Source organism: Paraburkholderia sediminicola (genome assembly GCF_046027825.1).
In the GTDB taxonomy this organism is placed as follows: domain Bacteria; phylum Pseudomonadota; class Gammaproteobacteria; order Burkholderiales; family Burkholderiaceae; genus Paraburkholderia; species Paraburkholderia sediminicola_D.
Genome location: NZ_JAQQDU010000007.1, coordinates 57,672 through 115,342, shown reverse-complemented (window position 1 = coordinate 115,342; position 57,671 = coordinate 57,672). Strand labels below are relative to the sequence as shown.

General features: G+C 61.9%; 47 protein-coding genes. 15 read left to right on the top strand and 32 right to left on the bottom strand.

Annotated features, from left to right (window positions below; all coding sequences use genetic code 11):
• Positions 1–595 precede the first annotated feature (595 nt).
• Positions 596–1,291 carry an SOS response-associated peptidase gene (locus tag PQQ96_RS05860; protein WP_408289931.1) on the bottom strand — a complete coding sequence of 232 codons (696 nt, stop codon included), beginning with the start codon at positions 1,289–1,291 and terminating at the stop codon, positions 596–598.
• A 189-nt stretch (positions 1,292–1,480) separates the two neighbouring features.
• A complete protein-coding gene (locus PQQ96_RS05855) occupies positions 1,481–2,134 on the bottom strand; it encodes a protein-L-isoaspartate(D-aspartate) O-methyltransferase (protein WP_408289929.1) in 654 nt (217 codons plus the stop codon).
• A gap of 36 nt (positions 2,135–2,170) precedes the next feature.
• Here PQQ96_RS05855 and PQQ96_RS05850 point away from each other — a divergent pair, with 36 nt between their 5' ends.
• From PQQ96_RS05850 to PQQ96_RS05840, 3 genes are all read left to right on the top strand, one after another.
• Entirely contained in the window at positions 2,171–2,545 is a 375-nt protein-coding gene (locus tag PQQ96_RS05850; RefSeq protein ID WP_408289927.1) for a DUF2784 domain-containing protein, read from the top strand.
• A 179-nt stretch (positions 2,546–2,724) separates the two neighbouring features.
• Entirely contained in the window at positions 2,725–4,776 is a 2,052-nt protein-coding gene (fusA, locus tag PQQ96_RS05845; protein ID WP_408289926.1) for an elongation factor G, read from the top strand.
• Positions 4,777–4,845: 69 nt separating this feature from the next.
• Entirely contained in the window at positions 4,846–5,694 is an 849-nt protein-coding gene (locus PQQ96_RS05840) for an urea carboxylase-associated family protein (protein WP_408289924.1), read from the top strand.
• Positions 5,695–5,754: 60 nt separating this feature from the next.
• On the opposite strand, the gene PQQ96_RS05835 is transcribed toward PQQ96_RS05840, so the two are convergent.
• Together PQQ96_RS05835 and PQQ96_RS05830 are read right to left on the bottom strand one after the other, a co-directional pair.
• Positions 5,755–6,531: a maleate cis-trans isomerase family protein gene (locus tag PQQ96_RS05835; RefSeq protein WP_408289922.1), complete on the bottom strand. Its 777-nt coding sequence runs from the start codon at positions 6,529–6,531 to the stop codon at positions 5,755–5,757.
• Entirely contained in the window at positions 6,528–7,772 is a 1,245-nt protein-coding gene (locus tag PQQ96_RS05830) for a D-amino acid dehydrogenase (RefSeq protein ID WP_408289920.1), read from the bottom strand. Before PQQ96_RS05830 ends, PQQ96_RS05835 begins: the two co-directional genes overlap by 4 nt.
• Before the next feature lie 326 nt (positions 7,773–8,098).
• Between PQQ96_RS05830 and PQQ96_RS05825 the strand changes: the two genes are divergently transcribed.
• From PQQ96_RS05825 to PQQ96_RS05810, 4 genes are read left to right on the top strand one after another with little or no spacing between them, the layout of a single operon-like run.
• Entirely contained in the window at positions 8,099–9,292 is a 1,194-nt protein-coding gene (locus PQQ96_RS05825) for a branched-chain amino acid ABC transporter substrate-binding protein (RefSeq protein WP_408289918.1), read from the top strand.
• Between the two features lie 25 nt (positions 9,293–9,317).
• Positions 9,318–10,217, top strand: coding sequence for a branched-chain amino acid ABC transporter permease (locus PQQ96_RS05820; protein WP_408289916.1), 900 nt, complete (start codon positions 9,318–9,320; stop codon positions 10,215–10,217).
• A 4-nt stretch (positions 10,218–10,221) separates the two neighbouring features.
• The gene (locus PQQ96_RS05815) at positions 10,222–12,030 is read left to right on the top strand and encodes a branched-chain amino acid ABC transporter ATP-binding protein/permease (RefSeq protein ID WP_408289914.1); all 1,809 of its coding nucleotides are present in this window, start codon (positions 10,222–10,224) and stop codon (positions 12,028–12,030) included.
• Positions 12,018–12,749 (top strand): ABC transporter ATP-binding protein, encoded by a 732-nt coding sequence (locus PQQ96_RS05810; RefSeq protein ID WP_408289912.1) that lies wholly within the window; start codon positions 12,018–12,020, stop codon positions 12,747–12,749. Before PQQ96_RS05815 ends, PQQ96_RS05810 begins: the two co-directional genes overlap by 13 nt.
• 79 nt (positions 12,750–12,828) lie before the next feature.
• Here the strand turns inward: PQQ96_RS05810 and PQQ96_RS05805 are convergent, their stop codons facing one another.
• The 3 genes from PQQ96_RS05805 to betC all read right to left on the bottom strand — a co-directional run bounded on the left by PQQ96_RS05805 (position 12,829) and on the right by betC (position 16,853).
• Positions 12,829–13,977, bottom strand: a complete 1,149-nt coding sequence (locus tag PQQ96_RS05805; protein ID WP_408289910.1) for a porin — start codon at positions 13,975–13,977, stop codon at positions 12,829–12,831.
• Positions 13,978–14,302: 325 nt separating this feature from the next.
• On the bottom strand, positions 14,303–15,256 hold the full coding sequence (locus PQQ96_RS05800) for a choline ABC transporter substrate-binding protein (protein ID WP_408289908.1): 954 nt from the start codon (positions 15,254–15,256) through the stop codon (positions 14,303–14,305).
• Between the two features lie 40 nt (positions 15,257–15,296).
• The gene (betC, locus tag PQQ96_RS05795; protein ID WP_408289906.1) at positions 15,297–16,853 is read right to left on the bottom strand and encodes a choline-sulfatase; all 1,557 of its coding nucleotides are present in this window, start codon (positions 16,851–16,853) and stop codon (positions 15,297–15,299) included.
• A gap of 151 nt (positions 16,854–17,004) precedes the next feature.
• Between betC and PQQ96_RS05790 the strand changes: the two genes are divergently transcribed.
• Complete coding sequence (locus PQQ96_RS05790; protein WP_408289904.1) at positions 17,005–17,919, top strand: choline sulfate utilization transcriptional regulator; 915 nt, start codon at positions 17,005–17,007, stop codon at positions 17,917–17,919.
• 525 nt (positions 17,920–18,444) lie between these two features.
• Entirely contained in the window at positions 18,445–19,320 is an 876-nt protein-coding gene (gene purU / locus PQQ96_RS05785) for a formyltetrahydrofolate deformylase (RefSeq protein ID WP_408289902.1), read from the top strand.
• Between the two features lie 81 nt (positions 19,321–19,401).
• Here the strand turns inward: purU and PQQ96_RS05780 are convergent, their stop codons facing one another.
• The 10 genes from PQQ96_RS05780 to PQQ96_RS05735 all read right to left on the bottom strand — a co-directional run bounded on the left by PQQ96_RS05780 (position 19,402) and on the right by PQQ96_RS05735 (position 31,951).
• Entirely contained in the window at positions 19,402–20,259 is an 858-nt protein-coding gene (locus tag PQQ96_RS05780) for a glycine betaine ABC transporter substrate-binding protein (protein WP_408289900.1), read from the bottom strand.
• A gap of 133 nt (positions 20,260–20,392) precedes the next feature.
• Complete coding sequence (locus tag PQQ96_RS05775) at positions 20,393–21,667, bottom strand: FAD-binding oxidoreductase (protein ID WP_408289898.1); 1,275 nt, start codon at positions 21,665–21,667, stop codon at positions 20,393–20,395.
• Between the two features lie 33 nt (positions 21,668–21,700).
• Positions 21,701–23,011, bottom strand: a complete 1,311-nt coding sequence (locus PQQ96_RS05770; RefSeq protein ID WP_408289896.1) for an aromatic ring-hydroxylating oxygenase subunit alpha — start codon at positions 23,009–23,011, stop codon at positions 21,701–21,703.
• Between the two features lie 73 nt (positions 23,012–23,084).
• Positions 23,085–23,906: an adenine nucleotide alpha hydrolase family protein gene (locus PQQ96_RS05765; RefSeq protein WP_408289894.1), complete on the bottom strand. Its 822-nt coding sequence runs from the start codon at positions 23,904–23,906 to the stop codon at positions 23,085–23,087.
• A complete protein-coding gene (locus PQQ96_RS05760) occupies positions 23,903–25,081 on the bottom strand; it encodes an electron transfer flavoprotein subunit alpha/FixB family protein (protein WP_408289893.1) in 1,179 nt (392 codons plus the stop codon). The genes PQQ96_RS05765 and PQQ96_RS05760 overlap by 4 nt, the downstream gene beginning before the upstream one ends.
• A 4-nt stretch (positions 25,082–25,085) precedes the next feature.
• Positions 25,086–26,999 (bottom strand): (Fe-S)-binding protein, encoded by a 1,914-nt coding sequence (locus PQQ96_RS05755; protein WP_408289891.1) that lies wholly within the window; start codon positions 26,997–26,999, stop codon positions 25,086–25,088.
• A gap of 2 nt (positions 27,000–27,001) precedes the next feature.
• Positions 27,002–29,065, bottom strand: a complete 2,064-nt coding sequence (locus tag PQQ96_RS05750) for an oxidoreductase (protein ID WP_408289889.1) — start codon at positions 29,063–29,065, stop codon at positions 27,002–27,004.
• A gap of 40 nt (positions 29,066–29,105) precedes the next feature.
• Positions 29,106–29,642 carry a DUF5943 domain-containing protein gene (locus PQQ96_RS05745; protein WP_408289887.1) on the bottom strand — a complete coding sequence of 179 codons (537 nt, stop codon included), beginning with the start codon at positions 29,640–29,642 and terminating at the stop codon, positions 29,106–29,108.
• Between the two features lie 44 nt (positions 29,643–29,686).
• Positions 29,687–30,658: a dipeptidase gene (locus tag PQQ96_RS05740; protein WP_074287570.1), complete on the bottom strand. Its 972-nt coding sequence runs from the start codon at positions 30,656–30,658 to the stop codon at positions 29,687–29,689.
• 18 nt (positions 30,659–30,676) lie between these two features.
• Entirely contained in the window at positions 30,677–31,951 is a 1,275-nt protein-coding gene (locus tag PQQ96_RS05735; protein WP_408289885.1) for a serine hydroxymethyltransferase, read from the bottom strand.
• A gap of 419 nt (positions 31,952–32,370) precedes the next feature.
• Between PQQ96_RS05735 and PQQ96_RS05730 the strand changes: the two genes are divergently transcribed.
• Positions 32,371–33,366 carry a GlxA family transcriptional regulator gene (locus PQQ96_RS05730; RefSeq protein ID WP_408289883.1) on the top strand — a complete coding sequence of 332 codons (996 nt, stop codon included), beginning with the start codon at positions 32,371–32,373 and terminating at the stop codon, positions 33,364–33,366.
• A gap of 58 nt (positions 33,367–33,424) precedes the next feature.
• On the opposite strand, the gene PQQ96_RS05725 is transcribed toward PQQ96_RS05730, so the two are convergent.
• Together PQQ96_RS05725 and PQQ96_RS05720 are read right to left on the bottom strand one after the other, a co-directional pair.
• Complete coding sequence (locus PQQ96_RS05725) at positions 33,425–34,198, bottom strand: SDR family oxidoreductase (protein ID WP_408289881.1); 774 nt, start codon at positions 34,196–34,198, stop codon at positions 33,425–33,427.
• 97 nt (positions 34,199–34,295) lie between these two features.
• Positions 34,296–35,138, bottom strand: a complete 843-nt coding sequence (locus PQQ96_RS05720) for an EamA family transporter (RefSeq protein ID WP_408289879.1) — start codon at positions 35,136–35,138, stop codon at positions 34,296–34,298.
• A gap of 99 nt (positions 35,139–35,237) precedes the next feature.
• On the opposite strand from PQQ96_RS05720, the gene gcvA reads away from it, so the two are divergent.
• Entirely contained in the window at positions 35,238–36,149 is a 912-nt protein-coding gene (gene gcvA / locus PQQ96_RS05715; RefSeq protein WP_408289877.1) for a transcriptional regulator GcvA, read from the top strand.
• 228 nt (positions 36,150–36,377) lie between these two features.
• Here the strand turns inward: gcvA and fdhA are convergent, their stop codons facing one another.
• Positions 36,378–37,577: a formaldehyde dehydrogenase, glutathione-independent gene (fdhA, locus tag PQQ96_RS05710; RefSeq protein WP_408289876.1), complete on the bottom strand. Its 1,200-nt coding sequence runs from the start codon at positions 37,575–37,577 to the stop codon at positions 36,378–36,380.
• 250 nt (positions 37,578–37,827) lie between these two features.
• Here fdhA and betI point away from each other — a divergent pair, with 250 nt between their 5' ends.
• From betI to betA, 3 genes are read left to right on the top strand one after another with little or no spacing between them, the layout of a single operon-like run.
• Positions 37,828–38,415: a transcriptional regulator BetI gene (gene betI / locus PQQ96_RS05705; RefSeq protein WP_408289874.1), complete on the top strand. Its 588-nt coding sequence runs from the start codon at positions 37,828–37,830 to the stop codon at positions 38,413–38,415.
• 31 nt (positions 38,416–38,446) lie between these two features.
• A complete protein-coding gene (betB, locus tag PQQ96_RS05700; protein WP_408289872.1) occupies positions 38,447–39,916 on the top strand; it encodes a betaine-aldehyde dehydrogenase in 1,470 nt (489 codons plus the stop codon).
• A 12-nt stretch (positions 39,917–39,928) separates the two neighbouring features.
• A complete protein-coding gene (gene betA, locus PQQ96_RS05695; protein ID WP_408289870.1) occupies positions 39,929–41,614 on the top strand; it encodes a choline dehydrogenase in 1,686 nt (561 codons plus the stop codon).
• 212 nt (positions 41,615–41,826) lie between these two features.
• On the opposite strand, the gene PQQ96_RS05690 is transcribed toward betA, so the two are convergent.
• From PQQ96_RS05690 to PQQ96_RS05660, 7 genes are all read right to left on the bottom strand, one after another.
• Entirely contained in the window at positions 41,827–43,245 is a 1,419-nt protein-coding gene (locus PQQ96_RS05690; protein ID WP_408289868.1) for an MFS transporter, read from the bottom strand.
• Between the two features lie 257 nt (positions 43,246–43,502).
• The gene (locus PQQ96_RS05685; RefSeq protein ID WP_408289866.1) at positions 43,503–43,766 is read right to left on the bottom strand and encodes a hypothetical protein; all 264 of its coding nucleotides are present in this window, start codon (positions 43,764–43,766) and stop codon (positions 43,503–43,505) included.
• Positions 43,767–43,826: 60 nt separating this feature from the next.
• A complete protein-coding gene (locus PQQ96_RS05680) occupies positions 43,827–44,483 on the bottom strand; it encodes a sarcosine oxidase subunit gamma (RefSeq protein WP_408289864.1) in 657 nt (218 codons plus the stop codon).
• Entirely contained in the window at positions 44,473–47,475 is a 3,003-nt protein-coding gene (locus tag PQQ96_RS05675; protein ID WP_408289862.1) for a sarcosine oxidase subunit alpha family protein, read from the bottom strand. Before PQQ96_RS05675 ends, PQQ96_RS05680 begins: the two co-directional genes overlap by 11 nt.
• The gene (locus PQQ96_RS05670; RefSeq protein WP_408289860.1) at positions 47,472–47,798 is read right to left on the bottom strand and encodes a sarcosine oxidase subunit delta; all 327 of its coding nucleotides are present in this window, start codon (positions 47,796–47,798) and stop codon (positions 47,472–47,474) included. Before PQQ96_RS05670 ends, PQQ96_RS05675 begins: the two co-directional genes overlap by 4 nt.
• A gap of 25 nt (positions 47,799–47,823) precedes the next feature.
• Positions 47,824–49,068: a sarcosine oxidase subunit beta family protein gene (locus PQQ96_RS05665; protein ID WP_408289858.1), complete on the bottom strand. Its 1,245-nt coding sequence runs from the start codon at positions 49,066–49,068 to the stop codon at positions 47,824–47,826.
• Positions 49,069–49,119: 51 nt separating this feature from the next.
• A complete protein-coding gene (locus tag PQQ96_RS05660) occupies positions 49,120–50,514 on the bottom strand; it encodes an L-serine ammonia-lyase (protein ID WP_408289856.1) in 1,395 nt (464 codons plus the stop codon).
• Between the two features lie 331 nt (positions 50,515–50,845).
• Here PQQ96_RS05660 and PQQ96_RS05655 point away from each other — a divergent pair, with 331 nt between their 5' ends.
• Complete coding sequence (locus tag PQQ96_RS05655; protein ID WP_408289854.1) at positions 50,846–51,928, top strand: GlxA family transcriptional regulator; 1,083 nt, start codon at positions 50,846–50,848, stop codon at positions 51,926–51,928.
• 123 nt (positions 51,929–52,051) lie between these two features.
• Here the strand turns inward: PQQ96_RS05655 and PQQ96_RS05650 are convergent, their stop codons facing one another.
• The 5 genes from PQQ96_RS05650 to PQQ96_RS05630 form a co-directional block, all read right to left on the bottom strand.
• Entirely contained in the window at positions 52,052–52,987 is a 936-nt protein-coding gene (locus PQQ96_RS05650) for a choline ABC transporter substrate-binding protein (protein WP_408289852.1), read from the bottom strand.
• Positions 52,988–53,081: 94 nt separating this feature from the next.
• On the bottom strand, positions 53,082–54,080 hold the full coding sequence (locus PQQ96_RS05645; RefSeq protein WP_408289850.1) for a GlxA family transcriptional regulator: 999 nt from the start codon (positions 54,078–54,080) through the stop codon (positions 53,082–53,084).
• A 7-nt stretch (positions 54,081–54,087) separates the two neighbouring features.
• Entirely contained in the window at positions 54,088–55,008 is a 921-nt protein-coding gene (gene choW, locus PQQ96_RS05640; RefSeq protein ID WP_408289848.1) for a choline ABC transporter permease subunit, read from the bottom strand.
• Positions 55,001–56,179, bottom strand: coding sequence for a quaternary amine ABC transporter ATP-binding protein (locus tag PQQ96_RS05635; protein WP_408289846.1), 1,179 nt, complete (start codon positions 56,177–56,179; stop codon positions 55,001–55,003). The genes choW and PQQ96_RS05635 overlap by 8 nt, the downstream gene beginning before the upstream one ends.
• Before the next feature lie 337 nt (positions 56,180–56,516).
• Complete coding sequence (locus PQQ96_RS05630; protein ID WP_408289844.1) at positions 56,517–57,632, bottom strand: alginate lyase family protein; 1,116 nt, start codon at positions 57,630–57,632, stop codon at positions 56,517–56,519.
• Positions 57,633–57,671: the final 39 nt, after the last annotated feature.

Below are 57,671 nucleotides of genomic sequence, written 5' to 3'. Positions count from 1 at the left end.
ACCGTTCAAGCCGGCCCCACGCCGGTCTTTTTTCGCTCCGCGTTCACTCACGATCCCCATTTGACTGGTGGTCCGACGGGCTATCGGGCCTCTTACCCTGCGATTTCTTCGTTCGACGTAGCGCCTCTCCAATCTGACCGGCTGTGTCTCGGATAGACGAGCGCATGTACCAGGGCCACCACGCCAGGTGATAGAACCACACGAACGCTGAGCGATACCCCCGGAGCCACTCCTGACGAATACCTGTTGACGGAAAGCTCTCAAAGGGGCGGTGTCCGAGCGTCATCACGCCGATTGTCATCCAGGCAACAGCAACCACGAAAGTGGGAAGGGACAGCAAGCAGGCAGCAAAGAACAACGCAACCGGCAAGCAGAGAATAAGTGGCGAGCGAGTTTTCATATCGTTTTCGCGCCAGCATAATCATTTCGATTTTTCAGCTTACAGCATTTCGCGGAATGCAACCGACCAGGTTTTCTGTCATTTTTGCCCGGTAGCAGTATTCGTGATCGGTCAGATCTTTCGTGCTCTGACAATCTGGCACAAGAGTAATTTAAGTTTTTGCCAGCTTAACTTTAGCCGCTGCCCGCCAGCCGCCTAAGATGCATCCCCTTGCATCGGCTCGACGAGATCCGGCCCATCAGGCCCGGACCGGTTGACCTTGCGGGGCACGGCAAACCAGGCGAACGCCTCGGGCGTCTCGGCAGCGGTTCGCGCGAGGAAAACAGCACGCTCAGCAGATGTAGCCGAGTCCAGATACTCCCAAGCAACGTCCGCCGAGAACACCACGGGCCGCCGGTCATGGACGTCTACCAGCCCAGCACCTGCCTCAGCCGTCACGATCACGAAACCGTCGCCTTCGTGTGGTTCCCTGTCCGGACGGACGTTGGTGAGGCCCGCGACGTAAAGCGGCTGACCGCTTTTTGCATGGATGGCATAAGGCTGCTTGCCGTTGCTCTCTGCTTTCCACTCGTACCAGTAGTCGGCAGGCACAATGATGCGCCCGCGTTCCCACATCGCGGCCCATGCTGAACTGGCCGCCTTTTCGACTTTCGCGTTAATCATCTGCGGAAGGCCTTTCGCGACGGCCCACGCTGGCCGATAACCCCAGTGCACCAGCCGTACCACACCATCCGGATAGACCACGGGTTGCCGACTCCCCGGCGCCGCATTCCAGCTTGGAGTATCGGTGGGCGTCGCGTCATTCAGGAGCGGCCAGCGATTATCGCGGTCGCTGGCGAGCGGGATCAGATAGTCGATGCCGTAGCGAGCTCGAGCGTAACGACCGCACATGGATGCGCTCCTCGTCGTGGGCAATGGTGGTCACAAGGCTTGCATCCGATGATCGCACCATCCAGTAATCGTCGTCCATCGCGGAAGACGCCAAAGTTACTTTGAGCACGCCGCAGCATGGTTACGCCGCCCAAGAGAGCATCAGAGCAACCCGGTTCGGTACCAGATTGAACCAGGGTGCCAGCACAATTAATAATCCGCCCAGCCGTCTTCACCAATTAGCGGCACGAAGCTCACGTCGCCTAGCCAGCGTTCGTGATAATCGTGTTCGCCGTGGCGTACCAGTTGAATCAATCGCTGATGATGATGCTCGCGCCCGACCGGCATAACGATGCGTCCACCGATCGAAAGTTGCATACACCAAGCCCGCGGAACACGCGGACCGCCAGCACCCGCAATAATCGCGTCATACGGTGCATAGGCCTCCAGGCCAACCGTGCCGTCGCCAAGATGAACGGTCACGTTTGAAAAACCCAACCGCGCCAGCGTCTCGCGAGCGGTGTCCGCGAGCACCGGATCGCGCTCAACGGAATGCACCTGCGCCACGATTAGCGCCACAATGGCGGCGGCATACCCTGACCCCGTACCAACGTCGAGAACCCGGTCGTGCGGACCCAGTTCGGCCGCCTCTATCATCTGCGCGACAACAGCAGGTTGCGAAATCGCTTGCTGACTCGGGATGGGCAACGCACTATCGTCGTACGCATATTCACGGAGTTGCGCAGGGACGAATTCCTCGCGCGGCACACGGCGCATCGCGGATAGCACGTTGGAATCGCGGATGCCGCGCCCTGCGATTTGCCGTGCAACCATCCACTCCCGGGCTTCCCTGAAATCGATCATTGTGGCCTCCCTCTGACGGCCCCGCAGGCTTGACTCATGATCTGGCTCGCCGATGCGGTGCTCGTGACACACGCGCTGATCGCGCTTTTTATCGTGGGCGGACTCGCCGCGATCTGGGTTGGCGCGTGCCTCGGTTGGGAATGGGTCCACCACCGGTTATTCCGGCTCGCTCATCTACTCGCGATCGGCATCGTATCGAGCTTAGCACTGCTGGGCGCACCCTGCCCCTTGACTACGCTCGAAGACTGGCTGCGCAATGACTCGGTTGGAACGCAAGGTTTCATCCAGCGTTGGGTGAGCCGCCTGCTTTATTACGATTTTCCAACCTGGGTGTTTACGCTCTCCTACGTGGTATTCGCACTGCTGGTGCTACTGACCTGGCGCGCGGCTCCTCCCAGGCGGCACAGGTAACGCAAAAGCGGTTTGCCGCACGATCCACGGCTTCTCAGTTGCGTCAGAAAGACAGCCGGTTTTGCGCCTAGTTCGATATTGGCGAACACGGAAGGCCGAATGGAATGATGACGTCGTGTGGCACACGGGTCCGTTTTCGCGAATAATGGCCCCACATCCACTACTGGACGAGGGCGACCATGCATTACAGCCCCGAAGCCATCCGTACCATTGCTCTGGTCGGGCATGCAGGCTGTGGCAAGACATCGCTGGTCGAAGCTCTGCTTTACCAGGGTGGTGAGTTACGCGCGGCCGGCAGCGTGGAGCGCGGCACCACGGTCTGCGATTTCGACCCGCTCGAGCGCAAATATCACCACTCTCTGAATTCCGCCATTGCCCACCTGCACTACCGGGATACACGCATCTATCTACTCGATACGCCCGGCTATCCGGACTTTTCCGGGCTGTCGATCAGTACCCTGCCCGCGGTCGAAACCGTCGCCATTGTCATCAACGCACAGACCGGCATCGAAATGACCACCCGGCGCATGATGGCGTGGGCGGAGAAACGCAAGCTCTGCAGAATGATCATCGTGAACGGTATCGATGGCGAAAAGGTCGACCTGCCGGCGCTTCTGACTCAAATCCAGGAGGCCTTCGGCAAGGAATGCCTGCCCATCAACCTGCCAGCGCAAAACGGCAGCCAGGTAGTGGATTGCTTTTTCAATCCTGCCGGCGAGGCCGACTTCCTGTCCGTTGCGGCGGCGCACAATGCGCTGGTCGACCAGGTGGTCGAGATCGACCCCGCCTTGATGGAGCTTTATCTGGAGCAAGGCGAGGCGATCAGCCCGGAGCAGTTGCACGAGCCCTTCGAGCGGGCGCTGCGCGAAGCGCATCTGGTCCCGATCTGCTTTACGTCAGCGGCCAACGGCGCGGGCATCGCGGAATTGCTCGACGTATTCGTCCGTCTCCTGCCCAATCCCATGGAAGGCAACCCGCCGCTCTTCTACCGCGATGCCGGCGGCCGCCAACAAGTTGTGCGCGCCGAACCGGTGGCCGACAAGCATGTATTGGCCCACGCCTTCAAGATCGTCATGGACCCTTATATCGGCAAGATGGCGGTGTTTCGCATCCATCAGGGCACGATCAGGCGCGATAGCCAGCTCTATATCGGTGACGGGCGCCAGCCGTTCAGAGTCGCCCATCTGATGATGCTGCAGGGCAAGGAACACGTGGATGTTCCGCAAGCCGGCCCAGGCGATATCTGCGCCACGGCCAAGATCGACGAAATCGGCTTTGATGCCGTGCTGCACGACGCCCCCGAGGACGGCAACATCCACCTGACCCCGCTCGACTTCCCCACGCCAATCTATGGATTGGCGATCGAGCCTGCGCGCCGGGGCAACGAGCAACGCCTCTGGGAGATTCTGCAAAAACTGAGCGCTGAAGACCCGTGTCTGCGCATCGAGCACCCGGTCGGCACCAACGAGACCGTGGTGCGCGGTCTGGGTGAGTTGCACCTGCGCCTCATGCTGGAGCGACTATCCGAGCAGTACAAGCTCGAGGTCGTAACACGGCCGCCGAAAATCGCCTATCGGGAAACCATCGGCGGCAAAGCCGAGGGGCACTGTCGCCACAAGAAGCAAACCGGCGGCGCCGGGCAATTCGGCGAAGTGATGCTGCGCGTAGAGCCGCTGCCGCGAGGCACGGGTTTCGAGTTCGTCGACGCGGTCAAGGGTGGCGCCATTCCCGGCCAGTTCATGCCCGCCGTGGAAAAAGGCATCCAGCAGGTCATCGAAGGCGGGCCGCTTGCCGGCTTTCCGATGCAGGATGTGCGCGTCACCGTCTTCGACGGCAAGAGCCATTCAGTCGACTCCAAGGAAGTGGCATTCGTTTCCGCCGGGCGCAAGGCCTTCATCGATGCGGTGCTGAAAGCTCAGCCCATCCTGCTCGAGCCTATCGTGGACATCGAGGTCATGACGCCGGAAGGCGCGATGGGCGACATTATCGGCGACCTGTCGGCGAGGCGGGGGCAAGTCCATGGCACACGCACGGCCGCCGGCAACGCCGTGGTCGTCGCGGGACAGGTGCCCTTGTCCGAACTCAACGACTATCAGTCGCGGCTGAACGCCATCGCAGGCGGGCACGGCAACTACAGCATTCAGCTTAGCCACTACGATCCGGTACCGCCCGCCCAGCAGGAGCGGATGGCGTCGCAGCACAAAAAGCAGGGCGACGGCGCGGCGCAATGACCGCCCGTGCGTGCCCTACCCTGTGCTTCTGCGCAAGCTGTCCGCCAGCCCTATGAAGGAGCCGCCGTCATGCTGAATTACCCCGCCGCCTACCAGTCCACCCAGGGTTCCGCACTCGACGTCGACAAGACGTTCTATCAACGCATCGCCTCGCAGCACGACACCCGCACGCTGGTCGAATCGATCGTCGTGCCAATCAGGTCCGGTCAAGCCTGGACCGTGCCGGCCGGTCATGTGTTCCGGATCGTCACGATCGAAGGTCCGCAGGTGGCCGACCTGAACATGTGGAACCAGCACAATCCGCGCGAGCGCATGTGGGCCTCGCGCACGCGTCAGTTGCAGCAGGCACACGTGAGCACGTTCGACCGTCTGTGGTCAACGCTGCCCTTCCTGCGTCCCATGGTAACGATCACCGACGACAGCCTCGCGGACTACGGAATCGATGAACACGGTGGTCGCGTTCATGATCTCCTGGGCACGCGCTGCGATCCTTACGTCAACCGCATGCTGACCGGTGAGGATTTTCATTTCCACTGCCACTCCAATCTCACGCGTGCGATCGCGCCGTACGGATTGACCGAATACGATGTGCATGACGTGCTCAACGTTTTCCAGTGCACCGGCCTGAATCTCGACGACAAATACTTCATGAAGGCATGTCCCGCCAAGAAGGGGGACTACCTCGAATTTTTCGCGGAAATCGAGCTGCTTTGCGCGCTGTCGACCTGTCCGGGTGGCGATCTTTCGTTGCCGATGTGGGGACCGGATGCGCGCGATCCGCTGGAGGTGTGCCGGCCGCTTGGCGTCGAGGTCTACCGGCTCGCGCCGCAGATGCTGGACGGCTGGACGTCGCCGGACGTCGCTGCATACAAGGGGCAGCACGGTATGACGCTGCAGCAGCCGGATTGGAAGAAATGAGCTTCGGGCGCGCCGGGTAAGCTGCGACGAAACTCGTGGCATCAAAACGCAATCCGCCGGTCACAGCGCAAACAATCTCCCACGCTGCGGTTCGCGGTCTTCCACGCCCGCGAGTCGCAACGCGTGCCAGGCCATTGCGAAGTTGCTCGATATCACCGGCTTGCCGATCTTCGATTCAAGTTCAGGAACGAGTTCGGCAATCCGCAAACTCGTACATGACACGAAAACGGCATCCACATCCGGCTGCAGTGCAAGGCGCTCGACCGCGCACCGCAGAGACACAGTGTCGATCCGTGCCACTTCGTTATCGTTGGCATGTTCGAACGACGCCATGCGCGTAATGCCGACACCGCGCGCCTCGATGTAGTCGCGCATATAGTCGTTGATCGACCGCACGTAGGGCGTCAACAGTGCGGCGCGCTGAACGCCCAGTGCGCGCAGCGCAGCAAGCGCAGCGGTAATCGGCGTGGTGCACGCGACGCCCGGACGCGCCTCACGAATGCGCGCGAATACGTTCTCCTCGCCGATCACCATCGATGCCGACGTGCAGCCAAACGCCACGACATCGATCCGCTCGGCCGGACGAATCAGCGCGACAGCCGAAGCGATACGCGCCTCCATTTCCGCGAGGCGTTCGGGCGTGATATCCGGCGAGTTGAGCACGCGGCTTTCATAGAAAGCCACGCCGTCCTGAGTCAGCAGCTTGCGCCACTCGTGTTCGATCGTATGATCGGTGGCGAGTACTACCAGTCCAATGGCAGCGCGCCGGCAGATGCCGTCGTCCAGCGCGAATTCGAGCCTGACGTAGGCATCGTCCTGCAGTGGAATCGTGCTCATTTCAGTGTCATCCCTGTCATGTCGAGTTCGGGCTGGCGGCCGGCCATGATGTCGGCCAGCAGTTTTGCAGTGCCGCACGACATCGTCCATCCCATGTGCCCGTGGCCCGTGTTCAGGTACAGGTTCCGGTGACGCGTGCGGCCGATTAGCGGTGTCCCCTCGGGCGTCATCGGCCGCAGACCGGCCCAGTAGGACCCGAGGCTGTAGTCGGCGCCGTCAGGGAACAACTCGCGGGCGGCCTGCAGCATCTGCCTGAAATCAGCGGGCGTGTGGCGGGTGTCATAGCCGGCGAACTCGGCGGTCGCGGTAAAGCGTAGCCGTTGGCCAAACCGCGCCCATGCCACGAGGTTGTTTTCGTCGACGCCCCCTAGCTCCGGCGGACGATGCTCGGGCCCAATGGGAAAAGTCGCGGAATAGCCTTTTACCGGGTACACCGGCAACCGGTAGCCCAGGCGGCGCGCCATGATCGGCGACCATGATCCGAGTGCCAGGACGAACTCTTCGCCTTGTACGAGTCCCTCCGGTGTGCGCACGCCAACGACCCGATCGCCGGACGCTTCGATCGCGCTAATGGGCGTATCGAATTCGAAACGCACGCCGAGGCGCTCACACACCACCTTCAGCGCGCGGGTGAACAGATGCGCATCGCCGCTTTCATCGGTTGGACAATAAATCGCACCGGCGATCCTGTCACGCGCATGCGCGAGCGCCGGTTCGCGCGCGGCCACCTGCGACGCATCGAGCGTTTTAAGCGGCAGCCCGTTGTTCGCGAGGATCGCCATGTTTTGCGTGCCCCGCGCGAAAGACGCTTCGTCGCGATACAGGTACAACAGGCCGCGGCTGACGCGATCGTAGGCCAGGTGTTCGGCCGAGGTCAGGTGATGCAATTGACTCTGCGCGTAAAGGCAAAGCCGCACCTTACGCGTTGTGTTCTGACGTGAACGCTCCGCCGTGCAATTGCGCAGGAACTGGAAGCACCAGGCCCACAAGTGAGGATCCGCGTTCAGCTTGAGGCGCAGCGCCTGCCCTTCGACGAAGAGGGATTTCAGCAGAATTTTCGGCGCACGCGGAGACGCCCATGTGTACGAATGTCCCGGCGCGACCAGACCGGCGTTAGCAAAACTGGTCTCGAGCGCGACGCCGGGCTGGCGGTCGATCACCGTCACCTCGCGGCCCTCCTTCGCGAGGTAATAGGCGGCCGTGACGCCCGCAATTCCGCCTCCCAGCACAACCGTTCTCATGGATGACTCCTGTGTCGACCGGAGTTAGTGCTTTAGCACTTACTCCAGCCCCATGCAGAGCATTTCTGCCGTTAATCAATATACCGTTGTCGAACCTTTTTGTATGGTGTCCTATACGCGGATACCCTATACCGCTTAAGTGTCCGGTGAGTCCTATCATGAATCAGACGCTTTCAAGGTAGCGCTGCGATGAGACCGGGAGTCAGGCTGTTGATCTGGCAGATTACAACTTGTATGCGATGTACGTTTCCATCCGTTTTCTGATGCCACCGGGATAGCCGTCTGGCGGATCGCTCCGATCCCTTTCACAATAAGGAGTCTCCAACATGATTGCTCAGAAGAATGGTACGCCGGGCGCAGGTCGCGTCCTGCGGCAAACGACAATCGCGGCATCGGCCGCTCTGGCCATGCTCGCCGGCATGGCCTCCAGTCCGGCACAAAGCCAGACCATAAAGATCGGCGTGCCGGTGCCACTGTCGGGCAGTTCCGCCAATGCCGGCACGGACATTCTCAATGGCGCCAAGCTTGCCGCCGCCAAGGTCAATGCGGCGGGTGGCGTGCTCGGCAAACAGATCGAACTGGTGCCGGAGGACGACGCCTGCGACGCGCAGACGGCTGTACAGGCCGCCCAGAAGCTGGTCGACGCGGGCGTCGTTGCCGTGGCGGGCGGGTACTGCTCCAGTGCGGCGCTACCGGAACTGACGACCTTTCATCGCGCCGGAATTCCCTACGTGCTGGACGCGTCGACCAATCCCAAGCTAACCGAGATGGGCTACGACAACGTGTTCCGTACGATTGGCCGTGACGACGAGCAAGGGCCGTTTGCAGCCAGTTTCATGAAGAATTCGCTACACGTGAAGCGTGCGGCCGTGATCAACGACAACACGACCTATGCCAAGGGCCTCGCCGATAACACCGTGGAAGCCCTGAAAAAGGACGGTGTCGATGTGGTCTACGACGACGCGATCACGCCGGGGCAGATGGACTACTCGCCAACGCTGACCCATGTCGCCTCACTGAAGCCAGACGTGATCTACTACACCGGCTATTTCTCCGAAGCAGGCCTGCTGGTGAAGGAGGCACGACAACTCGGCCTGAAGATGACCTTCATGGGCGGCGACGGCACCAACGACCCGACACTGATGAAGACAGCCGGCCCGGCAGCCAATGACATGATCATCACCACGGCGCCGTTGGCGCAGTTCCTGAGCGGTGCGCACAGCTTCGTCGACGACTATACGAAGGCCTACGGGCAAGGGCCCGGACCGTATTCGGTCTACGAATACGATGCCGTCGGCGTCACGGCGAAGGCAATCGCTGACGCCAAGTCGGCGACGCCCGCCGCGATCACGGCCGCCCTGCACAAGATCTCGAACTACCCGGGCGCAACCGGAACGATCGGCTTTAACCCGAAGGGTGACCGCAGTCTGGCGGTGTACATCACCATCATCGTGCACGGCGACAGTTTTGCGCCCTACCAGAAACAGGATGCCGCGGGACACTGGATGGCGATGAAATAGGCCCCGTCGCGCCGCGCGCCCCGCCATGAGCAACTTCTTCCAGTTCGTCATCGAAGGGCTGACGATCGGCTCGTTCTATGCCCTCGTCGCCCTCGGCTACACGATGGTCTATGGGATTATCCGGCTGATCAACTTCGCTCACGGCGATCTGTTCATGGTGGGGGCGTTCATCGGCTGGACCGGTTTGACGGTACTTGCCGCGGCGCACGTGCCGCTCGCGTTCGCGCTGCTGATTGCCCTTGTGGCCGCGATGGTCGTCACGGGCGCACTTGGCCTCGCAATCGAACGCGTGGCCTACCAGCCTTTGTTGCGCGCGCCGCGGCTGTCCATTCTGATCACGGCGCTCGGCGTCTCGCTGGCGCTAGAGAACGGCGTGCTGCTGCTTTACGGCGCCGGGTTCAACACGTATCCCCATGTGCTTAGCCAGGCCGGACTCGAATTCCAGGGCGTGCAGATCACGTTCGCCCAGGTCAGTATCATCGTCGCCAGCTTTGCGTTGATGCTCGCGTTGTATTTCTTCGTTCACCGCACCTTCATAGGCACCGCGATGCGCGCACTGGCGATCGATCAGGACGCGGCGCGTCTGATGGGTATCGATGTCGAGCGGCTGATTCAACTTACCTTCTTCCTGGGCTCAGCGCTGGCCGCCGTAGCCGGCGTCATGGAAGGGCTCTACTACACGCAGATCAACTTTTTCATGGGCTTCGTGCTGGGCCTGCGCGCTTTCACTGCTGCCGTTCTTGGCGGCATCGGCAATATTCCGGGCGCCATGGCGGGCGGCATCCTGATTGGCCTGCTGGAGTCCTTCGGCGCCGGCTATGTCTCATCGCGGTGGACCGATGTGCTCGTGTTCGGTGTCCTGATCGCCGTGCTCGTGATCAAGCCGACCGGCTTGTTCGGTGAGCGCGTCGTCGAGAGAATGTAGCGCTATGAGCGCCTTGCAGGGGGCCTTGCGTCGATCTCGTCCGGCCGGCGTCGCGCTGCTTGTCGCCGCCGCGGCACTACCTGCTGTCGCCAGCAACTATATCGTCGATGTCGGCCTGACCATCGCCACCTATTCGATCCTGGGCCTCGGGCTGAACATCGTGGTGGGGTATGCAGGCCTGCTGGATCTGGGCTATGCGGCCTTCTTCGCCATCGGCGCTTACACGACGGCGCTGCTGGAAACGCTGCTGCATTTCTCATTCTGGGAAACGCTACCGTTCAGCCTGGCATTTGCCGGCGCTTCGGGTATCGTCATCGGCTACCCTACCCTGCGCCTGCGCAGCGACTATCTGGCCATCGTCACGCTCGGGTTCGGCGAGATCACGCGTATTGTCGCCACCAATCTCAACATCACGGGTGGCCCCAACGGGATCTACGGCATCGCCAGCCCGAGCCTGTTCGGTTATGAAATCAGCTCGCCGGGTGCAGTCTACGAGCTGGGCATCGCGTTCCTCGTGTTGGTGCTGGTGTTTGCGATCCGGCTCGGCCAGTCGCGGCTCGGACGCGCCTGGACCAGTATCCGCGAAGATGAGGCGGCGGCCGAGGCCGTCGGCGTGCCAACACTGCGCGTCAAAATGCTGGCGTACATCCTGGGCGCACTGATCGGCGGTCTCGCCGGCAGCCTGTTCGCGGCGCGCTTCGGAACCATCGACCCGACCGGTTTCACTTATCTGCAGTCCGTGACGATCCTGATCGTCGTCGTGCTGGGCGGACGGGGAAGCATACCGGGCGTGATACTCGGCGCAGTCATCGTCGCCGGCCTACCCGAGATGCTGCGTTTTCTCAACCTTTGGCGCATCTTCGCTTTCGCGATCGGGCTTGTGATCCTGATGCTGCTCAGACCGCAAGGGCTGTGGCCGGCGCCGCTGCGCCGGGTGGCGCCACCGCGCCAGGGCGCAGCCGAAGCTGAAGCACGCCCGCCTCGCGACACGGTCACCGATGAAGTCCTGCTCGAGGTGCGCAACCTGCAGCGCCGCTTCGGCGGCGTGCAGGCGGTCGGGGGTATCAGTTTCTCCGTACGCAACGGGGAAATCCTTAGCCTGATCGGCCCTAACGGTGCGGGCAAGACGACGGTGTTCAACTGCCTCACCGGCGTGATCCGCTCGACCGGGGGTCAGGTGCTTTGGCGCGGAACCTCGCTCACCGGCGGCGCGCCGCATCGCATCGTCCACGCCGGGATGGCACGCACCTTCCAGGGTATCCGCCTGTTTGCCAACATGACGGCCTTCGAGAACGTGCTGATCGGCATGGACCATCGCCTTCATACGCCGCTCGTCGCCGAACTGCTGGCGTTGCCCTCCGCGCGCGCCGAGGAAGCTGATCACGCAGCAGAAGGCCTGCGCTGGCTCGCGTTCGTCGGGCTCGGGGCACGTGCTGGCGAACGCGCGGCCGACCTCCCCTATGGCGATCAACGCCGGCTGGAGATCGCCCGCGCCCTCGCCAGCAACCCGCACCTTTTGTTGCTGGACGAACCTGCAGCAGGGATGAACCCGACTGAGAAGCACGCGCTGATGGAGTTGATCCGGCGTATCCGGGATCTCGGCGTGACCGTGCTACTGATCGAACACGACATGATGCTGGTGATGAGCGTGTCAGACCGGATCATCGTCATGGACCACGGCGTCATCATCGCCGAGGGAACGCCCGCCGAGATTCAGGCCGATCCGCGCGTGATCGACGCCTATCTCGGCACGGCCGAGGCCGACGAAGCGGCCGACGATGCAGCCGGGGAGAAATCGCTGTGGGACTCCTAGAAATCCGCGATCTGCACGTGAGCTATGGGAACGTAGAGGTTCTGCATGGCATCTCGCTGGACGTCGGCGAGGGCGAGATCGTGGCATTGCTCGGCAGCAACGGCGCGGGTAAGACCACGACACTCCGCGCCATCTCCGGCCTGATTCGCCCCCGTGCGGGCCAGATCGTGATGGCCGGGCACCCGCTCGCCGGACTGCGCGCACACCAGATTGTGGCGCTGGGTCTCGGTCATGTGCCGGAAGGCCGTCGCATGTTCGGCGCGTTGACTGTCGAGGAAAATCTGCGGCTCGGCGGCTATCTGATCCGGCGCGACAGCGCGGTACTCGAGCAGCGAATGGCGGGCGTCTATCAGACCTTCCCGCGGCTTGGCGAGCGACGCAGCCAGTTGGCCGGGACGCTGAGCGGTGGCGAGCAGCAGATGCTGGCGATCGCCCGCGCACTGATGCTGCGGCCACGCATCATCGTGCTCGACGAACCCTCCATGGGCCTGGCGCCGAAACTGGTTCGAGCGATTTTCGGCATGATCGCCGATATCTGCAAGGAAGGCACCTCGATCCTCCTTGTCGAACAGAACGCGCGCCAGGCGCTGCGCATCGCGCAGCGGGCCTATGTGCTGGAAAGCGGCCGCATCGCCCTCGCCGGTCCGGCCCACGAATTGGCCCAGGACAACCGGGTTCGCGCAGCTTATCTGGGCGGTAGCGCTGTCGCCACAGAATGACGCCCGCCCAGATGTGGGGTATTGCACCGGTATCCACAGCGCCTGACTGGCACAGAGTGCCTGACCCGCAGCAGATGCGTCAGAACGAATGCCGCATCCCGATCCGCACATCGGATTGGGTATTCGACGTCGACGGCGCGAAGCTGTAGCCGATCACCGCATTCACGCCATCCGACGCACGCAGATAGTCGCCGGAAATATAGACATCAGTACGTTTGGACAACAGGTAGTGCAGTCCGAGCGAACCCTGGTTCCAGTGACTGCCTTCGAAGTCCGTGTGCTGATAGCCGCCGTACAGCGACAACGCAGGCGTGAAGTTATACGACGCGCCCGCTTCATAAACCTGCATGTGCGCGGTCTGGCCGAAGCCCTTGATCGTCGTGTAGGTGAAATCGCCGGAGAGCATCACGTTGCCGATCGTATAGGCGGCACCAACTGCAAACGCGCCTTGCTTATCCACCGGGAATGCCGACGAGCTATACAAATCGGTCACCGCGCCCGTGGCCGGATCGACGGAAACGGTCGGCTGGCCGAGGAAGGTGCGCGTGCCGATCATCGCGTACGGGTCGAAAGCATAGATGCCGAACGGATCGTTCAACTGCGTGTACGCCACGCCCATGTTGAACGGACCGTGGTCGTAATGTGCGCCCACGCTCCATGCGCTCTTCTGATGGAAGTCGCCGGCGGTGTTGCCGAACGAGTACATGCCGCCGAAGGTGAAGCCGGCGAAATCGTTCGACAGGAACTTCACCGAGTTCGGCAGACGGTCGCCGTTCATCCGGTCGAAGTCACCCTGGTGAATCGCATAGCCGCTCGCCCATGCCGAGATGTTGTACATGAAAACAAACTCTTCGGTCATATCGAGCTGATTGCCAAACGAGAACGTCCCCCACCCATTCTTCAGGCCGACATACGCCTGGCGTCCGAATTCAGCCCCACCGAATCCATATTGCCCATTGCCCAGGTGAAAACCCGATTCGAGCACGAATACCGCTTGCAGGCCGCCGCCGAGATCTTCCACGCCTTTGAAGCCGATCCGGTTGCCATACGAAACGCCGTCGTCGAACTTGAACTGGTGTGCGCCGCCGGCATTGTTTACGTAGGTGATACCTGCGTCCAGAATCCCGTACAGGGTGACGCTGCTTTGCGCGTGCGCCACCGTCGGTGCGCATACCGCGCTTGCCGCGAGAGCAAGTCCCGAAAGGCTAACGGCATTTCTCTTCTTCATCTAATTATCCCCTGCTCTTTGCCTGCGTATTTCGTTAGATAAAGCGATCCCCGCCGCGCGTTGTCTGGCAACGCGCGGCGCTTCTCGCATGACGGGCAGTTCGAAATCGGCTGAGACTGGTTGAAACGGATTGAAACTCGCTAAAGCCAACCGAATCGACTCAAGCGATCAAGCTAATCAGACTGATTGAAGCTATCGGCAATGCATGTAACCATTTGTCATGTCTGCATCGACGGATCAAGAATACGGGTCCAGATTTATGAGGATTCGACCGGATGCGACATAAATCTGTCGAGTAGCGACTTCGTAGTTAGGAATGCCGGGGTTATTTCACACCGAGTGCGGTTTGTACCGCCTGCAAGCCGTTGGCGCCGCTCGCGGTGTTCACGCCGTCGAGCCATGATTTCAGCAATTCGGGGTGGCGCTTGAGTGCTTCAGCGGCTGCGGCATCGACGCCGGTTTTCTTCTCCAGCACCTCGGTGATCACGCCGTTCTCCAGATCGACATTGAATGTGAGCTGCCGGAACAGGCGGCCGACGTTCGGGCACTGCTCGGCGTAGCCGCTGCGCGCAACGGTATTGACCGTAGCGCCGCCGTAGTTCGGCCCGAAGTACTTGTCACCGCCGTCGAGGTAGGTCAGCTTGAACTTCGTGTTCATCAGATGCGGCTCCCATGCCAGGAACACAATCCATTTCTTCTCACGCACCGCGCGCTCGACCTGCGTGAGCATGCCGGTCTCGCTCGATTCGACGAGCTTCCAGCTACCGAGCCCGTACGCCTTGTCGTCGACCATCTTCTTGATGTTCTGATTGGCCGGCGCCCCCGGTTCGATGCCATAGATCTTGCTGTCGAACTTGTCAGCGTTCTTCGCGAGGTCCGCGAACGAATGCACGCCTGCGGCCGCGACGTAATCGGGCACCGCGAGCGTGAACTTCGCGTTGCTCAGATTCGGATGCACGACCTCGATCGATTTTTCGTCTTCGAACGACTTGACGACCGGCGCCTGCGCCGGCATCCAGTTGCCGAGAAACACGTCGATCTGCCCTTTTTTCAGACCTTGATAGGTGATCGGCACCGACAGATTCGCCACGTTCTGATGGTAGCCGAGCGCCTTCAACAGCACGCCGGTCATCGCATTGGTGGCGTCGATGTCGGTCCAGCCGGGGCCCGCCATGTTGACCTGCGTGCAGGACTGCGGCTCGGCGGCCGCGGCAAAGGTGGTCGCCGCGCACAGCAGCGCAACGCCGGATACAGCCTGTTTTAAGAGCTTTTTCATCATGTCGGCTTCCTGCAGGTGGGATGGATCGTAAGCGGAGACATCAACGCGTCACCGCGGGAAAACGCGCCATCGCCTCGAGCGTGTCGAGATCGATGTGATTACGCATGTAGCGCTGGCTTGCATCGACATGCGGTTGCCAGTCCCATGACGCGACCGTGCCTTGCGTCGTGGCCTCGAAATGAAAACGGCGGCGGCGCTGGCTTCTCAGTACTTCGTTGTGCAGTGCGGCGAGGTTCCAGCGTCGCGCAATCTCCTCACGCAGCGCCGTGACCTGTGATGCATGGTCGGGGCGAGCCGCAAGGTTCTCGCGTTCCAGCGGGTCCGCTGCCACGTCATAGAGTTGGTCGGGATCGGCCGGCGTGTGAATGAACTTGAAGCGCCCGCGCCGCAGCATCACGATCGGCGCAATAGCGCCTTCCGCGAGGTATTCGCCGATCGCTTCGTCGTGGCCGCCGTGGGTGCCTTGCGTCCTTTGCTTGCCAAGCAGATGGGGTACGAGACTTTGACCATCGAGCGAATCCGGCCAGACCGCAGGCTGTTCGCCGCGTGCCATTTCCACCAGCGTGGGCAGCAGATCGAGATGCGAAACCGACTCGTGCACACGATGCGCGTCGAACTGCTGCGGCGCATGAACGATCAGCGGCACCCGGCAGCCACCTTCGAAGAACGTCATCTTGTACCAGAGCCCCCGCTCGCCGAGCATCTCACCATGATCGGACGTCACGACGATGACGGTATCTTTCGCAAGCCCTGACTGTTCGAGCGCCTCGATGATCGCGCCGAACTGGTCATCGACGTAAGAGATCGCGCCGTAATAAGCGCGCCGTGCATTGCGAATCTGCTGGTCGGTTGGCGGCGTGCGGTCGGCTTCGCACACGTGCCGCAAGCGCTTCGAATGGGGATCGGCTTCGTCGAACGAATCGCGATGCGCGGGCAGCGCGATGTCTTCGTCCGCATACATGTCCCAATACTTCCGTGGAATCGCGTACGGGTCGTGCGGATGCGTCAACGAAGCAACCATGCAGAACGGCCGCGCATCTTTGCCGGCATGTCGCTCACGCGCGATATCGAAGAGCTTCTGACGCGTGGTGAACGTGACTTCATCGTCGAAGTCCAGTTGGTTTGTGCGCACGCACGGCCCCGCGTCAATCACCGAACTCATGTTGTGGTACCACGTGGGGCGTGTTTCGACATCGTCCCAGTTGGGCGTCCAGCCGAAATCCGCGGGATAGATGTCTGTTGTGAGCCGCTCTTCGAATCCGTGCAGTTGATCGGCGCCACAGAAGTGCATTTTGCCGGACAGGATCGTGCGATACCCTTCGGCACGAAGATAATGCGCGAACGTCAGTGTTTGCGACGGAAATTCTGCTGCGTTGTCGTAGGCGCCGATCGCGGACGGCAACTTGCCCGACAAAAAAGAAAAGCGTGACGGTGCGCACAGCGGACTGGCGCAATAGGCCGAGTCGAATACCACGCCCTGCTTCGCAAGGCGATCGAGATTGGGCGTCTTCGTTAGACGATGCCCGTATGCGGCAAGCGCAAACGGCGTCATCTGGTCGGCCATCAGAATGAGAATATTCTGTTTCGTGTCAAGCATTGGAGCGCGCCTCGAATAGAATCGCAGATAGGGATGAAGGTGTCGTTGCAAGCGGAATAACGGGTGTGCCGGCCCCGCGTGAACACCACTATTGCCGTTCAATTCGCCGCTGTGAAGACGGCAAATCGTTATGTGCCTATAAGGGGGCCTTATGTCGAGGCAGGATCGTTTGCCGCCGATGCAGGCGTTGACGATGTTCGAATCCGCAGCGCGTCTCGCGAGCTTCACGGCGGCCGCGCGCGAACTGGGCTCGACACAGCCGGCGGTCAGTCAGCGCGTGGTGCAACTCGAAGAAGCACTCGGCGCACCGCTTTTCGAGCGTGGCCATCGTGGCGTCACGCTCACGGAAGACGGCGTACTCCTCTTCGAAGCGGTGCGCAACGCCCTCGACACGATCCGTGCTGCCACCACCGAAATCCGCGCGCGGCGTACGCCGCAAACCCTCACGCTCTCCACCGATTTCGGTTTCGCAACCTACTGGCTGATGCCGCGTCTGTCGCAATTCAAGGCACTCATGCCGGACGTCGACGTAAAGATCATCACGTCGCAGAACGTATTCGATCCCTCGCACGATCAAGCGGACATTGCGATTGCCTTCGGCGATGCGGATGCGGACTGGACCGCGCGCGGCGCGCTCAAACTATTTCCCGAGCGGGTCATGCCGGTCTGCAGTCCAGATTTTCTCGCGGCGCATCCGCAACTACGCACACCGTCAGACTTGATGACGTTACCGCTCCTGCATCTCGAGCCCACCCAACCGGCACGCTGGTTGTCGTGGGCCGACTGGTTCGCGGCGCACGGCCTGGCGATGCCCGCCGCGCATCGCGGCATCACGTTCAACAGTTTTACGCTCGTCGCCCACGCAGCGATCATGGGCCAGGGCATCGCGCTCGGCTGGGCGCCTCTGGTCGACGAGCTCGTTGCCACGGGGCAGCTTGTCCAACCGTTTGAGACGCCCGTGGTCACCGAACGCGGCTATCTGCTCGTCACGCAGCGCGCGGCGACACCGGCGGTCAACGCATTCCGCCAATGGCTAATCGGCGAATGCGGGCTCGACGCGGAGTGAGGGGGTCGCCCCACAAGCGTGTGGTTCGCCGAATTACCGCATCGGCGCGCGCAGCGCCGCCGGATGTATGACGGCTTTGTCACTGACGCCGAATGTGCGGGGGCACGGATTCCAGATGCACCACTGCCCCCTCCAAGCCAGGAGACCCGCTTATGAGCTGGCGGTGTGAGCCGCTTTCTTTGCTTATCTTTCTTTGCGGCGGCAAAGAAAGTAAGTGCCGCCCCGCACAGGGGCAACACTAATAGACCATTAAGAAAGCAAGGAAAGGCCAACGCCGTATGCAAACAGACACAGACGCAACACTAACAAACCAACAAAAAATCAAGGAAAGCCCAACGCCGCAAGCGCAACGCGGCCCAGCGCTGGTAATCCTGCTGTGTGATGGAGACAAGTCGCCTCAACCCTGACGCTCCCATTCCACCGCAACGGCGGTTACCTTCTATCCCCATGTACCGCTGATTTGCTCTACTGCGATGATGCATGCCGCGCCCCGCGGCATTGCCCCATCGCCTAAGTGGAGAGCGCATGTCCGCCGATTCCCGTCCCGATCAACGGGTTCTCACCGTCGCGTGTCCAAGCGCGGCGGGCCAGGTTGCCGCCGTCGTCGGCTTTCTCGACCGCCATCATTGCTATATCGACGAATTGACCGTTTTCGACGACGACCTCAGCGAGCGCTTCTTCGTTCGCTGCGTGTTTCATAGCGTCGACATCAACGAGACCCCGCACATCGCAGTACTCAAGCGCGAATTCGAATCGATCGCCGAGCGGTTTCAGATGACCTGGGCGATGCACGACGTCGGCACACGGCCGAAAGTGCTGATCATGGTGTCGAAACTCGAACACTGTCTCGCCGATCTGCTGTTCCGCTGGCGCATGGGTGAACTGAAGATGGATATTGTCGGCATCGCCTCGAACCATCGCGATCTCGAACCGCTCGCGCAACAGCACGGCTTGCCGTTCCATCATCTACCCATCACCGCCGATACCAAGCCACAACAGGAGGCGCGTTTGCTCGACCTGTTCGAGACATCAGGCGCTGAATTGATGATTCTTGCACGCTACATGCAGATTCTCTCCGGCGAAACGAGCCGTGCACTCGCAGCCCGCGCGATCAACATTCACCATTCGTTTCTACCCGGCTTCAAAGGGGCGAAGCCTTATCACCAGGCCCATACGCGCGGCGTGAAACTGATCGGTGCAACCGCGCACTTCGTCACCGACGATCTCGACGAAGGTCCGATCATCGAGCAGGTCGTGGAACGCGTCGATCACTCATACAGCCCGGAGCGGCTGCTGGCGACGGGACGCGACGTCGAATGCATCACGCTAGCGCGGGCAGTGAAGGCATTTATCGAGCGGCGCGTGTTCATCAACGGCGATCGGACTGTCGTGCTGCAATAAAAAGACGCCGCTCTCAAGCGGCGTTTTTTACGGGAGTTGCCGCTCAGAAGAAGCGGCAACTCATTCAAACGAAGCACGAAGTCACTTCACCCAGCTATCCACGCGATCCCCATGTGCAGCGATCCACGCATCGGCAGCCGCTGTCGGCTTCTCGCCGCTTTGCGTCGCCAGCATCACGCTGTCGATTTCGCCCGGCTTCCATTGAAACTTCTTGAGGAACGCGACCACCGGCGGCGCCTTGGTCTCCAGTTCAGGATTCACAACGCTATCCACGTGCTCCGCGTCGCCGAACACCTTCTTCGGATCGTCGAGGAATTTGAGCTTGTACTTCGCGAACATCCAGTGCGGCTTCCAGCCGGTCACGATAATCGGCTTGCTCGCCGCTTCCGAACGCGCCAGTTCCGCGGTCATCGCACTGCCGGAGCTCGGCATCAGTTGATAGTCGAGCCCGTAGGCCTTGATCGCCTGGCTGGTTTTCTCCATCACGCCCGCGCCGGCATCGATGCCGACGATACGTGAGCCGAATTCCGTCTTCTTCGCTTCCAGATCGCCGACGCTCGTCACGTCAGCGTTCTCCGGCACGATCAGGCCGATCTTCGCATCGTTGAAGTTGGGCCCCAGGTCGACGACTTTATCCTTGAAGTTGTTCCAGTACGCACCATGCGTGACCGGCAGCCATGCGGAGAGCGTCGCGTCGAGATCGCCGCGCGCCACGCCTTGCCACATCACCCCGGCTGCGACCGGCACCAGTTGCACCTGATAGCCCAAGCGCTTTTCGATCACGCGTGCAGCAACGTTGGAGGTCGCGACGCTGTCGTCCCAACCTTCCACGTAGCCAATCTTGATGGTCGGCTTGGTATCGGCCGACACAGTCACGCTGCTTGCCGCCAGCGCCGCACTCAACGCGCTCAACACGAATATCTTGCTGATCAGTCTCATCGCCGTTCTCCCGTTCGCCGTCTAACTACCCATTGAGCATTTAGAATCGCCAGCCAGAATTGCCGGGTAGCGTTCTTTTACGACATCCAGTTGTCCGCGGGCGACCTCGACCTCGGGCCGTGCCGTTCTGGTCTTACTTATCGACCACGAGATCACTCAACGGCTTGCTGCAACACAGCAGCACCATGCCTTGATCGATTTCCCGCTGACGGATTCCGCCGGCGTGCTTCATGGCCACTTCGCCAGACACCAGCTTCACCTTGCAAGTACCGCACATGCCTTGCGTGCACGAGGCAGCGAGCCGCACGCCGGCCTTCTTCGCCGCGTCGAGTACATGCTGGCCGCTGCCGCATTCGATCTCACGATTGCTTTTCGCGAAGCTCACCTTGAACGTCGTTTCCGTTTCGACCGGCACCTGTGCCGGGATGAACCCAGCCGCCTGGTCGCGCGCTTCGGCAAAACTCTCCGCATTGGCTGTGGGTGCCTGCAACGCATCGGCGACATGCGCGGTGGTCAATTGCGCGGCCACCTCGCTGATCGTCTCGAACGAGAAGCTTTCCTCGTGATAGTGGCTGCGATCGAAGCCGCCTTCATCCAGCAGATGGCGCACTGCCTGCATGTAGGGCGCGGGACCGCAGGTGAAAATCTCGCGATCCAGAAAATCCGGCGCGATGAGTTTGAGCAAGGGCAAAGTCAGAAACCCGGTGACGCTGGGCCAATTGGTCCGCGCACCTAGCCGTTCACAGACGAACGCTGTGCGGAAATTGGTCTGATTCGATGCAATCAGATCGAGCTCGCGAGCGAAGATGATGTCGTCAGGCGTGCGAGCGCTGTGTACGAACACGATGTCGCTATCCTCGCCGAGTTCATGATGCGCACGGCTCATCGACATCAGCGGTGTCACGCCCGAACCTGCCGACAGAAACAGAAACTTACGCGCCGGATGCCGCGCACAGGTGAACTCACCGGACGGCCCCAGCACACGAACCTGCGTACCGGCATGCAGATTGTCGTGCAGCCAGTTCGACACCTTGCCACCCGGCACGCGCTTCACCGTGATGGAGATGGTGTGCGGACGCGTGGGCGGTGACGAGATCGTGTAGCAGCGGTTCACCGCTTCGCCGTCAATCTCCAACTCCAGCGTAATGAACTGCCCCGGCTCGAACACGAACGCCCGTTCGGAGGGCGCGCGAAAGAAGAAGCTTTTTACGTCGTGGGTTTCCTGGCGAACCTGGCAGCACACCAGCGTGTCGTCGGTGTCGCTGTTCCAGCGCGCCGGCAACGTCTCCCAGAACCGCGGCTGCGTGACCCGGCTTGAAGTCGCACGGCTTGGCGTCTCGCGGGTTAAAGTCTCGTAGTTTGGAATCGGCTCGGGACTAAGCTGAAACGTCGCCTGATCGCGCATCATTATTTTCTCCCGCTCCTGGTTGTGGTATCGCGCTCAGCGCATGAAAGACACGACTTTTTCGCCGTGCGAAACCGGCGCATCGCCGGCATCATGGGATTGGGGCGCATTGCTGTAATCCGCAATGCGGCCGATATACCACTCGCAGAACTTCTCGACGAGGCCTTCGGTGAACGGCGAGTACGGACCCGGTTCGTAGGCACTGCTGGTCGCGCCACGCTGCGAGTACTCGACGAGCGCGCGGTCCTGATCATTGGTCGCACGCCACACGGCCGTAAGATTGTTCACGTCGTAATCGATGCCTTCGCGTGCGTCCTTGTGGACAAGCCACTTGGTACGCACCAGCGTTTTGCCCGCCGACAACGGAATCACCGAAAAGCTGACGATATGGTCGCTCATGAAGTGATGCCATGAATTTGGCTGCGTCCAGAACGACAGGCCACCGAGATCGGCCTGCTCGAAACAGCCGAGCAGCTTCTTCGACGCCACCTTCGCGTCCATGGTCTGCGATTCGCCGTCGCGATCGAGCGGCAGGCGTTGCGTGCGGAAACCCGTGACCAGATCCGCCAGACGGTCGATTTCCGCCGACGGCAGGTTCATCGCCTCCCATTGCGCGGTACGGCGCGCCACGGTCTCTTCGAACGCGGCCATGCCTTCTTCGTTGGCGGGCGTGCGTTGATAGCCAAAACCGTATTCATAAAGCGAAATCGTCAGCTCAGGATGGTTCGCGACGCAGTGGTAGCACTCGCGATTGTTCTCCATCGTGAGTTTCCAGTTGCCCTCTTCGATGATGTCGATCGTCGCCGCGATCTTGCAACCGGCGAGCTCATGCGGCAACAGATAGGGTTCCATTGCGGCGCGCATCACGGCGAAGTCGGCAGGCGGCTCGTCCGCGAGACAGATGAAAATCAGGCCGGCAAGATTCTCGAGGTGCACCGATTTCAGGCTGTGCTTACAGCGGTCGAACTGGTCGCCCATATGTTCGGCGAACATCAGATCGCCGTTCAGGTTGTAGGTCCAGCTGTGATACGGGCAGACGATATTGCCGAGCGAACCCTTGTCCGTATTGCACAAACGCGCGCCACGATGGCGGCACACGTTATGGAACGCCCGCACCTGCATGTCGTCGTCGCGCACGATCAGGATCGAATCGTTACCGATTTCCACTGTGATGTAATCGCCCGGCTCCGGCACATCCGGTTCCACCGCGACCTGAATCCAGTGCTTGCGGAAAATCGCCTCCATGTCGAGCGCGAAAATAGCCTCGCCCGTATAGAACGGCGCTTCCAGCGTGTGATTCTTTTTACGGCGTTCGATCATTGCGCGAACGTCTGCCGAAACTTTCATTGTGTGCTCCGTTGCATGTCACGTCTGGCGCTGCGCCAGGCCCTCCTGGTCGCATGCTGGCCCGAACCGGAAATCAGTAATCTACGAGTTGATGCTCGCGCAGATACGCAAGGATCACTTGTGCTTTTTCGACGGAACTCCCTTCAATTACGACGCTGCCACCGCGGCTTTCGGTCGTCGTCGCCGAGAGCATGCGGGCATGGCCGGAGCGCTTCTCGGCGGCGGCGAGGCGCACCGGTTTGGCGCTCGCGGGGCGGGTCGTCCAGGCGAGGTTGTCGGGGTTGGCGGCGTCCGGGCTGCCGGCATCCGGGCTTCGGGCGTCCGGGCCCCCGGGCGCTTCTGTCGCGACCGGACGGATCGTGCCTTCGCGCAGCCTGGCATAGGCGTAGCTCGGCGTCGTGTTGGCCATTGGATGCACCGCGATCAATGCCGGCAACCGCACTTCAACCCGGCGGCGCAAGCCCTTGGGCATAAATTGCCGGACTTCGGCGCAGCCCTCGCGGAGCGTCAGATCGACTGCAGCGCCGACCAGCGGCATGTTCAACGCACTGGCGACGCGATACGGCAGCATGCCGCTATCGAATGCGCCTTCAGCACGCGTGCCGGTCAATACAAGGTCATAACCGCGCAGACGGGTGGCGAGCGGCGCCACGGCATCGCCTTGCAATTCAGGCGTTGCTGGCACGTCCAGCACCTCGACAGTGCGCGCACCGAGCGCGAGATACTCCTTGAGCGCCGGGTTCGACGGATCGCCCGCATGCAGCACGTCGAGCGTCGCCCCGTGCGTTTTGGCGAGCGAGAGCGCGATCGTCAGCGCGGCGGCGTCATTGCGGCTGTAACGCGCGGTACCGCTGACCGGGTGCCGCCCCACGGAAACCAGTACGGCGATCTTCATGCAAGCGCTCCTTCCGCAACAGCCGGCGAATTCAATAGCGCAGCACCGGTGCCGCGTGCCGTGCGCGCAGCCGCCGCGGCTTCGTTCAGCGCCGCAATGGTTTCCTGCGCATCCGCGATAACGGTCAGATTGGCGCGTTTGGCGATTGGCGCACTGGCGTCGAGATTCACGGCGATCACGTGCCGGCAATCCTTGATGCCTTGCAGATGCTGAACCGCGCCTGAGATACCGAACGCGATATACACGCTCGCTTCGACGGTCTTGCCGGTGGCGCCAATCTGCTTGTCGCGGGTGAATTTGCCGTCGTCCACGGCGACGCGGCTTGCGCCGATCGCCGCGCCTAACGTGACCGCAAGACGCTCGAACGAAGGGACATCGCTGACGCCGTTGCCCGCCGAGACAATGAAATCCGCCTCTTCGAGCGCAAGCTGGGCGGCGTCGATTTCCTCAATGCCAAGATCGCGCACGATACCTTCAGACGAAGCCGGCTCGCCATCGAAGCGCCACACGACCCGCTCACCCGCCCCCACGAACGGCAACTTTGGATCGACCGCATTCGGCGCAAGCAAAACGACCTCAGGCAGTGAGCGCGTAGCGAATGCCGTAGTCGTCTGGATATATACCGCGACATGTGCTGCGTCGATCTCGACGACATGCGTCGCGACGCTCGCGTTAGCGGCTGCTGCATAGCGGCGGCCGAGGTCGCCGTCGCCGGTGGCGTTGTCAGGCAGGAAAATGTGTGCCGGCGCATAGGCCGCGACGCACGCGGCCAGTGCGTTCAACTCATCCAGAGGCGCGAAAGCACGGCGGTCGAACATCGGCAACTCGATCAGCTTGTCGGCGCCGAGCGCGGCGGCGTCGCCGGTGAACTCGCCGAATACAAGCAGGACGACTCCGGTTGTCGCGTTCGCGATCAACGCAGCGGCAGCCAGGGTCTGACGTGCGTGATCATCCAGCGCGCCGCGGTCCGCGTGTGCGGCCACCAGCAGCACACGCTGCGGCGCGGCCGTCGTGCGGCGCGGTTTCGTTTGTTCACGATGCGCCGACGACGCCGAGCCGTGCGCCTCGAATTCCATCGAGCCGGCCAAGCCAGTCATGCCGAGCGTGATACGCTTAAGCCCGTCCGCCGTGATCGTGAACGGCCGGCGCGGATCGATTCGTTTGAGATTGTTCATCGCGTCACTCCAGCGCCGCTGCAACCAGTTCGGCAACGTCCAGCACTTCCGGACGCGGGCCGACCACGCCTTCGAGCATCGCCGTGCAATTCGGACAGCCGACCGCGACGATCTCAGCACCAATCGAGCGCGCGTCGTCGATACGGATATCGGGAATGCGCCGCTTGCCGGGAATATCAGTCAACGGTGCACCGCCGCCACCTCCGCAGCAACGCCCGCGCATCCCGTTGCGTTCCATCTCGACCACCTTGATGCCGATAGTCTTCAGCAAACGGCGCGGCGCTTCCGTTTCTCCGTTATAGCGGCCCAGATAGCACGGGTCGTGATACGTGATCTTGCGGTCGGCGAACGCGGCGACTGCCTTCGGCGCCAGCTTGCCGCTCGAGACCAGTTCTTCGATCAGCGCCGTATGATGCTGCACCTCATATAAGCCGCCGAGTGCGCGATATTCGTTGCGCAGGCTGTGCATCACGTGCGGATCGGCGGTCACGATCTTGCGGAACGTGTACTGCGAGAGTGTGCCGATCAGCCGTTGCGCGAGTTGCTGGAACGTCGCTTCGTCGCCGAGACGTCGAGCCGTATCGCCGGTATCGGTTTCAACGCCACCGAGCACCGCATAGTCGATCCCCGCCCGATTCAGCACCTTGATCAGCGCGCGCAGCGTGCGCTGATAGCGCATGTCGAATGCGCCTTCGCCGGCGATCAACAGCACATCCACCGGACGTCCCGGTTGAGCGATCTGCACCTGCAGATCGACCGCCCAGTCGTAGCGGGCACCGATGTCATAACCGTTCGAACTGCCCGTCTCGCGCAGATTGGCGAGCGTGATCGGGCCTTTTCCGGGTACGCTGCCTTCGACCAACGTCTGGTTGCGGCGCATATCCACGATCGCGTCGACGTGCTCGATCAGCATCGGGCATTCCTGCACGCAGGCGCGGCAGGTCGTGCAGGACCACAGCGTATCCGCCTCGATCAGGCTCGACACGAGTGGCTTGCCCGGCGCTCCGCCGTGTTTGCCGACCGGAATGCCAGGCGTCGGGCTGCCGGCATAAGCCTCATCCGTGCCACCGACCATGCCCGTGACAAGATCCTGAATCAGCTTCTTCGGATTGAGCGGCTGTCCGGCGGCAAACGCAGGACACGCTGCCTCGCACTTGCCACATTGCACGCAGGCGTCGAAGCTCAGCAACTGGTTCCAACGAAATTCCACCGGCTTGCCGACGCCGTATTCCTTCGCGTCGAGCAGCGGCGCCTTCAGCGCGGTCGGCGGCACGACATCGTTGTCGTTACGCTCGGCAAAACGCTCCTGACGCGGGTGAAACGCGAGGTGCAGCAGACCGGCGAGCGCATGCTTCATTGGACCGCCACGTGCCGCGCCGAACGTCATCGTGAACGCGCCCACCGCGATCAGCAGCGAGACAATAATCGCCAGCGCACCCGACATCGCCGCAGCCGGCAGCGCGATGAACAGCGCCAGACCGAGCGCGAACGACCCAAGCAGGAGCGGCAGATGATCCCACGGCCCACGCGAGAGCCGTGCAGGGACGGCCTTCGCACCATGCCGCCGGCGCCAGACGAACACCGCGCCCACCAGCATCACGAGCGCTGCCAGAAAGATCAGCTTGTCGAGCCACGGCGAGTAGATGGCGAGACCGTAGTTGACGAACACCAGCGCCATTGCGAGGATCGCGCCGCCCGCCGTCGCCACGTGCGTCTTCGCGATGTACGGGTCACGCGCAACCACATGGTGCAAGTCGACGAAATAGCGCTTCGGGATCGCCAGCAGATTGGTCCAGCCGTACGCGCCCGCGGCCGTGGCACGGCCTTCGCGCCAGTACGCAGCCCGTTTGGCGAGCGCGAACGCGAGGCCCGCCACCGACAACCACAGCAGGACGGTGATGACAAACACGGGGCTCATCGTCAGAAATCCTTGCAAAGGCGCAGCGCGTCATAGATCGCGCCGTGAATGTTGTGCATGGAAATGCAGTCGCCGACGCGGAACAGCAGGAAGCGACCGTTACCGAGTTCCTCGCTGAGCGACGGTTGCGGCTCCGACGCGAAGAGCTTGTGCACGTCCAGCTGGCCGCGGTTCACCGACTCGGGCTTGAGCTTCCAGTAGAGTTCGTCGTTCGGCGTGCTGCCGTTTTCGATGACCACCTGATCGACGGCGCGTTCTTCCTGCTCTTCCGTGTACTCATTGCGGATCACGGCGATCTTCTTGCCGTCCTCCTCATACACCTTGTCGAGCCAGTAGTTCGGCGTGTGAATCACGCCTTGCGCATAGAGACGCCGATAGAAGATCGGGAACGTGGTGCCGCCGACATCGTCGGCAACCTTCACGTCCGGCGTCACGATCTCGACGTTCGAGCCGCGGCTCGACATGAAATCCGCGACACCCGCGCCGGCGTGCGTGCTGACGCCGTCATACACCAGCACGTTCTTGCCCGGTTCGACCTTGCCTGACAGCACATCCCATGAACTGACCGCGAGCCCTTCCTCAACACCCCATGCGGCCACTTGCGACGTGAACGACGAACCGCCCGTGGCCAGCACGACGATGTCCGGCTTCTCGGCCATGATGGTTTTTTCGTCGGCGGCGACACCGAGACGGCGGTCGACACCCAAGCGCTTCGTTTCCATATCGAACCAGCGCACGATGCCCGCCATCTGCTCGCGCTGCGGTGCTTTCGCGGCCAGCATGATCTGACCGCCGACGTAGTCATTTTTCTCGAACAGCACCACGTCATGGCCGCGCGACTTCGCCACGCGCACCGCTTCCAGTCCAGCGGGACCTGCCCCGACGACGACGACCTTGCGCTTCGGCCCACGTGTCTTCGCGATCACGTGCGGCATGGTTTCTTCACGTGAGGTCGCGGCGTTCTGCACGCACAGCACGTCCAGCCCGTTGTACTGGCGGTCAATGCAATAGTTCGCGCCGACGCATTGCTTGATCTCGTCCTCGCGGCCGTCGCGGATCTTGATGACCATATGCGGATCGGCGATCTGTGCACGCGTCATGCCGACCAGATCGACCATGCCGCTCGCCAGCAGCCGTTCCGCCTGGCCCGCATCGCGAATACTTTGGGCATGCATCACCGGCAGCTTCACGACCGACTTGATCCCCGCCGCGAGATGCACGAACGGTTCGGGCGGCAGCGCCATCGGCGGCATGCAGTTCGCCAACGTGTTATGCGTATCCGCGCCGGAACCGATCACGCCGAGGTAGTCGATCAGCCCGGTTTCGCTCATCGCCTGGGCGATTTCTTTCAGCTGCTCGTGATCGAGACCGTCTTCATGGAACTCGTCGCCACACATACGCAGACCGACGCAAAAATCCGCGCCGACCGCTTCGCGCACGGCCTTCAACACTTCCGTGCCAAACCGCAGGCGGTTTTCGAGCGAGCCGCCCCATTCGTCGGTACGGAAATTCGTGCGCGGGCTCCAGAACTGATCGATCAGATGCTGGTGGGCCGCCGAGATTTCGACACCGTCCATTCCGGCATCCTTCACGCGCTTTGCGGCCGCTGCAAAGTCAGAAATGATGCGGCGAATCTCTTCCACCTCGATGATCTTCGCATTGCCGCGGTGCACCGGCTCACGCACACCGGATGGCGACATCAGATGCGGCCAGTGCTCACCATGAAACGCCGAACGGCGGCCCATGTGCGTGGCCTGGATCATGATCTTCGCGCCGTGCTGGTGCATTGCTTCGGCGAGCCGCGCGAGTGGATCGATAATCTTGTCGGTCGACAGATTTACCGACTTCCACCAGCCTTGCGGGCTATCGATCGACACCGGGCTCGAGCCGCCGCACACGGCGAGGCCGACACCGCCCTTGGCCTTCTCTTCGTAGTAACGTATATAGCGATCGCCGGGCAAACCGCCCGGTTCCGCATACACCTCCGCGTGCGCAGTGCTGACAATGCGGTTACGCAAAGTCAGTTTGTTCAGCGTAAGAGGCTTGAAAAGGTTCGGGTAACGCATCGCGATCGACCTCGGAATGGATAGGCTATGTGCGTTGTTGTTACGACGCGAGCGGCGACACTTCGAACACGCAGTAATCGTGGCCTTCTGCCGCGCAGCGCGCTTCCTTCGAATGGGACGGTGGACCTTTGCGCTGTTCATCCGGCGCGGTGTCGTTGACCCAGTCCATCGCGCCCGCGAACCAGCCGGCAAACATGTAGCAAAGCTTGCCTTCCTTGCCTGGCTGCGCGAGCACGAACGACGAGTGGTGCAATTCGATGCGAGCATGCGAGCTCGACGGATCGGCTTCCGTGATCGTGAAGAGGCCCCAGCCACGTTGCGACAGGCGGTTCAGGTAATGCTCGAACACCGCCATACCGGCAATACCGTGCTGTTTCGCTTCCTTGTCGCACCAGAAATACGCGGACTTGTAGCCGGCTTTGTAGAGAATCTCGGCATACGTGTCGATGCCGAGCGCTTCCTCGACAGCCGTGTGATTGTTCGTGAAGAAGTGACGCGGCACGTAGAGCATCGGCAGCGCGTCGGTGGTCCAGACGCCGGTGTTCGGATCGACGTCGATAGGCAGTTGGGGTTGCATGTTGGGGCTCCGTTTTTATAGGTTCAGGTTCAGTGAATGGCGAATCAAACCTTCCAGACTTCACCAAACACCCGTACCCAGTTTTCACCCATGATCTTCTTGATGCGGGTTTCGCTCCAGCCGGCGCGTTCCATCGCGGCCGTCAGGTTCGGAAACTCGCCGATCGTGCGGATGCCTTCCGGATTCACCACCTTGCCAAAGTTCGTCAGTTGGCGATAACGGCCCTTGTCGTGCGTGATCCAGTCGAAGAACTCCGTGCTATAGCCCTGCGTGAAGTCAGTGCCAATGCCGACCTGGTCCTCGCCGATCAGGTTCACCACGTAGTCGATTGCTTCGATATAGTCTTCGACCGTCGCGTCCGGGCCGCGCTTGAGGAACGGCGCGAACATCGTTACGCCGACGAAACCGCCTGCGTCCGCGATTTCTTTCAGTTGCTCGTCGCTCTTGTTGCGCGGATGCTCTTTCAACCCTGACGGACAGCAATGCGAGTAGCACACCGGCTTGTTCGAGGCAGCAATCGCTTCGGAAGAAGTTTTACCGCCCACATGCGAGAGATCGACCATGATGCCGACGCGGTTCATCTCCTGAATCACTTCACGGCCATAGCCGGACAGACCACCGTCACGCTCATAGCAGCCCGTGCCGACCAGATTCTGCGTGTTGTAGCAAAGCTGGACCACGTTCACGCCGAGGTCCTTGAAGGCCTCGATATAGCCGAGGTTGTCTTCGAACGCATGCGCGTTCTGGAAGCCGAAAATGATGCCGGTCTTGTTCTCTTTCTTCGCGCGCAAGATGTCGTCGGTGGTACGCACGAGCGTCAGGATCTCGCCGTACTCGCGGATCTGCTGCTTCATCTCGGCGATGTTGTCGACGGTCTTCTGGAAGCTTTCCCAGACCGACACCGTGCAGTTCACCGCGGTCACACCGCCCTTACGCATGTCTTCGAACACCGAGCGCTCGAACTTCGAAATGTTCAGACCGTCGATGATGATGCTGTTGTCGTGCAAAGTGCTCATCGTTTGCTCCAGGCGTGCTTAGTAGATGGGAAAGCGTTCGCACAGCGCAAAAATCTCGCGGCGCACGCGTTGTTCGGTTGCGGCATGGCCTTCCGGATGATCGCGCAGCGCGTCGAGCACTTCGACGATCAGCCGCCCGACTTCGCGGAACTCGCTCACGCCGAAGCCGCGCGTGGTGCCCGCCGGCGTGCCGAGGCGAACGCCGGACGTGACCGTCGGCTTCTCGGTATCGAAAGGAATGCCGTTCTTATTGCAGGTGATGCCCGCACGTTCCAGCGCCTGCTCGACCTGATTACCTTTGAGGCCCTTCGGGCGAAGATCGACCAGCAGCAGATGGTTGTCCGTGCCGCCCGTCACCAGATCGACACCGCCCGCCTTCAGCACTTCGCCCAGTGCCTGCGCATTGGCCAGCACGTTGTCGACGTAGGTCTTGAAGCCCGGTTGCAGCGCCTCGCCGAACGCCACCGCCTTGCCGGCGATCACATGCATCAGCGGACCGCCCTGCAAGCCCGGGAACACCGCCGAATTGATCTTCTTGGCGATGTCTTCGTCGTTCGTCAGGACAAAGCCGCCACGCGGACCGCGCAAGGTCTTGTGCGTAGTCGACGTCACGACGTGTGCGTGCTCCACCGGATTCTGGTGACGCCCCGCCGCGATCACCCCGGCGATGTGCGCCATATCCACCATCAGCTTCGCGCCCACGCCATCGGCGATCGCGCGCAGCCGTGCAAAGTCCAGTGCACGGGGATAAGCCGAGAAGCCGGCGATCAGCAACGCCGGTTTGTGCTGCTGCGCGAGTTCCTCGATCTGCTCGTAATCGATCAGCATCGTGTCGCGATTCACGCCGTATTGCACTGCGTTGAACCACTTACCCGACATTGCCGGCTTCGCGCCATGGGTCAGGTGGCCGCCCGCGTCGAGCGACATGCCCAGCACCGTGTCGCCCGGCTTGACGAGTGCGAGCATCACCGCGCCGTTCGCCTGCGCGCCGGAGTGCGGTTGCACGTTGGCGAATTTCGCGTTGAAGAGCTGCTTGATGCGATCGAGGGCCAGCGTTTCGATCACGTCGGCATACTCACAACCGCCGTAATAGCGTTTCCCCGGATACCCTTCCGCGTACTTGTTGGTCAGCACCGAGCCCTGTGCTTCGAGCACCGCGCGCGACACGATGTTCTCCGACGCGATCAGTTCGACTTGCGACTGCTGGCGCTCCAGCTCTTTCAAAATGGCGCCGCGCACCGCCGCGTCACGCGTGGCGAGCGATTCTTCGAAGAAAGGATTCGGGTTCGACATGGAAGGTCCGTGGGGTGGTTGGCCGAAGGCCGGGGGCGGCTGTAAAGCCCTGCTGCTACCGGTCTGCATTGCGTCTATTCTTGACGCTTGCCCCGCGCGCCAATTTACGAATTCAGACGTGTTCTTTGCCTTTTCCGCCATACGCGTCCAATTTCGACAAGTCGCGACGACAGGTTTCGAACGATCGTTAGCGTTTTGCGCTCATGCTGCACTGCAGCTGATCGTTGTGCGCAGTTCGGGTGCGTGGATGAGCGCTGGCGGCTCCCTTCTGGTGCCGTTTGTTTAGCGATCCCTCTTTATTAATGGGCAACTGAGGGTTTAGCCTGATGGCACGCTAGTTGCGCTCGTCCTCAAAATTGCAACAGTCGCCGCTCCCCACGGCGACGCGACATTACAGATTCGAAGGAATCATTTCCCCCATGTCCACCGATCGCACGGCGTCGCTGTCGCATTTCGCATTCATGCCGCTTCCGAACTTCACGATGATCGCGTTCACGAACGCGATCGAAGTTCTCCGCATGGCGAACTACCTGACAGGACAAACGCTTTACCGCTGGTCGATCGTGAGCCCCGAAGGCGGCCCGGTGACCGCAAGCAATGGTCTGGCGGTCGACACCGGGCCAGTTGAATGCGTCGGTCAACCGGATATCGTGTTTGTGGTCGGCGGTATCGACGTGCAGCGCGCCACGACCCCCGCCCATCTTTCCGCCCTGCGCCGCTTTGCCCGCACGGGCAGCGTGCTCGGCAGCCTGTGCACCGGCACCTATGCGCTGGCGCGTGCCGGTCTGCTGGGTGGTTATGCGTGTGCAATTCACTGGGAGAACATGTCGGCGCTCAAAGAAGAGTTTCCCGACACACGTTTTCTGAAGGAACTGTTCGTGGTCGATCGTGATCGCGTCACCTGTACGGGCGGCGTCGCGCCGCTCGACATGATGCTCAACCTGATCGCGCCGCGGGTCGGCACGGCACGGGTCACGCAGATCGCGGAGCAGTTCATCGTCGAACATGTGCGCGATACGAGCGCACAACAGAAAATGCCGCTGGTGGCGCGGCTCGGTTCGGCCAACAAGTCGCTCTTCGAAGTGATCTCGCTGATGGAGAACAACATCGAAGAACCGCTTTCACGCGAAGAGCTCGCGCGGCTCGCCGATATGTCGCAGCGGCAATTGCAGCGTCTGTTCCGCGAACATCTGGGGATGACGCCGACCCATTACTATCTGACGCTGCGCTTGCGACGTGCCCGCGAGTTGCTGCTGCAGACCGACATGTCGATCATGCATATCACGATGGCTTGCGGCTTCCAGTCGGCTTGCCACTTCTCGAAGAGCTATCGCGACGCGTTTGGTACCGCGCCAACGCGTGAACGGCGCAGACAGGCGCCGTCGCTGGCCTCTGCGCCGGTCATGGCGGCGTGATTCCGGGCCAGCGTTTCAATTCTTCGCGCACACCCAGCCCGGTGCCGCACCCTGTAGCTCACTTGCCGCCAGTGACATCGAGGAACGTGCCGGTGATGAAGGAAGCCTCGGCGCTTGCCAGCCATAGGATCGCCCGCGCGACCTCTTCAGGTTGACCGCCTCTTCCCATGGGGATCGAGTCTTTGACGCGATCCACCCGTCCTGGCTCTCCACCGCTAGCATGCATGTCGGTGTAGATGTGCCCAGGGCGAATGCAGTTGACGCGTATCCCATCCCGCGCGACTTCCTTGGCGAAGCCGGTAGTGAATGTCTCAACGGCACCCTTCGACGCAGCGTAGTCGACATATTCGTTTGGACTGCCGAGCCGGGCCGCTGCCGATGAGATGTTGATCACGGAGCCCCCTCGTCCGTTATGACGATACGACATGCGTTTCGCTGCCTGCTGTGCACAGAGGATTGGGCCGATCGAGTTGACCGCGAAGATACGCTGCATCCGCTCGAATTCGAGATCCTCCAGGCGGGACTGCGGCGCAAGTACCGCGGCGTTGTTCACCAGCACGTCGATCCGGCCGAAGGTCCGGTCGATCGCGGCGAATAGCTGAGCGACCTGCTCAGGATCCGCGCTATCTGCGTGCACGGGTAAAGCCCGGCGCCCAACGGCTTCTACATCAGCCGCCACCGCGAGGGCGGCTGACTCGTTGGAGACGAAGCTGATCGCGACATCGTAACCTTGTGCGGCAGCAAGCCGAGCAGTCGCCGCGCCTACGCCACGACCTCCACCCGTTATCAGAATGAGCGGCGCCTGCGGGACGTGGTCTGGAGTCTTTGGCATGTCGGTATTCCTCAGGGAGATTTAGATAATAAGAATCGACAGAGCGTCGTGGATATCGTAGGGAAAACCGTGTAGCAGAACGACGGGCCGACCGATCTCAAAGCCCCAAACAAACGGCCCCACCCGCGACAATCACGCACGCGAGCCAGCGTTTGCCACTGACCGTTTCCCGCAGACACATTCGTCCGATCAGCACCGCAAACACCACACTGGTCTCGCGCAACGCCGATACCGCGCCCATCGCGCCGGACTGCAATGCCCATATCACGATGCCATACGCCGCGATCGACACCAGGCCGCCGACGAGCGACGAGCCGATTGCCATTGGCGAGGTCCGTACCGGCGCGCACAACGCCGCGAGCCCACGCGTCGCGACGAACAGCACCGGCATCAGCCAATAGAACAGAAACATCCACGCGGTGTAGGCGATCGCCTCGCCGCCGGATAAGCGCACGCCGATGCCGTCTATCACGGTATAAACGGCGATCGTTGCGCCGGTCGTCAGCGCAGCCAGCAAACCCGCACGCGACACGTGGCTTCCCTCCAGGGCGATTGCGATGATGCCGCCCGATATCATCACGATCCCGAGCACATGCAAGGGGCCGATTGCCTCATGCGCGAAGAGCGCCGCGCCGAGCGTGACGAGTAGCGGTGACGAGCCGCGCGCGATCGGATACGCCTGCGCCAGACCGTTGCGGCGATACGACCGTACGAGGGTCACGTTGTAGACGATATGTACGAGCCCCGATGTGGCGATGTACGGCCACGCCGCGCGGGTCGGCCACGGTGTGAACAGAATCACGACGGTAGAGACCATCGCGATGGCGATGCTCATCCACGTCATGGACAGCAAGCGGTCGCCATTGCCGTGCAGCATCGCGTTCCAGCTCGCGTGAAGCAGTGCGGCAAGGAGGACGAAACCGCCGGTATAACTGAGCATGCGAGTGCCGGAGAAAGGGTGAAGCAAGAAGGATATCTATCTTGTGACGGGCTAACAAACCAGATAAATTGCTGGTTCGCGTTAGATAAACTCTTCCGAATGAAACGGATATTGCCTCCCCTCAATGCATTGCGTGCCTTCGAGGCCGCTGGCCGGCTAGGCAGCTTCAAGGAAGCCGCCGCGGAATTGCACGTGACTCACGGTGCGGTGAGCCAGCACGTGCGCCTGCTTGAGGAGTGGCTGGGCGCACCGTTGTTTGAACGGCACAACCGGCGTGTGGCGCTCACTGCAGCGGCGAAGGCCTACCTGGATGAAATCGGTCCCGTATTCGAGCAACTCTCGCAGGCAACCGCGAGATATGGTGTCCCCGCAACGGTCTCCCGGACACTGTCCGTGAATGCTCCCGCAACGTTCACATTGCGTTGGTTGGTGCCGAGACTGGCGAAATTCCGTGTCGAGCATGCCGACGTGGACGTCAAGGTGGAGACGTCGAACGAGCCGGTGGAGAGCCTGAAAGAGATCTATGACGTCGTCATCCGGGGCGGTCCGGACACGTTCTATGGCTATTCGATGCGACCTTTCCTGTCCGAGGAGAGACTCCCGGTCTGCAGTCCGGCACTCTTGCAGCGACTGCCGCTTCGGACGCCAGACGATCTGCGGCAGCATACGTTGCTGCACACGTCGAGTCTGCCGCGACTCTGGCCGGACTGGCTGGCGAGGGCGCAGATTTCCGCACTCCGGCCGGCTGCCACCCTGACCTTCGATCACTTCTATCTGACGTTGCAGGCTGCCATCGACGGCATAGGCATCGCGATGGGACCGACTGCGCTTGTATCAGACGACCTTGCTGCTGGCCGGCTTGTCGCGCCCTTCACCGGCCCTCGTCTACCGTCGCGGAGCTATTGCACTTACGTTCCGGATGGGATATCTGCAAATGACCTGGTCGTGCTGTTCCGCTCATGGCTCGAGCGCGAGGGGACGCGTTCACAAACGCAGACGCCCCCTTCGTGATGTCCGGTCGTTCGGATCAGGTGCTCGTGTGGCCGATCCAGGTCGATCAGCAATCGTTCGAAACGCCCACCGGGACGCCTGGCGTACGACAAAGTCCAGATCTTGAGGACACTCCAGGTTAAACGGGCGCGCCAGATGACTGACGCGCGCTACTCGCTTAACCTGCTATTGCCCGTTTTCTGAAGCGCCCCCATGAAGTACATCAACGCATGTACAGCGGTGCTGACTTCAGGCCGCTTTCAACAGCCCGTGCGGGTCGATCACAAACTTCCGCGGCGCGCCGCCATCGAATTGCCGGTAACCGTCCGGTGCTTCGTCGAGCGATACCACGGTCACGTTGACAATGTCGGCAATCGGCAAGCGGTCCCACAAGATCGCCTGCATCAGATTGTGGTTGTACTTCATTACCGGCGTCTGTCCGGTATGGAACGAGTGCGACTTGGCCCAGCCGAGGCCGAAACGGATGCTCAAGCTGCCTTTGCGGGCGGCGGCATCGGTGGCACCCGGATCATCCGTCACATACAGGCCCGGAATGCCGATCGCGCCGGCAGCCCGGGTGATTTCCATCAGCGAATTGAGCACGGTGGCCGGCGCTTCCTCATGCGAGCCGCTGCTGCCGTGGCCGTGCGCCTCGAAGCCGACGCAGTCCACGGCGCAGTCCACTTCGGGCTTGCCGAGAATCTGTTCGATCTGCTCACCGAGCGTAGCGTCCTTCGATAGATCGATGGTCTGGAAGCCCATCTTGCGCGCATGCGCGAGACGCGCCTCATTCATATCGCCAATGATCGTGCAGGCCGCGCCCAGCAGTCGCGCGGAAGCGGCGGCCGCCATCCCCACTGGCCCCGCGCCCGCAATGTAGACGGTAGCGCCGGGCTTCACGCCCGCCATCACCGCGCCGTGATAGCCGGTCGGCAGAATGTCGGACAGACACGTCAGGTCACGGATTTTCGACATCGCCTGGGCGTAGTCGGGGAATTTCAGCAGATTAAAGTCCGCGTACGGCACCAGCACGTACTCGGCCTGGCCGCCGATCCAGCCGCCCATGTCGACGTAGCCATAAGCCCCACCCGCCCGCGACGGATTGACGTTCAGGCACACGCCCGTGTGCTGCGCCTTGCAGGTCGGGCAGCGTCCACAAGCGACGTTGAACGGCACCGACACCAGGTCGCCGATCTTCAACGTTTCAACATCGCGGCCCACCTCGATCACCTCGCCCGTGATCTCATGGCCGAGTACGAGGCCGACCTCGGCGGTCGTGCGACCACGCACCATGTGCTGATCGGAACCGCAAATATTCGTGCTGACCACCTTCAGGATCACACCGTGGCCGATTGACCGGCCACGCGGATCGACCATCTTCGGAAAGTCGATCGACTGCACTTCCACCTTGCCCTGCCCGAGATACACGACGCCGCGATTGCTGCTCATTTGCCTGTCTCCATGTCTTGTGAGCGGCGCCTGACTTGATGTAGCGCGCCGTTCAACGAGCGTAGCGCCCACTGAAACAAAGGACCTGTACCGAACGCGACACTGGTTTGGCAGGAACCGACACGCCGGGCGCAACCCGTGTACACGCTGATGCAACCCGGTTTTTATTGATTGACCGTTCAATATAAAAAAACTAACATGCCCCATCGAACACTTGGGCGGCCGGTCTGCGCCCGCCACCCCTAGCACCATGCCCAAACTTGGAATGCGCGAAATCCGCCGCGCCCAGCTGATCGACGCAACGCTGCTGACCATCGACCAGACCGGCCTGGCCGGTGCGACGCTCGCTTCGGTTGCCCAGCGCGCGAGCATTTCCACTGGCATCGTCAGCCACTATTTCGGCGACAAGGACGGGTTGCTCGAAGCCACCATGCGCCACGTGCTGCGTGATCTGTGGCAAGCCACGTCGCGCAGGCGCCGCGCGGCGAAAACGGATCCGCGCTCGAAGCTGCGTGCGGTCGTCGCGGCGAATTTCGACGCCGAGCAAACCAGCAGTCCGGTCATGAAAACATGGCTCGCGTTCTGGTCCGAGAGCATGCACAAGCCGCAATTGCGGCGGCTTCAATACGTGAACACGCGCCGGCTGAACTCGAACCTGTGCGCGGATTTTTCTAAAGCGCTGCCGCGTGCGGCGGCGCGCCGTGCGGCGAGCGGCCTCGCGGCGCTGATCGACGGACTGTGGCTGCGCGGTGCTTTGTCCGGTGAGCCCTTCGATACGAAGGCGGCACTGCGCGTGGCAAACGACTACATCGATCTGCTGCTGGAAACACGCAGCTAGACCGGTGACATTTTCAAAAAAGGAGCAAGTCATGGCGGTATTCGCAACGCAACGTCTCTATATAGGCGGCGCCTACGTCGACGCGATCAGTGGCGAGACCTTCGACACGCTCGACCCCGCCACCGGCGAAACGCTCGCGACGGTACAACAAGCCTCGGCGGCCGACGTCGAGCGCGCCGTGCAATCCGCACGTGACGGCCAACGCGAGTGGGCCGCGCTCACGGCGATGCAGCGCTCGCGCATCCTGCGCCGCGCGGTCGAGATCCTGCGCGAACGCAACGACGAACTCGCCGCGCTCGAAACACGCGACACCGGTAAGGCGATCGCGGAGACCCGGGCTGTCGATATCGTCACGGGCGCCGACGTGATCGAGTATTACGCGGGGCTTGCTACCGCCATTGAAGGGCAACAGATTCCGCTGCGGCCCTCGTCGTTCGTTTATACGCGGCGAGAACCGCTAGGCGTGTGCGCGGGTATCGGCGCGTGGAATTACCCGATCCAGATCGCATGCTGGAAATCGGCGCCCGCGTTGGCGGCCGGCAACGCGATGATCTTCAAACCGAGCGAAATCACGCCACTGTCAGCACTGAAACTCGCGGAGATCTATACCGAAGCCGGTGTACCGGCCGGCGTGTTCAACGTCGTGCAAGGCGACGGACGCGTGGGTGCGATGCTCGCCGCGCATCCGGACATCGAGAAGATTTCGTTCACCGGCGGCGTCGAAACGGGCAAGAAGGTGATGTCACTGGCGGGCGCATCGTCACTGAAGGAAGTGACGATGGAGCTGGGCGGCAAATCCCCCCTGCTGGTCTTCGACGATGCCAACCTCGAACGCGCCGCCGACATCGCGATGAGCGCCAACTTCTTCAGCTCCGGTCAGGTTTGTACAAACGGCACACGTGTCTTCGTTCAGCGTAGCGTGCTGGAACGGTTCGAAGCGCTGGTACTGGAACGTGTCAAGCGGATTCGCGTCGGCGCGCCCACTGACGCCGATACCAACTTCGGCCCACTGGTCAGCGCGGCGCAATTGCAGAAAGTGCTGGGCTACATCGAAAGTGGCGTCCAGGAAGGCGCGCGGCTCATTGCCGGCGGCAAGCGGCTGACGGAAGGTCATTTCCGCAACGGCCAGTATGTCGAGCCGACGGTGTTCACCGGCTGCCATGACGACATGCGTATCGTGCGCGAAGAAATTTTCGGCCCGGTGATGAGTATTCTCGTTTTCGACGACGAAGACGAAGCGATCTCCCGTGCAAATCACACCGCCTACGGCCTCGCTGCGGGCGTTGTGACTGAGAATCTGGCGCGTGCGCATCGCGTGATTCATCGACTCGAAGCGGGTATCTGCTGGATCAACACCTGGGGCGAATCGCCCGCCGAAATGCCGGTGGGCGGCTACAAGCAGTCGGGCGTCGGCCGCGAAAACGGTATCACCACGCTCGAACACTACACGCGCATCAAGTCCGTGCAGGTCGAACTCGGCCCGTATCAACCGGTGTTCTAAGGAGGGGTGGCGATGGCTTCCAACGAATACGACTACATCATCGTCGGCGCGGGTTCGGCGGGCAACGTGCTCGCCTCGCGCCTGACCGAAGGCGAGGACGTGACCGTGCTGCTCCTCGAAGCAGGCGGCCCCGACTACCGTTTCGATTTTCGCACGCAGATGCCCGCGGCCCTCGCCTTTCCGTTGCAAGGGCGACGCTATAACTGGGCGTACGAAACCGACCCCGAACCGCATATGAACAACCGTCGCATGGAGTGCGGACGTGGCAAGGGGCTCGGCGGTTCGTCGCTGATCAACGGCATGTGTTACATCCGCGGCAACGCGCTCGATTACGATGGCTGGGCCGCGCGTGCCGGGCTGGAGAACTGGACCTATCTGGATTGCCTGCCGTACTTCCGCAAAGCCGAAACACGCGACGTGGGTGCGAACGCGTATCACGGCGGCGACGGCCCGGTCCATGTAACGACGAGCAAGCCCGGCAACAATCCCCTGTTCGCGGCGATGGTCGAGGCCGGCGTGCAGGCGGGTTTTCCGCGTACGGACGATCTGAACGGCTATCAGCAGGAAGGCTTCGGTCCGATGGATCGTACGGTCACGGCGAACGGCAGACGCGCCAGCACCGCGCGGGGCTATCTGGATCGTGCGAAGACGCGTCCAAATCTGACCATCGTGACGCATGCCATGTCCGATCGCGTGCTGTTCCTGGGCAAGCGTGCGATCGGCGTCGCGTATCTGCAGCATGGCAATGCTGTAACCGCGCATGCACGCCGCGAAGTGCTGGTGTGCAGCGGCGCGATTGCCTCGCCGCAATTGCTGCAACGCTCGGGTGTGGGCCGCTCGACGTGGCTGCGCGAACTCGGTGTGCCGCTCGTGCACGATCTGCCGGGCGTCGGCGAAAACCTCCAGGACCATCTGGAGATGTATATCCAGTACGAATGCAAGGAGCCGATTTCGCTGTACCCCGCGTTGCAATGGTGGAATCAGCCTGCAATCGGACTCGAATGGATGCTTAACGGCACGGGCATTGGCGCGAGCAACCAGTTCGAAGCGGGTGGCTTCATCCGGACCCGCGATGATGATCTATGGCCGAACATCCAGTATCACTTCCTGCCCGTTGCGATCAACTACAACGGTTCGAACGCGATCAAGATGCACGGTTTTCAGGCGCACGTCGGTTCGATGCGTTCGCCGAGCCGTGGCCGTGTGAAGCTCACGTCACGCGATCCTGCCGCGCATCCGAGCATCCTGTTCAATTACATGGCCGATCCGCTCGACTGGCGTGAATTCCGCGACGGAATCCGCATTACGCGCGAAATCATGCGTCAGCCGGCGCTCGATCGATATCGCGGGCGGGAACTGAATCCGGGCGCTGAACTCACGACCGACGAACAGCTCGACACCTTCGTGCGCAACCGTGCGGAGACGGCGTTTCATCCGTCGTGCTCGTGCAAGATGGGTTATGACGATATGGCTGTGGTGGATAACGAGGGCCGCGTGCATGGGCTCGATGCGCTGCGCGTCGTCGATGCGTCGATCATGCCGCAGATCACAACCGGCAATCTGAATGCGCCGACGATCATGCTCGCGGAGAAGATCGCCGATCGGATTCGCGGACGGGATGCGCTGGCGCGGGTGGAAACGCCCTACTTCGTGGCCCGCGGCGTGGCGTCGAGGAAGCGGGAAGCGGCAGCGGTTTAGTTCTCGCCGGGTCGAACCTCGTGCCAACGACAAAGCCGCGATAGATTCGCGGCTTTTTAACACCTTGGTCCCCTGGTAAGTGCCGCAATTCGCGCGGGATTTAACGCGTGCGATTCACAGACATAATTTCACTTCCTTGGATGCCGTTTCCTTAACGTCCTGGAACTCGTGGCTCCGGCAGGAGACGCGAGATCCAGCGCCCCCAGACGCACTCACTCCCGCGCAGGACTCAACACTCCCTGCGCATCCGGTTCAACCGCTTCAGATACCAGGGTCTCCAGCGCCAGCCCACGCGTCTCGATGCCCATGATCCACACTGCCGCAGCGGCGATCACAAAACACATCGCGCCAAGCGAAAACACGCCGCCTTGCCCGAACATCGGCAGGACGACACCGACCACGTACGGGCCAATCAGTGACCCCACGCGCCCAATTGCCGATGCAAAGCCTGATCCTGTTGCCCGTGCGCCGGTGCCATAAAGCTCAGGCGTATAGGTGTAAAGCACCGCCCACATCGCAAACATGAAAAACTGCATCGCGAGTCCGGCGCAGATCAGCAACGTCGGCGTTTGCGCGTGCAGCGCGGTTTGTCCATAGACATAGGCCATCACCGCGCTGCCGGCGAGCGACGCGATACAGGTCGGCTTACGTCCCCAGCGTTCGACCAGCCACGCTGCGCAGATGAAGCCCGGAATCCCACCGAGTGAAATCAGCACCGTATACAGCACCGACTTCGTCACCGCAAAGCCAGCTTGCTGCATCAACGCGCCGAGCCACGACGTCAACCCATAAAATCCGAGCAACGCGAAGAACCACAACGTCCACACCATTATCGTGCGACGCCGGTAAGCCATGCTCCAGATCTCGCGAAACGCGCTTGTGCCCTTCGCGGCCTGCGGTTCCTGCAACATCACCGGCGCGGGTAACCGGCTCAAGCCGGCCGCTTTCATCACCTTCCCTTCGACTTCGCCGAGGATCTTGTCCGCTTCGGCGAGACGTCCGCGATGCTCCAGCCAGCGCGGCGATTCCGGCACGACGCGGCGCACGATCAGTACGAACACGGCGGGAATCGCCAGCAACGCGAACTCGGTGCGCCAACCGAAGGTTGGCAACACGAAATACGACACCACGCCCGCCGTGATGAAACCGAGCGGCCAGAAACCGTCCATCAGCGCGATCAGGCGTCCGCGCGACGCCGCCGGCACGAATTCCGACAAGAGCGTCTGCGCAATGGGAAACTCCATGCCCATGCCGAAACCAAGCAGCACGCGATAGAAAATCAGCGCTTCGACGCTCTGCGCGGTCGAGCACAGATACGATGCGAGCCCCCACAGCACCATGCTCCACTGAAACACGGGGCGCCGTCCGAAGCGATCGGCCAGCAATCCGGCAGCAGCCGCGCCGATCACCATGCCGAAAAAGCTTGCACTCGCAACGAGCCCCGCAGTTGCGGTCGACAAATGAAATTCGCTTTTGATCGAGCCGAGCACGAAGGTCATCGTGCCGAGATCGACCGAGTCGAAGAAGAATGCGATGGCGATGATGATGAAGATGGTCCGGTGATATCCGGAGAACGGCAGTCGCTCGAGTCTGGCGGCTGCGCTCGCGCGAGGCTGAAAAGCGGTAGACATGTCATCCCCTCGTTGATGCGGCGGCTGCCGCGTGGACGTTCCGATCTGTGCATTTCAGTAGACGCCGACATAAATCGGCCACATAGAAGAAATACGTCATCCGGATGGAACGGGGGCGTCGTTCCTGTCTTTCGCGCGCATGCATACGCGCGAAAGGCGCACTTTCGTGTCGAAGCCGTGTAATGGAGAAACAGCGGGCGAAACAGCAGGCGAAACAGCGCTTCGTGGCCGAAGCGGTGCATGCACGAAATCGACCCTTATGGGCGAAGCCGCGCCCGCGCGGCGCCGGCGATACGCGCGAGCGCATCCGCACTCAACCTGGCGGCGATTTTCTCAACGTATTCGTGATGCCGCGGCTGCAGCGGTGCGCCTAACTGCTGCGCGAGGAGATAGCGGATCAGCGCGATGCGCCGATGCCGCAACACGATGCTCTGATCGAGCAGCGCGAGCGCGGCATGGGCATCGCCGTGTTGGCACGCGCGCTCGGTAAGACGCGAAGTGGCGAGACGTGTCGACGTCATGTCAGTCTGCCAACGGGAAAGCCACGAGCGGCGCCTGAGCCAGACACCGCTCGCCGCGCTTCACGACATCAGCGGCTCGGCCGCATCGAGCATGATTTTGACGAAGTAGTCCGCAAAGCTGCGGCGCACGACGATATCGAAACTGTCCGCGCCGGTGGGCAACAGCGTCATCGACGCCTTGAAATAGTGAGTCTGCGCGCACTGCCCTTCACCGAACAACTTCGGGTGCAGATCGAGCGGGCAACCGCGCGCCAGCACTTCACGCGTACGTGTCCCGCTGATTTCCAGCACCGTATAACCGCTGCCGATATCCACCGCCGACGCGAACACACCCGCAAATGCCGCACCGAACTTCGCCTGCAGCGGTGCGGTGCGGGCCGCGTCGTGCGCCATGGCCGAGCGAACCAGCCACTCATCGGGACCGAGCCACAGCATGTCGTAGCCATTGCCGCGGGCGACGGTGTTCGCTTTCTCCGGCAGCCGGCAGCCGATCACGCCCTCCACCGCTTGCATGAACGCTGCGTCGCGCGTGTCACCACGCACGTTCACCAGTTCCAGAAACGGCCGCTCGCTCAACCGGAACGCCGCCGACGCCGTCGCCTGATGCTTCTTCAGCAGCGCGTCGGTCCCCACCAGCGGCGACTCCTGCCACACGCCCGTTTGCTTGCCGACAGCGCGATCCACCGCCGACACCGTCCCTCTTGCTTCATTCCACATGTTGACGTGCTCCTTCGCTGTCGTAGAACACCGAACTGGTGACTTTGGCTGCAATCTGCTTGCCGCTCGCGAGCGGAATCGTGACCGTTTCGCCGATCTTGTCGAGACCGCCCTTCACCACCGCCATGGCGATCGACCGTTTCAGGATCGGGCTGTAGTAGCTCGACGTGACGTGGCCCAGCATCGGTGCGGTATCGCCCTGGAAAGGACCGGCGACGATCTGCGAGCCTTCGGGGATCACGAACGAGGGATCGTCCGGGAGCAGCCCGACCAGTTGCTTACGCCCCGCCTTCGCCGTGTCCGTTCGCGTCAATGAACGCTTGCCGAGAAAGTCTTTTGACTTCGCGACCAGTCCGCCCATGCCGAGGTCATACGGCGTCATCGAGCCGTCCGTATCCTGCCCGACGATGATGTAGCCCTTCTCCGCACGCAGCACGTGCATGGTTTCCGTGCCGTACGGCGTGATGTCGAACTCCGCGCCGGCGGCCATCAGCGCTTCCCACACCGCGCGTCCGACGTTCGCGGGCACGTTCACTTCATAAGCCAGTTCGCCCGAGAAGCTGATCCGCATCACACGCGACGCCGCGCCCGCCACCGTGCCTTCACGATAGCTCATGAACGGGAACGCCGCATTCGCAAAGTCGATGTCCTGGCAGATCTTCTGCAAGACCTTGCGGCTGTTCGGACCGACCACCGCGAAGGTCGCCCAATGGTCCGTCACGGAAGCAAGCCGCACGCGCATGTCCGGCCACTCGGTTTGCAGCCAGCGTTCGAGCCACGTGAGCACGCGTGCCGCGCCGCCGGTGGTAGTCGTCATCATGTAGTGCTGGTCGGCGAGACGCACGGTCACGCCGTCGTCGAAGATCATGCCGTTTTCGTCGAGCATCAGGCCATAACGGCATTTGCCGACTTCCAGCTTGCTCCACGGATTGGTGTACACCCAATTCAGCAGCTTCGCCGAATCGGGGCCCTGGATATCGATCTTGCCGAGCGTCGAGGCGTCGAGAATACCGACGCTCGTGCGCACCGCCAGCGACTCACGCGCCACCGCGGCATGCATGTCCTCGCCCGCTTTCGCGAAGTACCAAGGGCGCTTCCAGTTGCCGACGTCCTCGAACGCCGCACCGTTTTCTACGTGCCATTCGTGCACCGCTGTCTTGCGCACCGGATCGAGAAACTCGCCCAGCTCGCGGCCTGCAAACGTGCCGAACGTAACGGGCGTGTAGTTCGGACGGAAGGTCGTCGTGCCGGTTTCGGGAATCGTCTTGCCAAGCGCCTGCGCGAGAATCGCCATGCCGTTGATGTTGCCGAGCTTGCCCTGATCGGTGCCGAAACCCATCGCCGTATAGCGCTTCACGTGCTCGACGGATTCGAAGCCTTCGCGCGCCGCCAGGAAAATATCCGCCGCCGACACGTCGTTCTGGAAGTCGACGAACTGCTTCGGCCCGCGCGTCGCGAGTTCGCGCCCGCCGACGAGCCACAGCGGTTGCATCTTCGCTTCAGTGATCTCAGCCACCTGCACCTGATTCGGCCGCGCAACGATATGGCCAGCGGCACGCGCCGCCTCGACACCTGCGTCGACGGCGAAGCGAATGCCCTGTCCCAGCGTGAAGTCGCCGGCACACGCGCCGATGCTCGTCTCCGCCTGCATCGCCTTGCCCGGCACGAAACAGGCCTTGTCGTCGTGCCAATGCGCCTTGCCGCCCGACTGCGCGAACAGGTGCAGCACCGGGCTCCAGCCGCCGGACATCGCGAGCAGATCGCAGGGCAGCGCGCTCTGCTTCGCACCGACCTGTCCGTTCGAATACGACGCCACATCGACGGATGCCACCCGCAACTTGCCGTGCGCCGCTGTCACCGCCACGCCGTTCTTCACTTTGACGCCGTAGCGCCGTGCGAGCGCGGGCAGCGTGCCCTTCGATTCACTCGCACGCGGATCGACGACCGTCACCTGGGCACCGGCCGCTTTCAGATCGAGCGCGCATTGATAACCGTCGTCGTTGTTCGTGAACACCACAGCATTGCGTCCCGGCAGCACGGCATAGCGATGCAGGTACGTCGACACCGCCGAGGCCAGCATCACGCCCGGCAGATCGTTGTTACCGAACACGATCGGCCGCTCATGCGCGCCCGTTGCGAGAATCACGCGTTTGGCGCGGATCTTCCACATCAGCTCGCGCGTGCCCTTTCTCTGCGACACCGGCAGATGCTCGGTGAGCCGCTGCGTGACGGTGATGAGGTTATGGTCCTGGTAACCGAACGCCGTGCTGCGGCACAGGATCTTCACATCGGGCATCTGCCGCAGCTCGTCTTCGATCTTGTGGACCCATTGCAGCGCCGGTTTGCCGTCGATCTCCGCGCGGCACGACAGCAACGAGCCGCCGAGTTCCGGCTGATCGTCGATCAGCGTCACGCGGGCGCCGGACAACGCCGCCGCATGCGCGGCCGCCAGACCCGTGGGCCCACCGCCGACCACCAGCACGTCGCAATGCGCAAAGCACTTGTCGTAGCGATCCGCGTCGGTTTGCTCGGGGGCCTTGCCGAGGCCGGCCGCATCGCGGATCACCTCTTCATACTTCGGCCAGAACTTGCGCGGCCACATGAAGGTCTTGTAGTAGAAGCCAGCCGGAATGAAGCGCGCGAACTTCTGGTTGATCGCCATGCGGTCTTTCTCGATGCTCGGCTGCGCGTTCACGCTGGTCGCGACGAGTCCCTGATACAACTCCACTTCAGTCGCACGCGCGTTCGGCACCGTGTACGCACCGGTTTCAAGTTGCACGATCGCATTCGGCTCTTCCACCCCCGCCGTCACGATGCCGCGCGGCCGGTGGTACTTCCAGCTACGCGCCACGAAGTGCTCACCGTTCGCGAGCAGCGCGGATGCGAGCGTGTCGCCCTGATAGCCCTGATACTTGCGGCCGTTGAACGTGAAGTTCAGTACGATCGCGCGGTTGATGCGCCCGCCGCTGGGGAGTCGGTCTTTCTGGCTCATGGTGCCTTGCCCTCTTGTGCCTTGTCTTGTGCCTTAACTTCATTGCTGTCCATCGTGAGCAGCGGGCGTTCGAAGGTCTCGTAGCCCTGAATCTCGTAGCTCACCGTGTCGCGCTGCGCCTTGAACCAGCGGCGGCATCCTTGGGTGTGCATCCATTGCTCACGATGCACGCCGCGCGGATTCTTGCGCATGAACAGGTAGTCGCCCCATTCCTTGTCGGTGAGCTTGTCTGTATCGAGCGGACGGGCAATGTCCGCTTCGCCGCCGCAAGAAAATTCGGTTTCGGCGCGTGGCCCGCACCATGGGCATTCGATCAGCAGCATCTGGTTCTACTCCAATCCGTCAGTGTTAGTGGGCAACAGCGGCGGCGCCGTGTTCGTCGATCAGGTGACCGGTGTAGAAACGGTCCAGCGAAAACGGCGCGTTCAACGGATGCGGCTCGTCTTTCGCGATCGTGTGCGCGTAGGCCCACCCCGAACCTGGCGTCGCCTTGAAGCCGCCCGTGCCCCAGCCGCAGTTGAAGTAAAGCCCCTTGACGTCGGTCTTGCTGATGATCGGGCACGCATCCGGCGACACATCCACGATGCCACCCCACTGGCGGTTCATCCGCACACGCGAGAACACCGGGAACATCTCGACGATCGCTTCAAGCGTGCCTTCGATGATCTGAAAACTGCCGCGCTGACCGAAGCCCGTGTACTGATCGACCCCCGCGCCGATCACCAGATCGCCCTTGTCGGACTGGCTGATGTACGCATGCACCGCGTTCGACATCACCACCGTGTTGACGACCGGTTTGATCGGCTCCGAGACCAAAGCCTGCAAAGGATGGCTCTCCAAAGGCAGGCGGATGCCGGCCATATCGGCAAGTGTCGACGTATTCCCCGCCGCCACCACCGCAACCTTCTTCGCCTTGATGAAACCCTTGGTAGTATCCACGCCGACGACCTGGCTGCCGTCGCGGCGAATCCCCGTGACCTGGCAGTTCTGGATGATATCGACACCATGTTGATCCGCCCCGCGTGCGAAGCCCCACGCCACTGCATCGTGGCGCGCCACGCCGCCGCGCCGCTGGATCGACGCACCAAGCACCGGATAGCGGCTATTCAGATTGATGGTCGGCTCGATTTCCTTGATCTGCTCAGGCGTGAGGAATTCGGCATCCACGCCATTCAGCCGGTTGGCATTCACGCGACGCTCGGTGTCGCGCACATCCTGCAGCGTGTGCGCGAGGTTCATCACGCCACGCTGGCTGAACATCACGTTGTAGTTGAGGTCTTGCGACAGACCTTCCCACAACTTCATCGCCTTTTCATACAGCGCGGCCGACTCGTCCCACAGATAGTTCGAGCGCACGATGGTCGTATTGCGCGCGGTATTGCCGCCACCAATCCAGCCTTTCTCCAGCACGGCGATATTGCGCACGCCATGCTCTTTCGCGAGGTAATAGGCAGTGGCGAGACCATGCCCGCCGCCGCCGACGATCACGACGTCGTATTCACGCTTGGGCTCCGGGCTCTTCCACTGACGCTCCCAGTTCTCGTGATACGACATCCCGTTGCGCAACAGGCTGAATATCGAATAGCGGCTCATCGTTGGTCCTTTGGGTCCTGTTGTTACTCTTTGATTCCTGACTCGTTCAATTCAACACTCGATGACGTTCACGGCAAGTCCACCGCGCGACGTCTCCTTGTATTTGGTCTTCATGTCCGCGCCGGTCTCGCGCATCGTCTTGATCACATTGTCGAGCGACACGTAGTGCTGGCCGTCGCCCTTCATCGCCATGCGCGCGGCGTTCAGCGCCTTGATCGCCCCCATCGCGTTACGTTCGATGCAGGGAATCTGCACGAGGCCGCCAACCGGGTCGCAGGTCATGCCAAGGTTGTGTTCCATGCCGATTTCGGCGGCGTTTTCCACTTGCGTCGGCGTGCCGCCCATCACGGCGGCGAGCGCCGCCGCGGCCATCGAGCACGCCACGCCCACCTCACCCTGGCAGCCCACTTCGGCGCCTGAGATCGAGGCGGTTTCCTTGTAGATGATGCCGATCGCGGCAGCCGTCAGCAGGAAGGTGACGATGCCCTCGTCGTTCGACGCATGCATGAACTTCACGTAGTAATGCAGCACTGCGGGAATCACGCCGGCCGCGCCGTTGGTCGGCGCCGTGACGACGCGCCCACCCGCTGCGTTTTCTTCGTTCACAGCCATGGCGTAGAGATTGACCCAGTCGAGCATCGACAGCGGATCGCGCAGCGACTCCTCCGAGTGCGAACGCAATTGCGCGCACAGGTCGGCTGCGCGGCGCTTCACGTGCATCGGGCCGGGCAACTCGCCACGTACCTTGCAGCCACGTTCCACGCAGGCGGACATGACGCGCCAGATCGCCAGCAGCCCTTCACGCACGTCCTGTTCGGGGCGCGACGCGCATTCGTTGCGCAACGTCACCTCTGCGATCGACAACCCCGTTTCGCGGCAGACACGCATCAGATCGTCACCGGTGCGAAACGGATACGGCACTTCCGCGCTGGCGCGCAGGCCATTGACGCGGTCGCCTTCGCGATTGATCACGAAGCCGCCGCCGACCGAGTAATACTCTTTCTCCACCAGCAGTTGGCCGTTTTCGTCGAAAGCCTGAAAACGCATACCGTTCGGATGCACAATGCTCGAGCCCGGTGCGCCCGGCATCAGCTTGCGGAAGAAGCCGAGGTGTTCGCGCTCGTCGAATTTGACCGGGTGTTTGCCGAGCAGCACCAGTTGTTTCGTTTCGCGGATCGCCTGCAGGCGCGGTTCGATCACGTCCGGGTCGATCAGATCGGGCAGATTGCCTTCAAGGCCGAGCAGCACCGCCTTGTCCGTGCCATGCCCTTTGCCGGTCGCGCCGAGCGAGCCAAACAGTTCGACCTTGACGCGGCGCACGAAGCCCAGCAGATTGGCGTCTTCGATATGCGAAGCGAATCGGCATGCAGCGATCATCGGCCCGACCGTGTGCGAACTGGAGGGACCGATGCCGATCTTGAACAGATCGAAGACGCTGACGTTCATGGCGTGCCTTATACGTTGCGATACTTGGGTTGCCGGGGTTGGCTTGAACTAGCCCCTATTGCACCGCACGTCAATTTCGACCGATAGAATAAAAACGGCATGACAGTGGGATGGTGGCGTCAAGAGGGCCGCGCGCCAAGCGCTGCGACGGATTTGCGATGACTTCTGACGCATTTTCGACAGGCGCGGAGGTTGCGGCTGGCGATGCTGGGGCTGTGCTGAAACGGCCCCAATGAATGGCCCGCTCATTGGCCCGCTCATTGACCCGATGCAGCGTCGCCTATCCCCGATGCTATGCTTGAATTAACCCTTTTCCTTGCTGGCTGCATGCATGAATTCCGCTGAACCGCGTTCCCTTCAATCGATCGACGGCCCTTCGAAGCAGCGCATCCGCTTCGGCATCATCCTGCTGCCGAACTTCACGCTGACGGCGTTCTCGGGATTCGTCGACCTGCTGCGCCTGTCCGCGGATGAAGGCGATTTCAGCAAGCCTGTGCGCTGTTCGTGGAGCGTGATAGGGGAAACCCTCGCTCCGGTGCGCGCGAGTTGCGGCATCCAGATCACACCGTGGGAAACCTTCGAGAAGGCCGAACCGTTCGATTACGTCGTCGTGGTGGGCGGCCTGCTGCATTCCGGGCCGGCCGCGAACGAAGCGACGCTGGCCTTTATCCGCCGCGCTGCCGCCACCGATGCAACGCTGGTCGGCATGTGCACCGGCGTGTTTTCGCTGATGCGCGCGGGCGTGCTGGAAGGCCACCGCATCTGCGTGAGCTGGTTTCACTACTGGGATTTCATCGAGCGCTTTCCGTCGGTCAATGAGGAGACGCTGGTGGCGGACCGGCTGTTCGTGATCGACCGCCGGCGCATTACGTGTTCCGGTGGGCGAGCATCGATCGACGTGGCGGCCGCGATTCTGCTGCGCCACTTTGAAACGGCCACGGTGCAAAAAGCGCTGCGAATTCTGCTGGTCGACGATATGCAGAAGGGAAATGCGCCGCAGCCGCATCCACCCGGGTTGGCGCCCGCGGCGCATCCGAAGGTCAAGCGCGCGATTCTGCTGATGGAACAGCATGTGGGGCGTTCACTGTCGCTCGATGAACTGGCGGGCAAGCTCGATCTGTCACCGCGCCAGCTCGAGCGGCTCTTCAAGGCGGAAACCGGCAAGGCGCCGCAGGCCTACGCGAAGCAGGTGCGGTTGCGCACCGCTGCGTGGCTGCTGACGAGTTCGGATAAAACAGTGGCGGACATCGCGTCAAGCTGCGGTTTTTCGGATGCGTCGCATCTCAGCCGCGAGTTCCGCAAACAGTTCGGCTTGCCGCCGATGATGTACCGTGACCAACGTGGTACGGCGGCGGAAGTGGATGACGGCTCGGGGTATGACGAAACGTTCCCCGGGCGGGCTCAGGCAATCTGAACCCGACGGTTGTTGTCCGGGTTTTACTGCCCGAGCTTGCCCGCAGAAACTACAGGTCAAAGATTTCAACCTCGCTTTCGCGCCGCCGGAACGGCGCGAAAGCTAAACCCAAACCCTCAAGCCTCACTGCCCCGCGACATAAGCCTTCACCGCCGGCAATCCATCCTTCCCGTCAAAGGTCTTGACGCCAGCAAGCCACTTGTCGAGCACGCCCGGATTCGCCTTCAGCCAATCCTTTGCCGCCTTGTTCGGATCGGTCTTGTCCATGATCGGCAGCATCACGTGATTCTCGATATCGGTCGTGAAGTGCAGATTCGACACCAGCTTCGCGACGTTCGGGCAACGCGTCGCGTAATCGGTCGGCACGACCGTCATCACTTTGGCTTCACCGTAGTTCGGACCGAACACGTCATCGCCGCCGGACAGATAATCGATCTTCATCTGCACGTTCATCGGATGCGGTTCCCAGCCGAGAAACACGATCGCCTTCTTCTCGCGAATCGCCCGATTCACTTCGACCAGCATGCCCGCCTCACTCGACTCCACCAGCTTGAACTTGCCAAGGCCGTACTGGTTGCTGTCGATCATCTTCTTGATCAGCGCATTGCCGTCGTTACCCGGTTCGATGCCGTAAATCTTGCCGTCGAGCTTGTCGTAGTTCTTCGCGATGTCGGCGAAATTCTTGATGCCCGCCTGGTACGCGTAGTCCGGCACGGCCAGCGTGTATTTCGCTCCGGTCAGGTTCGGCGTGGGCAGCACGGTGAGCTGACCGGCCTTCCTGAACGGATCGATCATCGGGTCCATGGTCGGCGACCAGTAGCCGAGGAACACGTCGATCTGCTTGCTCTTAACACCCGCGAAGGTGATCGGCACCGAGGCGATGGTTTTGGTCGGCTTATAGCCGAGGCCTTCGAGTACCGTCGAGGCGAGACCGGTCGTCGCCGCGATATCGGTCCAGCCGACGTCGGCAAACCGGACGTCCCGGCAGGTGGCAGGTTCCGCGGCAAAGACAGACGAGACCGACAGCGCGCACAACGACGCAGCCCACAAACGTTTCATGGCGTTCCCTCAGGGTGATTGATGCTTGACTGGTTTCATTAAGCGGATTATTGAGGCGCGATTTTTTACGCCAACTTCATTCACGCCGACTTTTTTACGCAGATAAACGCCGCTCGACGCTCGGTGCGTGTCCGAACTGCGCGCGATAGGCCTTGCTGAAATGACACGGCGAATGAAAACCACACACGGCCGTCACTCTTGCAATCGACGCATCCGTATTGCGCAACAGCTCGCGCGCCCGGCGCAAACGCAGTGTCAGGTAATAGTGCGTCGGCGACACGCTCAGAAACATCTTGAACATGCGCTGCAAATGACGTTGCGACAGATGCACGAGCCGCGCGAGCTCATCGAGCGACAACGGCTCCTCGATATTCGCTTCCATCAGGCGCACCACTTCGATCAGCTCCGCACGCGAGAAACCGACCCGCGCGTCGACGGGAATATGCTGGTAATCGGTCGAACCGCGAATCCGCTCGACAATAAATTGCTCGGACACTTGCGCCGAGACTGCAGGACCAAGGCGCATGCCGACCAGGTTCAGCATCAGATCGAGCGGCGCGGTACCGCCCGTGCAAGTCAGCCGGTCACGGTCGATCACAAACAGTTCATCGGCGAAACGCACGTGCGGGTAGCGCTTGTGCAGCGGCGACATGTCCTCCCAATGCACGGTACAGCGATAACCGTCAAGCAGGTTCGCCGCCAGCAGCGCGTACGGTCCGGTGCAAATGCCGCCAAGCGGGATGCCTTTCGACGCAACGTTTTGCAGCAATGCGATGATCGTGTCGTCCACGTAATCGCTCACGTGCCAGCCGGCACAGACGATCAGCACATCCGGCATGCCCGCAGCAGCCAGCGTGGTAGTCGGCTTCACGGTGATACCGTTGCTCGCTCGCGCCGGCTCGCCGTCCGGTGTAATGACCGACCACGTGTAGTGCTGCGCGCGGCCCACGTAGTTGGCCATACGCAGCACCTCGACCGCGCTCGTGAACGCGATCATCGAAAAGTTCGGCAGCGTCAGAAAGCCGAAGTGCGCGAGCCCGGACAGCGGCGAATCGGCAGGCGCCTCGACAGGGGGAAACGCGTCGCGCTTCATACGCAACTCAGCTGTGCTGCGCCGTCGGCGCCTGGCGCACCTTGCGCACCTTGCGCACCTTCATGACGCTGCGCAAGCCCGACAGCAGCGGTGCCCGCGCCATGCCCGGCGTGCGGCCAAAGCTTTCCGTGATGCGGTCGAGAATGATCGCCAGCATCACCACCGACAGCCCGCTTTCGAAGCCGAGGCCGATATCGAGCCGTTGAATACTCGCCAGCACATCGTTGCCGAGACCGCCCGCGCCGACCATCGAGGCGATGATCACCATCGAGAGCGCCATCATGATGGTCTGGTTCACACCGGTCATGATCGACGGCAGCGCGTTCGGAAACTGCACCTTATAGAGCAATTGCAAGGGCGTGCAGCCAAACGCCTGCCCTGCTTCGACGATTTCGCGATTCACATGCTTGATGCCGAGCGACGTAAGGCGCACAGCAGGCGGCATCGCGAAGATCACCGTGGAGAGAATCCCCGGCACACGGCCGAGGCCGAACAGCATGGCCGCCGGAATCAGATAGACGAATGCGGGCATGGTCTGCATCAGGTCGAGCACAGGGCGCACCATCATTTCGACGGTACGGCTCTTCGCCGTCCAGATGCCGAGCGGCACACCGAGCAGCAGGCTGATCAAGGTCGACGAGAGCGTGAGGCCGAGCGTGATCACCATCTGGTCCCAGAAGCCGGTGCCGTAGATCAGCAGCATCGCCAGCAAGGTGAACAGCGCGAAACGCCAGCCCACCCGCCATAAACCGACGCCCACGAAAAATGCCATCAGCGCCCACATCGGCACCGCTTGCAGGCCGTGCTCAATCAGCGCGGCAAAGCTCTCGATGACCTTGCCGATGGAATCGAACGTTGCTGCGTCGTGGTCGAGCAGGTAGTGAACGCCGTGATCAACCCAGGCGCCAAGTGGAATGACTTCAGACATGGGAACCTCGATGGCGTGTGAGAACGTTCAGCACGTTCGTCTTGTTGACCGAACCGCAGTAGGAGCCGTCCGCCTCGACGACCGGCAGCGGCGCGCGGCTCGCCACCACGCGTTCGACGACGTCGTCCAGAGGGGTCGTACGGCGGATGCACTCGATGTGATTGAGCTGCGGCGACGCGCTGCCCAATGCGTCGCGGCACACGAAGCCGCGAAACTTGCGCTCGGCGTCGAGCACGAACGCGTATTCGGCGCTGCCGTTGAGCGTCGCGGCCACGCTCGAGGCGTCGATCTGCGACGAATGCTGCATGAGCGGCACAGCGTCCGTCTGCATCAGGTCGCCGGCCGTCAGATAACGGCTGGTGTCGATGCCTTCGAAGAACGCACGCACGTAATCGTCGGCGGGATTGGTGATGATTTGCTGCGGCGTGCCGATCTGCACGACCTTGCCGCCCTCCATGATGGCGATCCGCGTGCCGATGCGCATGGCCTCTTCGAGATCGTGCGAGACGAACAGGATGGTGCGCTGCTGCTCGCGTTGCAGATCGAGCAGCACGTTCTGCATTTCCTTGCGCTTGAGCGGATCGAGCGCGGAAAACGCCTCGTCCATGATCATCAGCGACGGGTTGACCGCCAGCGCCCGCGCCAGACCCACGCGCTGCTGCATGCCGCCGGACAACTGGGCCGGCAGCTTATCCGCGAACGGCGCAAGACCCACCTGCTCGAGCACGGTCATGGCGCGCTTCTCGCGTTCCTTCTTGCCGATGCCCGCCACTTCGAGCCCGAACGCCGCGTTGGACAGCACCGTGCGCTGCGGCATCAGCGCGAAGGACTGGAACACCATGCTCATGTCCTTGCGGCGCAGCGCCGTAAGTTCAGAGCGCGGTACGCTGGCCACATCGCGGCCATCGATCAGTACTTTGCCGGCCGTCGGCTCGACGAGACGATTGATCAGGCGAATCAACGTCGACTTGCCGGAGCCGGACAGGCCCATCAGCACGAAGATCTCGCCTTCCTTGACTTCGAACGATACGTTGTGGACGCCGACTATCTGACCGGTGCGCGCGAACACTTCCTCTTTCGTCGCGCCTCCTGCCAGCATGCCAATCGCCTGTTTCGGGTTGGTGCCGAACACCTTGCACAGCCCTTCGACCACGACCTTGGGGGAATTCATTGAATGCTCTCCTTTGTCGACCGGAGTAAGCGCTTTAGCGCTTACTCCGGTCCCATGCAAGACAGTTGCTGCGGTGGCGGACGTCCGTCCGCGCTGTGCATACATAGTTGCCAGAAAAAAGTATGCCTAGCCGACTATTTGCGACAACCACCTGTGGAAATGCGACACCGCCGCCGCCCGGGCATCGGTGGGCGGCGGGCAAAGCCTTTCTGGATAAGGGTTTGCGCGTACTGGGTCGATCAGCCGGGCGTGTCGCGCCAGAGCAAGTGAGGAGGGGTTTGGAGGAAAAAAGACTGCGCGGGGGAGCCAGTTCGGTGGCGTCTCCCTGTCGGGATAGTCAGGCAAACAGCGCGCGGACCATCGGCTGCGCAATGACGCTTGCCATGGGTGTGAACTGAGGATCGAGGCGCGAGGCGATCCAGTACAGATTCGACGCCTCCTCGCGTTGCCACTGCCCCGAGTAGCCCTCGACGTGTGCCGCAGCGCGCCGCGCATCGAAGCGCACGGTACTGTGGACGAATTCCTCGTGCTGGGTGTCGCCGGCCGCATACGGCTTGAGCCAACGCAGCGCGGCGGCGAGCCCACCCTGCGACGACGCCATGCCGTACCAGTCGTCCCCATGCGCGGCTGCTATCGATGCAGCCATCATCAGCGGTTCAAGATCGTAGACGACATAGTGCATCGCGTCGCGCTGGTTGAAATCGTAGGTTCGGCCATCCGTGCCGATGTTGCGGCTCACATGAGCCAGGAAGCCTTCGCGTGCGGCCGCAATCAGAGCGGGGTCGCCCGACAGATACGCGCCGGCGGTCGCCAGTTTGATGCGGTGGCTTTGCCAGTTGTTGAGGCCGGTGCTTGGATCGCCGACACGTCTCGTGCCCAGATAGCCCATCGCCATCTGGCGACCAAGCTGCCTCGTCCTGTCGAGGGTCGATGGGGATAACCGTTCCTGCACGAAGTCGAAGCCAAGCAGCAGATCGACGAGATCGGCTTCATCGATTGGATTGAACGAGGGCGAATAGCCTGCTACCCAGACATCGATATACGCAACGGCCTTCGCTTCGTACGCCGGGTTACCCGTGATGCACCAGGCCAATGCCTGGAGGAGCGTCTGCCGCCAGTCTTCCTGCGACAGGACGCTCGCATCGCGGTCCTGCTCGTGCGGCAGCAACCCCTGCGTGTGGACGACCGCACGGGGATGCAACTCGCGCGCCAAACCCGCGTCCGCTGCCGACCGTAGCGTGTGTGCCAGGTCCGACGAAACACGTTGGCGTATCTGTATCGCGCGCATCGCCGACGAAAGCACAAAGCCGCCCTTCACGCTGCCCCCCTGTGCGCGCGCTGCGCCAGGCAACGCCGCCATCATCAACATGGCCGGGATCGCGGCCACCCCGCCAAGAAGCTGTCGACGGCGAGCCGACGGCGCGAGGTCTTGCCCAACTAAAAATCGTTTCACAGTTCGCCTGTGTATTCGGGTTTCTGAAGTCCGCCCATT

What these genes read in the sequence shown, in the direction of transcription:
- PQQ96_RS05645 (WP_408289850.1), bottom strand. Translation starts at nt 54,080, where the DNA reads ATGAAGCGCGACGCGTTTCCCCCTGTCGAGGCGCCTGCCGATTCGCCG.
- PQQ96_RS05840 (WP_408289924.1), top strand. Translation starts at nt 4,846, where the DNA reads ATGCTGAATTACCCCGCCGCCTACCAGTCCACCCAGGGTTCCGCACTC.
- fusA (WP_408289926.1), top strand. Translation starts at nt 2,725, where the DNA reads ATGCATTACAGCCCCGAAGCCATCCGTACCATTGCTCTGGTCGGGCAT.
- PQQ96_RS05665 (WP_408289858.1), bottom strand. Translation starts at nt 49,068, where the DNA reads ATGAGCCGCTATTCGATATTCAGCCTGTTGCGCAACGGGATGTCGTAT.
- PQQ96_RS05835 (WP_408289922.1), bottom strand. Translation starts at nt 6,531, where the DNA reads ATGAGCACGATTCCACTGCAGGACGATGCCTACGTCAGGCTCGAATTC.
- PQQ96_RS05765 (WP_408289894.1), bottom strand. Translation starts at nt 23,906, where the DNA reads ATGAAGATCGCCGTACTGGTTTCCGTGGGGCGGCACCCGGTCAGCGGT.
- PQQ96_RS05815 (WP_408289914.1), top strand. Translation starts at nt 10,222, where the DNA reads ATGAGCGCCTTGCAGGGGGCCTTGCGTCGATCTCGTCCGGCCGGCGTC.
- gcvA (WP_408289877.1), top strand. Translation starts at nt 35,238, where the DNA reads ATGAAACGGATATTGCCTCCCCTCAATGCATTGCGTGCCTTCGAGGCC.
- PQQ96_RS05690 (WP_408289868.1), bottom strand. Translation starts at nt 43,245, where the DNA reads ATGTCTACCGCTTTTCAGCCTCGCGCGAGCGCAGCCGCCAGACTCGAG.
- PQQ96_RS05770 (WP_408289896.1), bottom strand. Translation starts at nt 23,011, where the DNA reads ATGAAAGTTTCGGCAGACGTTCGCGCAATGATCGAACGCCGTAAAAAG.
- PQQ96_RS05660 (WP_408289856.1), bottom strand. Translation starts at nt 50,514, where the DNA reads ATGAACGTCAGCGTCTTCGATCTGTTCAAGATCGGCATCGGTCCCTCC.
- PQQ96_RS05670 (WP_408289860.1), bottom strand. Translation starts at nt 47,798, where the DNA reads ATGCTGCTGATCGAATGCCCATGGTGCGGGCCACGCGCCGAAACCGAA.
- purU (WP_408289902.1), top strand. Translation starts at nt 18,445, where the DNA reads ATGTCCGCCGATTCCCGTCCCGATCAACGGGTTCTCACCGTCGCGTGT.
- PQQ96_RS05740 (WP_074287570.1), bottom strand. Translation starts at nt 30,658, where the DNA reads ATGAGCACTTTGCACGACAACAGCATCATCATCGACGGTCTGAACATT.
- betC (WP_408289906.1), bottom strand. Translation starts at nt 16,853, where the DNA reads ATGCTTGACACGAAACAGAATATTCTCATTCTGATGGCCGACCAGATG.
- PQQ96_RS05720 (WP_408289879.1), bottom strand. Translation starts at nt 35,138, where the DNA reads ATGCTCAGTTATACCGGCGGTTTCGTCCTCCTTGCCGCACTGCTTCAC.
- PQQ96_RS05745 (WP_408289887.1), bottom strand. Translation starts at nt 29,642, where the DNA reads ATGCAACCCCAACTGCCTATCGACGTCGATCCGAACACCGGCGTCTGG.
- PQQ96_RS05820 (WP_408289916.1), top strand. Translation starts at nt 9,318, where the DNA reads ATGAGCAACTTCTTCCAGTTCGTCATCGAAGGGCTGACGATCGGCTCG.
- PQQ96_RS05780 (WP_408289900.1), bottom strand. Translation starts at nt 20,259, where the DNA reads ATGAGACTGATCAGCAAGATATTCGTGTTGAGCGCGTTGAGTGCGGCG.
- PQQ96_RS05825 (WP_408289918.1), top strand. Translation starts at nt 8,099, where the DNA reads ATGATTGCTCAGAAGAATGGTACGCCGGGCGCAGGTCGCGTCCTGCGG.
- PQQ96_RS05855 (WP_408289929.1), bottom strand. Translation starts at nt 2,134, where the DNA reads ATGATCGATTTCAGGGAAGCCCGGGAGTGGATGGTTGCACGGCAAATC.
- fdhA (WP_408289876.1), bottom strand. Translation starts at nt 37,577, where the DNA reads ATGAGCAGCAATCGCGGCGTCGTGTATCTCGGGCAGGGCAAGGTGGAA.
- PQQ96_RS05775 (WP_408289898.1), bottom strand. Translation starts at nt 21,667, where the DNA reads ATGATGCGCGATCAGGCGACGTTTCAGCTTAGTCCCGAGCCGATTCCA.
- PQQ96_RS05850 (WP_408289927.1), top strand. Translation starts at nt 2,171, where the DNA reads ATGATCTGGCTCGCCGATGCGGTGCTCGTGACACACGCGCTGATCGCG.
- PQQ96_RS05675 (WP_408289862.1), bottom strand. Translation starts at nt 47,475, where the DNA reads ATGAGCCAGAAAGACCGACTCCCCAGCGGCGGGCGCATCAACCGCGCG.
- PQQ96_RS05755 (WP_408289891.1), bottom strand. Translation starts at nt 26,999, where the DNA reads ATGAGCCCCGTGTTTGTCATCACCGTCCTGCTGTGGTTGTCGGTGGCG.
- betB (WP_408289872.1), top strand. Translation starts at nt 38,447, where the DNA reads ATGGCGGTATTCGCAACGCAACGTCTCTATATAGGCGGCGCCTACGTC.
- PQQ96_RS05655 (WP_408289854.1), top strand. Translation starts at nt 50,846, where the DNA reads ATGAATTCCGCTGAACCGCGTTCCCTTCAATCGATCGACGGCCCTTCG.
- choW (WP_408289848.1), bottom strand. Translation starts at nt 55,008, where the DNA reads ATGTCTGAAGTCATTCCACTTGGCGCCTGGGTTGATCACGGCGTTCAC.
- PQQ96_RS05790 (WP_408289904.1), top strand. Translation starts at nt 17,005, where the DNA reads ATGTCGAGGCAGGATCGTTTGCCGCCGATGCAGGCGTTGACGATGTTC.
- betI (WP_408289874.1), top strand. Translation starts at nt 37,828, where the DNA reads ATGCCCAAACTTGGAATGCGCGAAATCCGCCGCGCCCAGCTGATCGAC.
- PQQ96_RS05760 (WP_408289893.1), bottom strand. Translation starts at nt 25,081, where the DNA reads ATGAACAATCTCAAACGAATCGATCCGCGCCGGCCGTTCACGATCACG.
- PQQ96_RS05805 (WP_408289910.1), bottom strand. Translation starts at nt 13,977, where the DNA reads ATGAAGAAGAGAAATGCCGTTAGCCTTTCGGGACTTGCTCTCGCGGCA.
- PQQ96_RS05735 (WP_408289885.1), bottom strand. Translation starts at nt 31,951, where the DNA reads ATGTCGAACCCGAATCCTTTCTTCGAAGAATCGCTCGCCACGCGTGAC.
- PQQ96_RS05860 (WP_408289931.1), bottom strand. Translation starts at nt 1,291, where the DNA reads ATGTGCGGTCGTTACGCTCGAGCTCGCTACGGCATCGACTATCTGATC.
- PQQ96_RS05685 (WP_408289866.1), bottom strand. Translation starts at nt 43,766, where the DNA reads ATGACGTCGACACGTCTCGCCACTTCGCGTCTTACCGAGCGCGCGTGC.
- PQQ96_RS05635 (WP_408289846.1), bottom strand. Translation starts at nt 56,179, where the DNA reads ATGAATTCCCCCAAGGTCGTGGTCGAAGGGCTGTGCAAGGTGTTCGGC.
- betA (WP_408289870.1), top strand. Translation starts at nt 39,929, where the DNA reads ATGGCTTCCAACGAATACGACTACATCATCGTCGGCGCGGGTTCGGCG.
- PQQ96_RS05830 (WP_408289920.1), bottom strand. Translation starts at nt 7,772, where the DNA reads ATGAGAACGGTTGTGCTGGGAGGCGGAATTGCGGGCGTCACGGCCGCC.
- PQQ96_RS05730 (WP_408289883.1), top strand. Translation starts at nt 32,371, where the DNA reads ATGTCCACCGATCGCACGGCGTCGCTGTCGCATTTCGCATTCATGCCG.
- PQQ96_RS05650 (WP_408289852.1), bottom strand. Translation starts at nt 52,987, where the DNA reads ATGAAACGTTTGTGGGCTGCGTCGTTGTGCGCGCTGTCGGTCTCGTCT.
- PQQ96_RS05725 (WP_408289881.1), bottom strand. Translation starts at nt 34,198, where the DNA reads ATGCCAAAGACTCCAGACCACGTCCCGCAGGCGCCGCTCATTCTGATA.
- PQQ96_RS05680 (WP_408289864.1), bottom strand. Translation starts at nt 44,483, where the DNA reads ATGTGGAATGAAGCAAGAGGGACGGTGTCGGCGGTGGATCGCGCTGTC.
- PQQ96_RS05800 (WP_408289908.1), bottom strand. Translation starts at nt 15,256, where the DNA reads ATGATGAAAAAGCTCTTAAAACAGGCTGTATCCGGCGTTGCGCTGCTG.
- PQQ96_RS05750 (WP_408289889.1), bottom strand. Translation starts at nt 29,065, where the DNA reads ATGCGTTACCCGAACCTTTTCAAGCCTCTTACGCTGAACAAACTGACT.